Source organism: Nocardia sp. 2TAF39, from assembly GCF_052114905.1.
Classification (GTDB): Bacteria; Actinomycetota; Actinomycetes; order Mycobacteriales; family Mycobacteriaceae; genus Nocardia.
In genome coordinates this window covers 1-55,946 of record NZ_JBFRFQ010000045.1, presented here as the reverse complement: position 1 = coordinate 55,946, position 55,946 = coordinate 1, and the positions used below count along the sequence as shown (strand labels likewise).

At 66.9% G+C, this 55,946-nt stretch carries 51 protein-coding genes and 1 tRNA gene; 28 read left to right on the top strand and 24 right to left on the bottom strand.

Translation table 11 applies throughout. The features are described 5' to 3' along the window. Positions 1-255 precede the first annotated feature (255 nt). Entirely contained in the window at positions 256-1,263 is a 1,008-nt protein-coding gene (locus tag AB4Z47_RS24265) for an Acg family FMN-binding oxidoreductase (RefSeq protein ID WP_441953847.1), read from the top strand. Between the two features lie 66 nt (positions 1,264-1,329). Here AB4Z47_RS24265 and AB4Z47_RS24260 read toward each other — a convergent pair whose 3' ends face one another. Continuing rightward, positions 1,330-1,455, bottom strand: coding sequence for a hypothetical protein (locus AB4Z47_RS24260; protein ID WP_441953845.1), 126 nt, complete (start codon positions 1,453-1,455; stop codon positions 1,330-1,332). Between the two features lie 91 nt (positions 1,456-1,546). On the opposite strand from AB4Z47_RS24260, the gene AB4Z47_RS24255 reads away from it, so the two are divergent. The 4 genes from AB4Z47_RS24255 (at position 1,547) to AB4Z47_RS24240 (ending at position 5,405) form a co-directional block, all read left to right on the top strand. Beyond that, entirely contained in the window at positions 1,547-2,113 is a 567-nt protein-coding gene (locus tag AB4Z47_RS24255) for a flavodoxin domain-containing protein (protein WP_441953843.1), read from the top strand. Between the two features lie 3 nt (positions 2,114-2,116). Beyond that, the gene (locus AB4Z47_RS24250) at positions 2,117-2,578 is read left to right on the top strand and encodes a DUF2267 domain-containing protein (RefSeq protein ID WP_441953841.1); all 462 of its coding nucleotides are present in this window, start codon (positions 2,117-2,119) and stop codon (positions 2,576-2,578) included. Between the two features lie 368 nt (positions 2,579-2,946). Continuing rightward, entirely contained in the window at positions 2,947-3,591 is a 645-nt protein-coding gene (locus AB4Z47_RS24245; protein WP_441953839.1) for a response regulator, read from the top strand. Between the two features lie 68 nt (positions 3,592-3,659). Beyond that, positions 3,660-5,405, top strand: a complete 1,746-nt coding sequence (locus AB4Z47_RS24240) for a GAF domain-containing sensor histidine kinase (protein WP_441953838.1) — start codon at positions 3,660-3,662, stop codon at positions 5,403-5,405. Positions 5,406-5,465: 60 nt separating this feature from the next. Here the strand turns inward: AB4Z47_RS24240 and AB4Z47_RS24235 are convergent, their stop codons facing one another. Together AB4Z47_RS24235 and AB4Z47_RS24230 are read right to left on the bottom strand one after the other, a co-directional pair. After that, positions 5,466-5,954, bottom strand: a complete 489-nt coding sequence (locus AB4Z47_RS24235) for a universal stress protein (RefSeq protein ID WP_441953836.1) — start codon at positions 5,952-5,954, stop codon at positions 5,466-5,468. 323 nt (positions 5,955-6,277) lie between these two features. Then, a complete protein-coding gene (locus tag AB4Z47_RS24230; protein WP_441953834.1) occupies positions 6,278-7,273 on the bottom strand; it encodes an Acg family FMN-binding oxidoreductase in 996 nt (331 codons plus the stop codon). A 319-nt stretch (positions 7,274-7,592) separates the two neighbouring features. Here AB4Z47_RS24230 and AB4Z47_RS24225 point away from each other — a divergent pair, with 319 nt between their 5' ends. The 5 genes from AB4Z47_RS24225 (at position 7,593) to AB4Z47_RS24205 (ending at position 14,439) form a co-directional block, all read left to right on the top strand. Further along, complete coding sequence (locus tag AB4Z47_RS24225; RefSeq protein WP_441953832.1) at positions 7,593-9,341, top strand: sensor histidine kinase; 1,749 nt, start codon at positions 7,593-7,595, stop codon at positions 9,339-9,341. Positions 9,342-9,528: 187 nt separating this feature from the next. Further along, on the top strand, positions 9,529-10,116 hold the full coding sequence (yczE, locus tag AB4Z47_RS24220; RefSeq protein WP_441953849.1) for a membrane protein YczE: 588 nt from the start codon (positions 9,529-9,531) through the stop codon (positions 10,114-10,116). 241 nt (positions 10,117-10,357) lie between these two features. Next, positions 10,358-11,260, top strand: a complete 903-nt coding sequence (locus AB4Z47_RS24215; protein ID WP_441953830.1) for an SGNH/GDSL hydrolase family protein — start codon at positions 10,358-10,360, stop codon at positions 11,258-11,260. A 365-nt stretch (positions 11,261-11,625) separates the two neighbouring features. Further along, positions 11,626-13,440, top strand: coding sequence for a glycoside hydrolase family 15 protein (locus AB4Z47_RS24210; RefSeq protein ID WP_441953828.1), 1,815 nt, complete (start codon positions 11,626-11,628; stop codon positions 13,438-13,440). A gap of 30 nt (positions 13,441-13,470) precedes the next feature. Next, positions 13,471-14,439: an SDR family oxidoreductase gene (locus AB4Z47_RS24205; protein ID WP_441953826.1), complete on the top strand. Its 969-nt coding sequence runs from the start codon at positions 13,471-13,473 to the stop codon at positions 14,437-14,439. Here the strand turns inward: AB4Z47_RS24205 and AB4Z47_RS24200 are convergent. Next, positions 14,410-15,534, bottom strand: a complete 1,125-nt coding sequence (locus AB4Z47_RS24200) for an enolase C-terminal domain-like protein (RefSeq protein ID WP_441953824.1) — start codon at positions 15,532-15,534, stop codon at positions 14,410-14,412. The two genes, AB4Z47_RS24205 and AB4Z47_RS24200, sit on opposite strands and share 30 nt — an antisense overlap. Next, positions 15,531-18,446 (bottom strand): FAD-binding and (Fe-S)-binding domain-containing protein, encoded by a 2,916-nt coding sequence (locus AB4Z47_RS24195; protein ID WP_441953822.1) that lies wholly within the window; start codon positions 18,444-18,446, stop codon positions 15,531-15,533. Before AB4Z47_RS24195 ends, AB4Z47_RS24200 begins: the two co-directional genes overlap by 4 nt. 157 nt (positions 18,447-18,603) lie before the next feature. Here AB4Z47_RS24195 and AB4Z47_RS24190 point away from each other — a divergent pair, with 157 nt between their 5' ends. Continuing rightward, entirely contained in the window at positions 18,604-20,397 is a 1,794-nt protein-coding gene (locus AB4Z47_RS24190) for a thiamine pyrophosphate-requiring protein (protein ID WP_441953820.1), read from the top strand. A gap of 120 nt (positions 20,398-20,517) precedes the next feature. Here the strand turns inward: AB4Z47_RS24190 and AB4Z47_RS24185 are convergent, their stop codons facing one another. Further along, positions 20,518-20,886 (bottom strand): hypothetical protein, encoded by a 369-nt coding sequence (locus AB4Z47_RS24185; RefSeq protein WP_441953818.1) that lies wholly within the window; start codon positions 20,884-20,886, stop codon positions 20,518-20,520. Positions 20,887-21,004: 118 nt separating this feature from the next. On the opposite strand from AB4Z47_RS24185, the gene AB4Z47_RS24180 reads away from it, so the two are divergent. After that, complete coding sequence (locus AB4Z47_RS24180) at positions 21,005-22,501, top strand: molybdopterin-dependent oxidoreductase (RefSeq protein WP_441953816.1); 1,497 nt, start codon at positions 21,005-21,007, stop codon at positions 22,499-22,501. A 417-nt stretch (positions 22,502-22,918) separates the two neighbouring features. Here the strand turns inward: AB4Z47_RS24180 and AB4Z47_RS24175 are convergent, their stop codons facing one another. Beyond that, a complete protein-coding gene (locus AB4Z47_RS24175) occupies positions 22,919-23,809 on the bottom strand; it encodes an alpha/beta fold hydrolase (protein WP_441953814.1) in 891 nt (296 codons plus the stop codon). Between the two features lie 125 nt (positions 23,810-23,934). Here AB4Z47_RS24175 and AB4Z47_RS24170 point away from each other — a divergent pair, with 125 nt between their 5' ends. Beyond that, positions 23,935-25,791 carry a Na+/H+ antiporter gene (locus AB4Z47_RS24170; protein ID WP_441953812.1) on the top strand — a complete coding sequence of 619 codons (1,857 nt, stop codon included), beginning with the start codon at positions 23,935-23,937 and terminating at the stop codon, positions 25,789-25,791. A 10-nt stretch (positions 25,792-25,801) separates the two neighbouring features. On the opposite strand, the gene AB4Z47_RS24165 is transcribed toward AB4Z47_RS24170, so the two are convergent. After that, entirely contained in the window at positions 25,802-26,350 is a 549-nt protein-coding gene (locus AB4Z47_RS24165; protein ID WP_441953810.1) for a TetR/AcrR family transcriptional regulator, read from the bottom strand. Between the two features lie 363 nt (positions 26,351-26,713). Between AB4Z47_RS24165 and fadD11 the strand changes: the two genes are divergently transcribed. Then, positions 26,714-28,525: a fatty acid--CoA ligase FadD11 gene (gene fadD11 / locus AB4Z47_RS24160; RefSeq protein ID WP_441953808.1), complete on the top strand. Its 1,812-nt coding sequence runs from the start codon at positions 26,714-26,716 to the stop codon at positions 28,523-28,525. A gap of 48 nt (positions 28,526-28,573) precedes the next feature. Here the strand turns inward: fadD11 and AB4Z47_RS24155 are convergent, their stop codons facing one another. From AB4Z47_RS24155 to AB4Z47_RS24125, 7 genes are all read right to left on the bottom strand, one after another. Next, complete coding sequence (locus AB4Z47_RS24155; protein WP_441953806.1) at positions 28,574-29,644, bottom strand: MBL fold metallo-hydrolase; 1,071 nt, start codon at positions 29,642-29,644, stop codon at positions 28,574-28,576. 87 nt (positions 29,645-29,731) lie between these two features. Further along, positions 29,732-30,970, bottom strand: coding sequence for a cysteine--1-D-myo-inosityl 2-amino-2-deoxy-alpha-D-glucopyranoside ligase (gene mshC / locus AB4Z47_RS24150; protein WP_441953804.1), 1,239 nt, complete (start codon positions 30,968-30,970; stop codon positions 29,732-29,734). Between the two features lie 137 nt (positions 30,971-31,107). Then, positions 31,108-31,530 carry a hypothetical protein gene (locus AB4Z47_RS24145; protein ID WP_441953802.1) on the bottom strand — a complete coding sequence of 141 codons (423 nt, stop codon included), beginning with the start codon at positions 31,528-31,530 and terminating at the stop codon, positions 31,108-31,110. 98 nt (positions 31,531-31,628) lie between these two features. After that, positions 31,629-32,447, bottom strand: coding sequence for an SCO1664 family protein (locus tag AB4Z47_RS24140; RefSeq protein ID WP_441953800.1), 819 nt, complete (start codon positions 32,445-32,447; stop codon positions 31,629-31,631). A gap of 4 nt (positions 32,448-32,451) precedes the next feature. Beyond that, positions 32,452-33,036: a DUF3090 domain-containing protein gene (locus AB4Z47_RS24135; protein WP_327117022.1), complete on the bottom strand. Its 585-nt coding sequence runs from the start codon at positions 33,034-33,036 to the stop codon at positions 32,452-32,454. 85 nt (positions 33,037-33,121) lie between these two features. Continuing rightward, the gene (locus AB4Z47_RS24130) at positions 33,122-33,880 is read right to left on the bottom strand and encodes a histidine phosphatase family protein (protein ID WP_441953797.1); all 759 of its coding nucleotides are present in this window, start codon (positions 33,878-33,880) and stop codon (positions 33,122-33,124) included. Between the two features lie 16 nt (positions 33,881-33,896). Further along, positions 33,897-34,739 carry an undecaprenyl-diphosphate phosphatase gene (locus AB4Z47_RS24125; protein WP_441953795.1) on the bottom strand — a complete coding sequence of 281 codons (843 nt, stop codon included), beginning with the start codon at positions 34,737-34,739 and terminating at the stop codon, positions 33,897-33,899. 223 nt (positions 34,740-34,962) lie between these two features. Between AB4Z47_RS24125 and AB4Z47_RS24120 the strand changes: the two genes are divergently transcribed. From AB4Z47_RS24120 to AB4Z47_RS24105, 4 genes are all read left to right on the top strand, one after another. Further along, positions 34,963-35,937: an aldo/keto reductase gene (locus AB4Z47_RS24120; protein ID WP_441953793.1), complete on the top strand. Its 975-nt coding sequence runs from the start codon at positions 34,963-34,965 to the stop codon at positions 35,935-35,937. Between the two features lie 20 nt (positions 35,938-35,957). Beyond that, on the top strand, positions 35,958-37,016 hold the full coding sequence (locus AB4Z47_RS24115) for a heme/hemin ABC transporter substrate-binding protein (RefSeq protein WP_441953791.1): 1,059 nt from the start codon (positions 35,958-35,960) through the stop codon (positions 37,014-37,016). Beyond that, positions 37,013-38,101 carry a FecCD family ABC transporter permease gene (locus tag AB4Z47_RS24110; RefSeq protein ID WP_441953789.1) on the top strand — a complete coding sequence of 363 codons (1,089 nt, stop codon included), beginning with the start codon at positions 37,013-37,015 and terminating at the stop codon, positions 38,099-38,101. Before AB4Z47_RS24115 ends, AB4Z47_RS24110 begins: the two co-directional genes overlap by 4 nt. Positions 38,102-38,204: 103 nt before the next feature. Beyond that, positions 38,205-39,068, top strand: coding sequence for a heme ABC transporter ATP-binding protein (locus AB4Z47_RS24105; RefSeq protein ID WP_441953787.1), 864 nt, complete (start codon positions 38,205-38,207; stop codon positions 39,066-39,068). Between the two features lie 26 nt (positions 39,069-39,094). Here the strand turns inward: AB4Z47_RS24105 and AB4Z47_RS24100 are convergent, their stop codons facing one another. From AB4Z47_RS24100 to AB4Z47_RS24090, 3 genes are read right to left on the bottom strand one after another with little or no spacing between them, the layout of a single operon-like run. Further along, positions 39,095-41,188, bottom strand: coding sequence for an MMPL family transporter (locus tag AB4Z47_RS24100; protein ID WP_441953785.1), 2,094 nt, complete (start codon positions 41,186-41,188; stop codon positions 39,095-39,097). 18 nt (positions 41,189-41,206) lie between these two features. After that, positions 41,207-41,740 carry a hypothetical protein gene (locus tag AB4Z47_RS24095; protein ID WP_441953783.1) on the bottom strand — a complete coding sequence of 178 codons (534 nt, stop codon included), beginning with the start codon at positions 41,738-41,740 and terminating at the stop codon, positions 41,207-41,209. Between the two features lie 6 nt (positions 41,741-41,746). Continuing rightward, positions 41,747-42,103 carry a hypothetical protein gene (locus tag AB4Z47_RS24090; RefSeq protein WP_441953781.1) on the bottom strand — a complete coding sequence of 119 codons (357 nt, stop codon included), beginning with the start codon at positions 42,101-42,103 and terminating at the stop codon, positions 41,747-41,749. A 152-nt stretch (positions 42,104-42,255) separates the two neighbouring features. Here AB4Z47_RS24090 and AB4Z47_RS24085 point away from each other — a divergent pair, with 152 nt between their 5' ends. From AB4Z47_RS24085 to AB4Z47_RS24075, 3 genes are read left to right on the top strand one after another with little or no spacing between them, the layout of a single operon-like run. Next, on the top strand, positions 42,256-43,314 hold the full coding sequence (locus AB4Z47_RS24085; protein ID WP_441953779.1) for a YncE family protein: 1,059 nt from the start codon (positions 42,256-42,258) through the stop codon (positions 43,312-43,314). Continuing rightward, positions 43,314-43,610 (top strand): DUF5703 family protein, encoded by a 297-nt coding sequence (locus tag AB4Z47_RS24080; protein ID WP_441953777.1) that lies wholly within the window; start codon positions 43,314-43,316, stop codon positions 43,608-43,610. Before AB4Z47_RS24085 ends, AB4Z47_RS24080 begins: the two co-directional genes overlap by 1 nt. Positions 43,611-43,614: 4 nt before the next feature. Then, entirely contained in the window at positions 43,615-44,691 is a 1,077-nt protein-coding gene (locus tag AB4Z47_RS24075) for a quinone-dependent dihydroorotate dehydrogenase (protein WP_441953775.1), read from the top strand. A gap of 31 nt (positions 44,692-44,722) precedes the next feature. On the opposite strand, the gene AB4Z47_RS24070 is transcribed toward AB4Z47_RS24075, so the two are convergent. Beyond that, on the bottom strand, positions 44,723-45,112 hold the full coding sequence (locus AB4Z47_RS24070) for a hypothetical protein (protein WP_441953773.1): 390 nt from the start codon (positions 45,110-45,112) through the stop codon (positions 44,723-44,725). A gap of 830 nt (positions 45,113-45,942) precedes the next feature. Here AB4Z47_RS24070 and AB4Z47_RS24065 point away from each other — a divergent pair. Together AB4Z47_RS24065 and AB4Z47_RS24060 are read left to right on the top strand one after the other, a co-directional pair. Then, the gene (locus AB4Z47_RS24065) at positions 45,943-47,397 is read left to right on the top strand and encodes a PfkB family carbohydrate kinase (protein ID WP_441953771.1); all 1,455 of its coding nucleotides are present in this window, start codon (positions 45,943-45,945) and stop codon (positions 47,395-47,397) included. Next, positions 47,394-48,161, top strand: a complete 768-nt coding sequence (locus AB4Z47_RS24060; RefSeq protein WP_441953769.1) for a GTP cyclohydrolase — start codon at positions 47,394-47,396, stop codon at positions 48,159-48,161. Before AB4Z47_RS24065 ends, AB4Z47_RS24060 begins: the two co-directional genes overlap by 4 nt. Before the next feature lie 174 nt (positions 48,162-48,335). Here the strand turns inward: AB4Z47_RS24060 and AB4Z47_RS24055 are convergent, their stop codons facing one another. The 5 genes from AB4Z47_RS24055 to AB4Z47_RS24035 form a co-directional block, all read right to left on the bottom strand. Then, a complete protein-coding gene (locus AB4Z47_RS24055; protein WP_441953767.1) occupies positions 48,336-48,758 on the bottom strand; it encodes a hypothetical protein in 423 nt (140 codons plus the stop codon). Positions 48,759-48,919: 161 nt separating this feature from the next. Then, a complete protein-coding gene (locus tag AB4Z47_RS24050) occupies positions 48,920-49,489 on the bottom strand; it encodes a hypothetical protein (RefSeq protein ID WP_441953765.1) in 570 nt (189 codons plus the stop codon). Positions 49,490-49,721: 232 nt separating this feature from the next. Beyond that, positions 49,722-50,255, bottom strand: a complete 534-nt coding sequence (locus tag AB4Z47_RS24045; protein WP_441953763.1) for a YbhB/YbcL family Raf kinase inhibitor-like protein — start codon at positions 50,253-50,255, stop codon at positions 49,722-49,724. A gap of 20 nt (positions 50,256-50,275) precedes the next feature. Next, positions 50,276-51,637 carry a M20/M25/M40 family metallo-hydrolase gene (locus AB4Z47_RS24040; protein WP_441953761.1) on the bottom strand — a complete coding sequence of 454 codons (1,362 nt, stop codon included), beginning with the start codon at positions 51,635-51,637 and terminating at the stop codon, positions 50,276-50,278. Positions 51,638-52,208: 571 nt separating this feature from the next. Further along, positions 52,209-52,556, bottom strand: coding sequence for a winged helix-turn-helix transcriptional regulator (locus AB4Z47_RS24035; RefSeq protein WP_441953759.1), 348 nt, complete (start codon positions 52,554-52,556; stop codon positions 52,209-52,211). A gap of 146 nt (positions 52,557-52,702) precedes the next feature. Here AB4Z47_RS24035 and AB4Z47_RS24030 point away from each other — a divergent pair, with 146 nt between their 5' ends. From AB4Z47_RS24030 to AB4Z47_RS24010, 5 genes are all read left to right on the top strand, one after another. Continuing rightward, entirely contained in the window at positions 52,703-53,572 is an 870-nt protein-coding gene (locus AB4Z47_RS24030) for an NAD(P)-dependent oxidoreductase (RefSeq protein WP_441953757.1), read from the top strand. Positions 53,573-53,720: 148 nt separating this feature from the next. Further along, positions 53,721-53,805, top strand: a tRNA-Leu gene (locus AB4Z47_RS24025). A gap of 109 nt (positions 53,806-53,914) precedes the next feature. Continuing rightward, positions 53,915-54,379, top strand: coding sequence for a hypothetical protein (locus AB4Z47_RS24020; RefSeq protein WP_441953755.1), 465 nt, complete (start codon positions 53,915-53,917; stop codon positions 54,377-54,379). Positions 54,380-55,043: 664 nt separating this feature from the next. After that, positions 55,044-55,340: an effector-associated constant component EACC1 gene (locus AB4Z47_RS24015; RefSeq protein WP_327116956.1), complete on the top strand. Its 297-nt coding sequence runs from the start codon at positions 55,044-55,046 to the stop codon at positions 55,338-55,340. Between the two features lie 11 nt (positions 55,341-55,351). Then, a complete protein-coding gene (locus AB4Z47_RS24010) occupies positions 55,352-55,801 on the top strand; it encodes a caspase, EACC1-associated type (RefSeq protein ID WP_441953752.1) in 450 nt (149 codons plus the stop codon). Positions 55,802-55,946: the final 145 nt, after the last annotated feature.

Sequence of the window (55,946 nt, the reverse complement as noted above, 5' to 3'; positions counted from 1 at the left end):
ACATCATCCACCACATCAGCAGGGAAAACCCTGGTCAACAACCCCACCGACACCAAATCCGACAGCCGACGATCCGACTCCGGCTTCACCCATCCACCACGAGGCACACCGACACAATACCGCCCCAGCCATTAACTGAACGGTATTGGCCTTAGGCGTAAAGCGCGGAGGACCGGACGTCAGGATGACCAAGGGCCCCGCCCTGCAGGCGGAATGCCCGTATCCGCTGGTTCGCTCGTCGAGAAGACTGAAAGCATGACCGTCAACGACGATGACCCCGCCGTATCGGTACCTGATCGCCGGACGGTAGCGGCAGCGATCCGGCTGGCCGCCCGTGCACCGTCAGTGCACAACACCCAGCCGTGGCGGTGGGTGCTGGACGGCATCTGCCTGCACCTGCACACCGATGCCGACCGGCTGCTGCCTTCGGCCGACCCCCTCGGCCGCCAGCTGGTGATCAGCTGCGGCACGATATTGCACCACGTGCGTACCATTTTCGCAGACCGGGGCTGGCACACCGATACGGTGCGCCAGCCCGACCCGCAACGGCCCGATCATCTGGCGACAATCGAGTTCCGGCAATGGCCGGACCCGCCCGCCGGTGTCCACACTCGCGCGCTCGCGATTGATCAGCGGCGTACCGATCGGCTGCCGCTGGCCGAACCGGAGGGCTTCGCTGACATCCTGCCCAGAATGCGGATGCTCACCTCACCGCACGAGGTGGAACTCAGCGTTCTCGACGAGAGCGCCCGGCCACGGCTTGCCGCCGCATCACAGCAAGCCGGTGCTCTGCGCCGCGACGACATGTTTTATCAGACCGAATTGAATTGGTGGGCTGGGCATTCCGAGGTTTCGGAGGGGGTGCCGCCGTCTGCGCTGGTGTCGGATGCGGAGTTCGCGCGAGTCGGTGTCGGACGCGTCTTCCCCTCCGCCCCGCATTCGATGCGCCGCGCGCAGCTCGACGACCATGCGCGACTGGTGGTACTCAGCACCGACGCCGACTCGGTGACGTATTGGCTGCATACCGGCGAGGCCTTGTCGGCGGTGCTGCTGGAGTGCACCGCAGCCGGCCTGGCGACCTGTGCGCTGACCCATATCACCGAACTTTCGGCAGGTCGGGAACTGCTCACGAACCTGATCCCCCACCCAGGTACGCCGCAGGTGCTGATTCGCGTCGGGACGGCCCCCGATGACGGCGACCTGGTCCCGCCCACACCCCGCCGCCCGCTCACGGACATCTTCAGCGTCCTCGAGCCACACTGACGATGGTGTGGATTGCAGTCGCGGTGAGCCAGTGATCGGGCATGTGCAGGGGCGGGCGGGTTCTGCTCAGTATCGGGCGTCGCGACGGCGGAATCCGCCGAAGCCTGCCGCCGGCCCGGCGACGGCTATCGCGGTGATCACGAGGATCAGTGCGGTGGTGACGGTGTGCAGTGGCTCGTTTCTGTATGTCACTCTGCCGAATGGTCTGGTGAGGCCGTTGGTCCCCGTTCCACGGGCACGACGGCTCTGACCAGCATGGGCGGTCTTGCGCGAGGCTGAGGGTATGGAATCGAACGCACCTCGCATCCTTGTCATCTACGCCACCGCACAAGGGTCGACGCGCGATATCGCGGAGTTCGTCGCCGCCTGCCTCGCCGAACGGGGCGCGGCCATAGAACTGAGCGATGTCGAGCACGCGCCCGACCTGGCCCGCTTCGACGCGATCGTACTGGGCAGCGCCGTGCACGAGATAAACCTCCTGCCCCAGGCGGCGACATACATCCGGGTGCACCGTGACGAGCTGTACCGACGAGACCTCTGGATCTTCAGCGTCGGCCTCGGCCCGTCCCTGCGCGGGCCGATCGGCCAATGCATCGGACGGATCGCGTTGAAAGACATTGCCACCTTGTGCGAGTTGGTCTACCCGTGGGAGTACCGCGCATTCGCCGGGCATTGCGAGAGAGTTGGTGTCTCGTTGAAAGCGCGGATGCTGTATCGACTGATGGGCTGCGGGCGCCACGGTGATCTACGCGACTGGGCAGCGATCCGCGCATGGTCGGCGAGCATTGCCCAAGGGCTCGGTCTGCCGCGGGCCACAGTCGACTACGGTTCAGCCCTGGCGGGGGGCTGAACCGTGTCCCACCATGACGATCCACTCGCGCCTGCGGTTCACACCGCACGGGAGTGGCTGCGCACCATAGGTGACAAGCTGGGGACCGACGACCAAGCCTTCGTGCACCGGGCGGTCCGTGCGTGGCTGCACGCGGTCCGTGACCAGGTCGAGGTTGCCACCGCGGCCCACTTGGCCGCACAGCTTCCCGAATTGCTGCGCGGGGCATTCTACGAAGGCTGGGTGCCTGCCCACGTGCCCGCCCACCACGATCGTGCAGCCTTCGTAGGCCGATTCGCCGACGAGGCGGGCGTGTCGGAGGAAGAGGCGGTCGCACTCGCCGGTGCTGTGACCGAAGCGCTCGGTGGCCTGTTCTCCCCCGGGCAGCTGGACGGCGTCTTCGCTGTGTTGCCCGCTCGGCTGCGCTCTCTGCTGTCCGGCGTCGAACCGGACGGCGCGCTCCGTGGCGCCACGGCGGATCGATGAGCCCGAACCGGGCATGGGCGTCCGGCTACCTGATGCGAATAGGGGCCGCTGCCCGAGGGAGCTCCTGACGGCCCGGCTTCGGGGCATCGGCGAGTTCCATGCCTTGGATGTGACGGCCCGAGATCGCGAAGTCTATGCCGGCCGCGGTCGTGTCATGGACCGACGCGGTCGTGAGGTCTCCAACCGCTCGCTTGATCAGACGGTAGTTGAGGGAGGCGCGCGCCTGGCTATCGGCGCAGAATGGTCATGACAGCGATCGGCGGAGAGCTACCGGCCCTGTCGAGGGGCTTCGGTCGCGGTCGAAGTCCGGCGTGCCCCACCGCGGAGCTCGATAGTTCGGGATTGTTGGCTGAGGGAGAGGTGTACCCATGGTCACGGTGTTCTTGGTCGACGACCATGAGATCGTCCGGCGCGGGGTCGGTGATCTCATCGGTGTGGAGCCGGACCTCGAGGTGATAGGTGAGGCGAGCAATTACTCGCAGGCACTGGCCCGGATTCCCGCGTTGCAACCCGACGTTGTGGTCCTCGATGTGCGGCTACCCGACGGCAACGGTATCGAACTGTGCCGCGAGCTGCTCTCGGCGAACACCGATCTGCGCTGTCTCATTCTGACCTCGTTCACCGACGAGCAGGCGATGCTCAACGCCATCCTGGCCGGGGCCAGCGGATATGTCGTCAAGGACATCAAAAGCCTGGAACTCATCGACGCCATCCGTGAGGTCGGGGCGGGTAAATCGCTGCTCGACAATCGCGCCGCGGCCGCGCTCATGGTCAAGCTCCGCTCCGAGGCCGAGGAAAAGAGCGGGCCGCTGGCCAGCCTCACCGACCAGGAGCGAACGCTGCTCGCCTTGCTCGGTGAAGGGCTGACCAACCGGCAGATCGCCGGCCGGATGTATTTGGCAGAGAAGACGGTCAAGAACTATGTGTCGCGATTGCTGACCAAGCTCGGGGTAGAACGACGTACCCAGGCGGCGGTGCTGGCCTCGAAGCTCCAACCAAGCAGATCGGACTAGCATCGCCTGCCCGGGTTTCGAGTGCTCAGCGGTCCGATCCAGGCATTGATCGTGGAAGAATGCCGGATATGGAACGACAGCCGTCCGGGACACACCCGAATGGTGGGACTTCGGTGACCGAAACGCTGTCCCAGCTGCGGCTGCGGGAGCTGCTGACCGAAGTTCAGGAGCGGATCGCGCTGATCGTCGATGTGCGCGATCGGATGGACCGGCTCGTCGAGGCGATGCTGGTGATCACCGCTGGGCTGGACCTCGACAACACGCTGCGCACGATCGTGCACGCCGCCATCGAGCTTGTCGACGCCGGGTACGGTGCGCTCGGGGTCCGGGAGACCGACAAGACGAGCAGCCAACTCGCCGAGTTCGTGTACGAGGGTATCGATGACCGGACTCGCGTGTTGATCGGTGATCTGCCGCGCGGCCACGGAGTGCTCGGCCTGCTCATCCAACAGCCGAAAACTTTTCGGCTGGTGAATCTTTCGGACCATCCGTCCTCGATCGGGTTCCCGGAGCATCATCCACCGATGCACACGTTCCTCGGTGTGCCGGTGCAGGTGCGCGGCGAGGTCTTCGGCAATCTCTATCTCACCGAGAAGGCGGGCGGGCAGGAGTTCACCGAAGATGATGAGGTTGTGGTGCAGGCACTCGCGGCGGCCGCGGGTATCGCCATCGAGAATGCCCGTCTCTACGAGCAGTCCCGCTTGCGGCAGCAGTGGCTGGCGGCGACCTGGGATGTGGCGACCGAGCTGCTGGAGGGCGGCGAGCCGGGCGAGGTGCTTGATCTTGTCGCCGAGCGAGCGCTGGCGCTCACCGAGTCTGCATACACGTTCCTCGCTTTGCCCGAGGACACGGACATCCCTCACGATGAGGTGGCGGAGCTGGTCGTGGTCGCCGCTGCGGGAAGCGGCCGCGAGGAACTCATTGGGCGGCGGATACCTCTCGAACAATCTCGTGCCGGCGAAGCCTTCCGGGAGGGGCGCATGATCGCGGTCGACAAGCGGTCCTACTTCCGGCTCTTCGGCTCGACGACCCAGTTGGGTCCAGCGCTGATCCTTCCGTTGCGGGCCGGACGTTCCGTTCTCGGTGTGCTCGCTACGATTCGGCCCGCCGACGCTACGCTTCTCGACGCCCCCGCCGTGTCGATGATGGCCGCAATCGCCGACCAGGCCGCATTGGCGCTGCGACTGGTCGACACTCAGCGTCGGATGCGGGAACTCGATGTGCTGTCCGACCGTGACCGCATCGCCCGAGGCCTGCACGACGACGTCATCCAGCGACTGTTCGCGGTCGGGTTGTCTCTCCAGGGAACGGTGCAGCGGGCGCGGGCGCCGGAGATCAAGTCTCGGCTGATGGAAGCCGTCGACGACGTTCAGGCGATCGTGCAGGACATCCGCCATTCGATCTTCGATCTGCAGAGCAACACGACAGCGGATTCTTCGAAGTACCGCAAACATGTGCACGGCATCATCGTCGACATGACTGCCGAGAGTGGACTGCGCACCACGGTGCGATTGGCTGGGCCTGTCACCGTACTGGCGCCCCCACTGTCCGACGATGTGGAGGCCGTCCTCCGAGAGGCGGTCAGCAACGTGGTGCGGCACGCTTCGGCAACCACCGTTTCGGTTGAATTGCGGGTGGGCGATGACGTCACTGTCGAGGTGACCGACGATGGGATCGGTCTATGCGACGACATCACCCGCCGCAGCGGGTTGGCGAATCTGGCGACGCGAGCTGAGCAGGCGGGTGGTTGTTTCAGTATCGAGAGCCGTCCGTCCGGCGGCACCGTCCTGCGCTGGTCGGCGCCGCTCCCCTAGCCCGCCGGGGCTGGCGGTTCATGACTGAGGACCGGTGCCGGGCCATGGCGAATCCATGACCTACGGGCGGACTGGCGATGTCGTGGATGACCGCGAGTGGATGACCACGACCGGGCAGTGCGCGTGCCGGGTCACTGCGGCGCTGACCGATCCGAGCGGGCTGCGGTGGAAGGCGCTGAGGCCCCGGCTGCTGCCGACCACCAGCATCTTCACCTGTTCCGACCGGGCGATCAGTGTGGGAACGGGGAGGTCGAACGACACCTCGGTGGTGAGCTCGAGTTCTACACCCGGCACGGCGGCTCGCGCGATCCTGCTGGCTTCGGTGACGATCCGGTCGCCGTCGCGGCGCTTGCACTCGATGTCCGACTCGCTCAGTGCCATGGCGGGACCGAAACCACCGGGCAGCGCCATCGAGGTGAGAATGTGCAGTTTCCTGCGGTGCAGGGCGGCCTCGACCGCCGCCCAGGCCACCGCTTGATACGAGCTGGCGGAGCCGTCGACAGCCGCGATCATTTGCGGGACGGACTGCGAGGCGGCGGAGTCGGCCATGGGCTTACCTATCGTCGTCATCAGGTTCGCTATCGAGCATTCCCGCCGGGGCTCGTGCGTGGCAGGGACGAAAGTCCTTCGCTGGGCGGCCACCGGTCCTCGGTTGCCCACTGCACGCACCGCGACGTCGGCTCGGCGTCATCGACTGGCGAGGGTTCCCCGGCGGAGGACACTGTTACCGTCGCCGAGGCGGTAGGCCTGGTTCGGCTGTCGGGCGATAGCGAACATCCCGCGCTGTCGCTGATCGAGCGGGAAGCCAGGTCCAGCTTGGCATCGGTTATCGGAATATTCGAAAAGCGCTCATTCGCAACGGAAGGCGCTGCTCATTGGGCGGTGGTTTCCCCGGCGTCGAATGGGTCCAACAGTTCGTCGACTGTCCGTCGTGGCGCTGCCGGTAGTGGCGGGGTGTCGTCGGGCAGCCAGCCGATTCTGATGATGGCTTGTGGGAAGGTGGCGTCGTCGAGCACGCCGAGTCGGATCTTCTTGCGCAGTCCGGGGATCTCCAGCGGCTCGGTCAGCAGGCAGGTGGCCAATCCGACATTCGTGGCGGTCAAGAGGACCGCGCTCACCGCTTCGCCCGCGCGCAGTCGCGACAGCTGGTCGTCGGCTGCGGTACCGAGCACCAGCAGTTCGGCGTAGTCGGGTTCGGGGGTGGAATCGGTCAGCCGTGGCGTGGTGAAGATCCGGCTCGGAATCTCATGGCCGGTGCGGGGTGGTGGGGTGTTGCGTGCCGGTACACCGTCAGTGGTGTCGTGCCTGCCGCTCCATACCGCTAGCTCGAGTTGATAGTCCGGGTCTCCGGAGTGTTGTCGTGCTGCCGCGTTCATTGCCTCGACCAGCCGGTCGCGCGATTCGTATGCGGCCTGGCGGATGACGCCGCCGAACTCCGCGGCGCGTTCGGTGACCAGCCCGAGATAGCCCGGCGGTAGGGGCCGGGAGCTGTAGTTCCTGCGGTCGGTTCGTCTGTTGGTGATGGCGGCGCCCAGCGCGATGTCGGTCATGGTCGGCCGATTCCGGACGAGTTCGATCGAAGCCAGGTGATTCTGGTCGGCGGGGTTCGGCAGTCGGTGCACCACAGCAGACCATCCCATGGCTGCGAGCGCGATCCGTAAGTGGTGCAATGCTGCCCCGCAGCTCAGTACGAGGTCACGCTGATCGGGATCGGTCGAGGGCAGCGCTCGTGTAGGGTCGAGATAGATGTGCATCCCCCGCTCGCCGATGCGGAACCGCCACGGCTGAGTGTTGTGTGCCGACGGTGCCCGCACCGCGAGCGCGAGCGCCGCCTTCATGGTGTGATCATCGGGCAGTCGGTGATCCATGTCTGTCGTCCATCCCTCCTTCGTCGCCTCTGGTACTCACGCTGCCACCGGCGACGCGTCGTCGGTAAGAGCAGGATGTCCCCTCCTGATGGGACGGACTTCCACTGCGGTGGCCGTCTTCTGGGGGCTTCGGCAGGGCATGAAGAGTCTCGAGCTCATCGGTGCTGTCCGCGATGTCGGCGTAGGCAGATCGCTGCTCGACAATCGCGCGGGTGCCGCGCTGATGGCGAAGCTGCGGGCGGAAGCGGAGGAATCAGTCCAGCAAATCGCTAGCACAGACGGGCTGACGTGCCTCCGGGGGCATGAGAGAATTCCGAACATGGAACGCCAGCGGTCCGAGGCCGGTTCCAGTGACTGGACGCCGGTCACCGAGACCCTGTCTCAGCTGCGGCTCCGGGAGTTGCTCCTCGAGGTTCAGGACCGGATCGCGCAGATTGTCGGCGTCCGTGATCAGATGGACCGGCTCATCGAGGCCATGCTCCTCATCACCGCTGGACTGGATCTCGGCAACACGCTGCGCTCCATCGTGCACGCCGCCATCGAGTTGGTCGATGCACGCTACGGCGCCCTCGGTGTCCGTGCGACCGAAACGACCACCAACCAGCTCGCCGAGTTCGTTCACGAGGGCATCGATGACCACACCCGGATGCTGATCGGTGACTTGCCTCGTGGCCACGGAGTCCTCGGCCTGCTGTTCGATCAACCGAAACCCATTCGGCTGAAAAATCTTTCGGCTCATCCGTCCTCGGTCGGCTTTCCTGCGCATCATCCGCCGATGGGCACCTTTCTCGGCGTTCCGGTGAAGGTCCGCGATGATGTGTTCGGCAATCTCTACCTCACCGAGAAGGTGGGAGGCCAGGAGTTCACCGAGGACGATGAGGTCGTCGTCCAGGCTCTCGCGGCGGCGGCGGGGATCGCGATCGAGAACGCTCGGTTCTACGAGCAGTCCCGGATCCGCCAGCAGTGGTTGGAAGCGATTCGTGACGTGTCCACCGAGCTGCTCGCCGGTGGCGAACCCGGCGAAGTGCTCGACCTGATCGCCCAGCGCGCGTTGACGCTTACCGACTCTGCGTGCACGTTCCTCGCCCTGCCCGACGACCCTGATATCCCCCATGAAGAAGTGACCGAATTGGCGGTGGTCGCGGCTGCGGGTATTGAAGCCGATGTGCTGATCGGTCGGCGGATCCCGATCAGCGAATCTCATTCCGGCGTGGTGTTCCGGGAAGGGCATGCCATGGCCGTCGACCGGTTGCTGCACAATGTGCTGTTCGACTCTGCGGCGCCACTCGGCCCGGTGCTGGTCCTACCGTTACGAGCCGCGAATACCACGATCGGTGTACTCACCACTCTGCGGCCCGCCGGTGCGCCGGGCTTGGACGCTGCGGCGCAGTCGATGATGGTGGCGTTCTCCCATCAAGCCGCGCTCGCGTTGCACCTGGCGGACACGCAACGGCGGATGCGGGAGCTGGACGTGCTGTCCGATCGTGACCGGATCGCCCGCGATCTGCACGATCACGTCATGCAGCGACTGTTCGCGGTAGGCCTGTCGCTGCAGGGCACTTTGCAACGGGCCCGTGCGCCCGAAGTCAAGGCCCGGCTCACCGAAACCATCGACGACCTGCAGGCCATCTTGCAGCATATCCGCCACTCGATCTTCGACCTGCAGAGCAGCACCAGCGCCACCGAGACCCCCGCGTTCCGTAAACGACTGCATGACATTGTCGCCGAGACGACCGCCGACAGCGGCTTGCGTACCACGGTGCACCTGGCCGGTCCTGTTTCCGTGCTGGCGCCGCTGTTGTCCGAGGATGTCGCGGCGGTGGTGCGCGAGGGGGCGAGCAACGCGGTCCGGCATGCTGCCGCGACTTCGGTTTCGGTCAGCCTCACAGTGGGTGACGACATCACCGTCGAGGTGGCCGACGACGGAACCGGTGTTCCCGACGACCTCACGTGGCGCAGCGGGCTGGCCGACTTGGCCGCTCGCGCCGAGCGCGCGGGCGGCGGTTTCGGCATCGGGAGCAGTCCCACCGGGGGAACTGTGCTGCGCTGGGCTGCACCGTTGCCGTAGCGGTAGCGCACGTGGCTGGTCCTGAACCGTATGAGCGGTTGTGGGCAGGGCGGGTGGAGGTGGTGTTTTACAGTCCAGTAGTTGGTAGGTGGCTCTGTTTTGGCGGTCCAGTTATCGGCATGCTCGGTCGGTGCTGGTTCGTCGGTTGGTCGCGTTGTATGTCGGGTTGTGGTTGTACGGGTTCTCGATGGCCGTGATGGTGCGGGCGGGGCTCGGACTGGATCCGTGGGATGTGTTTCATCAAGGGGTGGGGCGGCATGTGCCGATCAGTTTCGGGGCGGTGACGGCGGTGACCGGTGTCGCGGTGTTGCTGGCGTGGATTCCGTTGCGGCAGTTGCCTGGATTGGGAACGGTGAGCAATGTCGTGGTGATCGCGCTGTCGGTCGACGTCGGCCTGGCGTGGTTGCCGCCGTGGGAGGCGCTGCCGGTGCGGGTGGGCGCGATGGGCGTTGCGGTGATGGTGAACGCGGTGGCCAGTGTGTTGTATATCGGCGCGGGCATGGGGCCGGGGCCGCGGGATGGATTGATGACTGGACTGGTTCGCCGGACCGGCAAATCGGTGTGGGTGGTGCGCACGGTGATCGAGGTGACGGTGTTGTCGACCGGGTGGGTTCTGGGCGGCAGTGTCGGTATCGGAACGCTCGTGTACGCGTTCGGGATCGGTCCGCTGATTCACGTGCTGATTCCTGTGGTGAATCGGTACCTGCCGGGATTTCGTGTTCCGTCGAAGGGGGAATCCGTCACCGGGGTGCCCGTCCGCGAGCCGACTGTGTAGCTGGGAGGTGACTCCCCTGCTTTGTCTGTGGGGACGGGTTGCGATTGAACGTCGGAGTGAGGAGTGTCGGCGCCTGCAAAGGTCGGTCAAGTTGGCGTTCCGGTCTATGATTCGTCCTGAAATATGCTGAGGCTGGCGGGATTTGGACGCTGTACGCGCTTGTCGGACACTGTGATGCTAGGTTCACTGATATTGGACGTAAGTCCAAATTTGCTGGAAGTCGGCTAGGTGCGGAGGCGAAATGGGTGGGAGGGTGCGCGTGATGGTGGCGTGCGCGGCTATCGGGGCTGCTGTCTCGGGCGTGCAGGTGTCGGCATCCTCGGCGGCTCCCCTGTTCGGTGAGTACGTCGCTCTGGGCGACTCGTGGGCGGCAGATGCCTCGTTGAGTCAGCCGACCGACGAGTTCGTGCCGATCGGGTGCGCACAGAGCCGGGCCGACTACGCCAAGCAGGTGGCCGCGGCACTGGCGATGCCGGTGTTTCGGGACGCGACCTGCGGTGGGGCGACGACCGCGCATATGACCACTGCGCAGAGCACCGCGCGCGGAGTGAGCGCGCCGCAGTTCGATCGCCTCACCCCGTCGACGGATCTGGTGACCCTCGAAATCGGCGGTAACGACGCGGGATTGGCCGCCACGGTCCAGCGCTGCCTGACCGCCGATCCTGCGGTGTCACCCTGCCTGAATACGCTGGTGGTCGACGGCGTCGATCGGATGTCGGCAAACATCGCCGCGGTCGCGCCGAAGGTGACGTCGGTGATCGAGGGCATCCGTGCGCGGTCGCCGCGTGCGCGGATTCTGCTGCTGGATTACTTCGCGGGCGTCGGCACCGGACCTGGTTGCTTTCCGGCCGTCCCGATCTCGGATGCGGACGCGAACTGGCTGGGCCACAAGCTGATCGAGCTGGATGCGATGCTGGCTCGGGTGGCGCGGGCGACCGGTGTGGAGTTCGTCGACTCGTATGCCACGAGCATCGGGCATGACGCGTGTCAGGCGCCAGGGACGCGGTGGGTGGAGGGCCTGATCCCGTTCACCAGTGATCCGGTGGGCCCGGCGGTGCCGTTCCACCCGAACCAGTTGGGCGCCGATCACCAGACCAGGAGCGTGCTCGCGGCCTTGGCCGGCGGAGTCGGGGGCGAAAAGTGAAGTGTGCGAGCACAATTCGGATGTGCCCACCCTGGTACCCGATGTGGTCACCGCCGATGTGGTCACCGCCGATGTGTTCGCTGCCGGGATGCAGCCCACGTTACGGGGTGATGTGGTGACATCGCGGCCTGGGCCGTGATCAGCCCGTGGGAGGTGACCCCGAGAAGGTGAAAATCCATGAGTGCTACCACTATTGCCTGACAGTGCACGTTGTGTGCGGCCCACTGCGAAATCCTGGTCAGTGAGTCTCGCCGCACACCGCGGTGTCGACTGCCGACTGTCCGTGTGAGGTGGCTCGTGAACAGCGCAGTTCGGAGGTTCGAGCGAGTTCGAATGTTCGATGACTGATTGCGGCGCATCGTGTGATGGTTATCCGATTGTCGTCGTGGTACTCGGCGACCATGACCGGGGATTGCGCGGGTGCACCGCATGTGTTGCGGGAGTACGCGCTGCTCGCAGATGGGCAGCGTGGTGCGCTGGTGGGTCCACGGGGCGATATTTCGTGGATGTGTGCGCCCGAGTGGGACAGTGACGCGATATTCGCGAGCCTGCTGGGTGGGCAAGGGCTCTATTCGGTCACACCCACCGGCCCGTTCGTGTGGGGCGGCTATTACGAGACAGGCACCTTGATCTGGCGCGCCCGATGGATTGTGGGGTCGGCGATCATCGAGTGCCGGGAGGCGCTGATGTTTCCTGGCCAGGCGCATCGGGCGGTGCTGCTGCGCCGCGTGCTGGCGCTGCACGGTGACGCCGAGGTGGATGTCGTTTTGCGGCCGGTCGCAGGGTTCGGTACCTCGCCGCCACGAGGGCTGCACCGCGACGCCGACGGTGTCTGGCACGCCCGTGTCGGACCGGTGCGGCTTCGGTGGACGGGAGCTGAGTCGGCCTCGGTCGTCGACGAGGAGGACCAGCCGTACTGGACTGATCGAATGCTGGTTCCCGCGGGTGGGCACCATGATCTGATCCTCGAGCTGTCCGATGTCACCCTGCCCGGTCACCCACCGGACGCGGGAAGGGTCTGGGCGGACACCGAATCCGCCTGGGAGCGTCAGGTACCGGATCTGGCACATGCGGTGGCGCCCCGCGACGCAGGCCACGCGTATGCGGTGTTGCGCGGAATGACCGCCGACACCGGCGGGATGGTCGCCGCCGCGACCACGAGTCTGCCCGAACGCGCCGACCAGGGCGAGAACTACGACTACCGGTATGTGTGGATTCGCGATCAATGCCTGGCCGGTCAAGCTGTAGCCGCGGCGGGACCACACCGGCTGCTCGACGACGCTGTCGACTTCGTTGCCGAAAGGCTGCACGCGGACGGGCCCGATCTGGCCCCCGCCTACACCGTGCACGGCGGGCCCGTTCCGCTACTGCGTGACCTGGATCTTCCCGGCTATCCCGGGGCGCGGCCGGTGACCGGCAACCGGGTAAGCGAGCAGTTTCAACTCGACACGTTCGGTGAGGCGTTGCTGCTGTTCGCCGCGGCGGGCCGACACGACCGGCTGGACGGGGGGCATCGCCGCGCTGTCGATGTGGCAGTGTCCGCGATCGCCGAGCGTCATGATCGGCCCGACGCCGGAATTTGGGAGCTGGACAACCAGCTGTGGACTCATTCCCGGCTGACCTGTGCGGCCGGACTACGCGCGGTGGCGTCCTGCGCGGCGACCGGAGTCGACACCGGGTGGTGTACCGCTCTCGCGGACTTCCTGATCGCGCAGGCGGCGCATAGTGGGCGACATCCCAGTGGTCGCTGGCAACGGAGTCCAGGGCATCCGGGTGTCGACGCGGCGCTGCTGTTGCCGATGCTTCGCGGCGCTGTCCCCGTCGGCGATCCACGTTATGCGGCCACGTTCGGCGCGGTCGAAGACGAGTTGTGCAGCGATTTCTACGTGTACCGGTTCCGGCGCGACGCGCGCCCGCTGGAGGTACGCGAGGGCGCTTTTCTGTTGTGCGGCTTCGCGATGGCGATGGCCGCGGAGCAGCTCGGGCGGCCGGTGACGGCGATGCGGTTCTTCGAACGCAATCGGGCGGCTTGCGGCACGCCGGGGTTGTTCGCCGAGGAATTCGATGTGCGTCAGCGGCAGTTGCGCGGCAATCTGCCGCAGGCGTTCGTGCACGCGATGCTGCTGGAATCCGCGATTCGGCTGGCGTCGCTGGAGGATCGGTGCGATCGCCCGAGGTAAGCGATCGCGCCGCTATGGAAGGGAGTGTTCGTGACCAGTTCGCAGACTGTGGTGATCACCGGCGCCAGCGGTGGAATCGGGCGCGCGGCAGCGCGCCGGTTCGCCGCCGATGGTGCATCGGTCGCGTTGCTCGCCCGCGGTCGCGCCGGGTTGGCGGCCGCCGCCGAGGAGGTGCGCGCGGCCGGTGGGCGGGCGTTGCCGATCAGTGCGGATGTCGCCGACTTCGCTGCCGTGGAGGCCGCGGCCGAGCGTGTCGAGGCCGAGTTCGGGCCGATCGATGTCTGGGTGAACTCGGCGTTCACCTCGGTGTTCGCGCCGTTCAGCAGAATCGCGCCGCACGAGTTCCGCCGCGTCACCGAGGTCACCTATCTGGGTTCGGTGCACGGCACGATGGCGGCGCTGGCCCGCATGCGCCATCGTGATCGGGGCGCGATCGTGCAGGTGGGTTCGGCGCTGGGGGAACGCGCGATTCCGCTGCAGTCGGCCTACTGCGGCGCCAAGCACGCCGTCAACGGATTCGTGGAGGCGGTGCGCGTCGAGCTGCTGCATGATCACAGCAACGTGCACATCACGATCGTGCAGGCACCGGCGGTGAACACTCCGCAGTTCTCCTGGGTGCGATCACGGTTGCCGAAGCGACCGCAGCCGGTTCCGCCGATCTATCAGCCTGAAATCGTCGCCGATGCGATCGCCTTCGCCGCGGCGCATCCGCGCCGCAAGCAGTACTGGATCGGTGCGAGCACGGTCGGGACGGTGCTCGCGCAGCGTTTGGCGCCGGCGGTGCTCGACCGATATCTCGCCCGCACCGGGTACTCCTCGCAGCAGACGGACACCGAAGACGTCGAGCGTGCGGACAACCTGTGGCGGCCGGTCGACCGCGCAGGGGGACCAGATTTCGGCGCACATGGCGGGTTCGATGAGCGCGCGCACTGGCGCAGTCCCCAGACTTGGCTGGCCGAACGGACCGAATCACTGGCCGCTCGGTTGCGGCGACAATGAGATCTGATAGGCACAAGCCGCTTCGGCAAGGGACATGCCGTGTCCAGTCCGACGGGTGTGCGGTGGCAGGAAGCCGTCGGCGACAACAGGGGCGCCCTCGACCAGGATCGGCTCGAGGCGGGCGTGGTCGACGAACCATTCGAGGTGCCGCAGATTGGGCACGGCCGCCGTGATCGGTGCGTGCAGCGCTGGTGCGCAGTGCGCGGAGACATCCAAGCCGTGGGCGGCGGCCAGGGCGGCGCATTCGAAGAATCCGCTGTAGCCGCCGCATCTGGTCGCGTCCAGTTGCAGGCAGTCCACGGAGCCGACGAGCTTCGCGGCGTCGTAGCGACTGTAGATGTACTCACCGGCGGCCACATCGCAGTGCACCGCGTCGCGAACTCGTCCCAGCGCGAATGCGTCGTCGCTGGTGACCGGTTCCTCGAGCCAGACAACACCGAGCCGGTCGAGCTCGGCGCCGACACGGCGCGCCTGCCCGACCGTGTATCCGCCGTTCGCGTCGACCATCAGGCGACCGGTCCCGCCGAGCAGGTCGGTGGCTTTCGCGACGCGGTCGAGGTCACGGTCGATCGTGGCGCCGCGGTCCTGGCCGATCTTTATCTTCACGAGAGAGCATCCCGCCGCCAGCCAATCCTCGATCTGCTCGGCGAGTTCGGCGTCGGTGAGATTGGTGAAGCCGCCCGAGCCGTATACCGGGGTGGCGGGCCGCGCGGAGCCGAAGAGTTCCGACAGCGGCACCCGCAGCAGCCTGGCATTCAGGTCCCACAGCGCGATGTCGACCGCGCTCAACGCGTGCGCGACCACCGCTGTGGTGCCGATATTGCGGCAGGCGCGGTGCAGGGCGGTGCGGCAGCCGGGAATGTCGAAGGGTGAGAATCCGCGCAGGACGGGAGCCAGATCATGCGTGATGATCGTGGCGGCGGCGGGGCTGCTGTAGGTCCAGCCGAGCCCGTGTTCGCCGCCGGCGGTCACCTCGACCGCGACTGCTGTGGTGGCGTCCCAGGTCAGAGTGCCGTCCGCCTCGGGCTCGGCGGTCGGGAACCGGTAGGCGGCGACCGTCACCGGGTCCTCGATCCGCACATCCGCGCTGATCATGCGCGGCGGCCGGTGATGGCGTCGGCGAGCAGTTCGGCGGCGTGTCGCGGTCGGGTGTCGGGGGCTAGGTGGCGGATCTGGGTGCGGCAGCTGAACCCGTCGGCCAAGACCTCGGTTCCGGCTGGTCGTTGCCGGATGGCGGGCAACAGCGTGTCCTCGGCGCACGCGACCGAGATTTCGTAGTGGCCGCGTTCGAAGCCGAAATTGCCTGCCAAGCCGCAACATCCGGCGTCGAGTACGTCGATGTCGGCACCGGTGGTTCGGAGCAGTTCGCGGTCGCGGTCGTAGCGCAGGATGGCGTGGTGGTGGCAATGCGGCTGCACCATGGCCGCGCCATCGACGGCGGGCGGGCGCCAGTCGGGTGCGCATTCGGCCAGCACTTCGGCGAGAGTGCGGGTCTGTCCCGCGAGCCGGTGTGCGTCCTCGTCGCCGTGCAGCAGTTCGGGCAGATCCGAGCGGAAGACGGCGGCGCAGCTGGGTTCCAGCACTACGACAGGTGTTCCGTGGCGCAGTTGCGGTTCCAGAGTGCGCAGGGTACGGCGTAGCACGTGTTTCGCGGTGGGTAGCTGTCCGGTGGAGATCCAGGTGAGCCCGCAGCACACAGCGCGGGCGGGTATTTCGACGTGGAGTCCCGCCGCTTCCAGCACAGTGACGGCGGCGTGGGCGATGTTTGGTTCGAAGTTGTTGGTGAACGTGTCCGGCCACAGCAGCACGGTGGCCCGCGGTTGCGGATCGGAAGTGTCTCGGGAAGTGAAAGTTTCGGTGAAACGTGCCGAAGCGAACCGTGGCAACTCCCGGCGCGGATCGACGCCGCCGGCGCGGGCGAGGAGCTGCCGCAGCCCGGGTGTGTGCGTGACCGCGTTGGCCAGCGGCGCGATGCTGGTCCCCCACCGAGCCCACAGCGGAATCCAGCCCATCGAATAGTGGGCCATCGGCCGCAGACGTCGCCGGTAATGGTGGGAGAGGAATTCGGCCTTGTAGGTGGCCATGTCGACATCCACCGGGCAGTCGCTGCGGCACCCCTTGCAGGCCAGGCACAAATCGAGGGCGTCGCGGACCTCGGTGGAGCGCCACCGGTCGGTGATCACCTCACCGTTGAGCATTTCGAACAGTATCCGTGCCCGGCCACGGGTGGAGTGTTCCTCCTCCCGCGTCGCCCGATAGCTGGGGCACATGACGCCGCTGCTGTCGCCGCGGCACTTACCGACCCCCACGCAGCGGGCCGCCGCCGCGCTGAAGCGGTGATCGTCGTCAGGAAAGGCGAAGTGGGTCGCGGGCTCCCACGGCCGGTAGGCGCTCCCCTGCCGTAGATCCTCGTCGAGTGGATGCGGGTCGATGACCTTGCCCGGGTTCATCCTGTTGTGCGGATCGAAGAGCGATTTCACCTCGCGGAACGCGTTCACCACGGTGTCGCCGAACATGATCGGCAGCAGCTCGCCGCGCGACTGGCCGTCGCCGTGCTCACCCGACAGCGATCCGCCGTAGCGCACCACGAGTCGGGCGCTTTCCTGAGCGAACGTGCGATAGTTCGCGATGCCATCGGCGGTCCGCAGGTCGAAAGGTATGCGCGTGTGTACGCAGCCGTGCCCGAAATGCCCGTAAAGTGAACTGGATTGGTATCCGAAGCGCGTCAGCAGTCGCTCGAAGTCGCGCAGATAGTCGCCGAGCCGCTCGGGCGGGACGGCTGCGTCCTCCCAGCCTTCGTGTGTCTCCGGGCCGCCAGGCGGGTACGCGGTGGCACCGAGGCCTGCCTCCCGGGCCGCCCACAGTTCGGCTTCTCGCTTGGGGTCATCCAGTATCGTCGAGCTCGCTCCGGTGCGCCGGCACACATCATCGACCATGACGCGCGCCTTGCGGTCGGCGTCCTGCTGGTCGGCGGAGTCGAATTGGATCATGAGCCACCCTCTGCCGTCGGGCAGCTGCCCGATCGCGCGCTCGGCGAGATGTCTGCTGTGCTCGAGTTCGACCAGCCGGTGATCCAGGCCCTCGAGCGCCGCCGGCTTATGCGGCAGGATCAGCGGCACGGCGTCGGCGGCGGCGTAGATGTCCTCGAATCCGAGTACCGCCAGTGCCATCGCGTGAGGTCGGGGCACCAACTCGAGCTCTGCCCGCAAAACGGTCGCCAGCGTGCTTTCGCTGCCGACCAGGAGCTTGGCGATATCGAAGTCGTTTTCCGGCAAGAGTGAATCCAGGTTGTAGCCCGATACCCGTCTCGGGATGTGCGGAAATGTCGCTCGGATGTCCTGGGCGTAGCGGTCCCGGATTGTGCGCAGCCGCGTGCGGAGGTCACGCCCGCGCTCGTCGTCGGTCGCTATGACCGCACCGGGCCCGACCCAGGCGCGCAGTCCGTCGTAGGTGACGATCTCCAGCCGTCGCACGGCGTCGACCATTTTGCCGTAGGCCTGCGCGGTGGAACCGCACGAGTTGTTGCCGATCATGCCGCCGATGGTGCAGCTGACGTGGGTCGACGGTTTGGGGCCGACCATCAGCCCGGTCGAGGCCAGCTCGGTGTTGAGCCGGTCGAGCGCGATGCCCGGTTCGACCACGACGGTGCCTGCGGCGCGGTCCACCGACACCACCTGAGTGCAGTACTTGCTCCAATCGATGACGACGGCGGTGTTGCAGCACTGCCCGGCCAGGCTGGTGCCGCCCCCACGGGAGACCACCGGCACGTCGTGGTCATGGCAGATGCCGATAGCCGTGGCCGCGTCCTCCGGCGTGCGCGGCACGACCACCGCGAGGGGGATCGCCCGATAATTCGACGCATCCGTCGAATACGTCGCACGGCTGCCGGAATCGAATCGCACCTCGCCGTCGATCCGCTCGGTCAACTCCGTGTGCAACGACTCCAGCGGCCACTGTGAGCGAGTCGAGGTGCGGCGGTGGCCAGGGGTGTCAGCCGAACGTGCCATCAGGGGCACCTCCCTCTCGACGGCGGCGGATGGTATCGGCACAAACGTGCCATCGCGCGGGTACCCACCTCTTCGGCGGGCATTCGTGGGGATTGGGACACGGCTGCGGGGGTACCCGCGCCGGAGACGACACCTCGAAGGCGGACAGGAGAACGATATGGCTGACCAGGTCGCCGACTACGTCCTGCAACGACTACGTGCGTGGGGCGTGAAACAGGTGTTCGGCTATCCGGGCGACGGCATCAACGGTCTGATCGCGGCCTTCGATCGCGCCGACAACAAGCCTCCGTTCATTCAGGCGCGACATGAGGAGATGGCCGCGTTCGAAGCGGTGGGCTATGCGAAGTTCAGCGGGGAGGTCGGTGTCTGTACCGCGACGTCGGGGCCCGGCGCGATCCATCTGTTGAACGGCCTCTATGACGCGAAACTCGATCATGTCCCGGTTGTGGCGATCGTCGGTCAGACCGCGCGCAGCGCGATGGGCGGCAGCTACCAGCAGGAAGTCGACCTGCAGACCCTGTTCAAGGACGTCGCTTCGGACTACCTGGTCGAGGTGAACGTCGCCGAGCAGCTGCCCAACGCGCTGGACCGCGCCTTCCGGGTCGCGAGCACTCGTCGGGCTCCCGCCGCGTTGATAATCCCTTCCGACCTGCAGGAGGAGCGCTACCAGCCGCCCGAGCATGCATTCAAACAGATTCCCTCCAGCCCACCGGCCGCCCTGCGATCCACGATCACCGCTGAATCTGCCGATATCGAACGGGCCGCAGATATCCTCGACGCCGGCTCGCGGGTGGCGATCCTGGTTGGTCAGGGCGCGCGCAATGCCGCCGACCAGGTCATCGAGCTTGCCGACATCACCGGTGCCGGGGTAGCCAAGGCACTGTTGGGCAAGGATGTGCTGCCGGACACTTTGCCGTACGTGACCGGATCGATCGGCCTGCTGGGTACACGACCCAGCTATGAATTGATGCGCGACTGCGACACCTTGGTGATCATCGGGTCGAACTTCCCCTATTCGCAGTTCCTTCCCGAGTTCGGTCAGGCGCGGGCGGTGCAGATCGACATCGACGGCGCCATGATCGGGATGCGTTACCCCACCGAGGTCAACCTGGTCGGCGACGCGAAGACAACACTCACCGCATTGCTTCCGCTGCTGAAACGCAAAGCCGACCGCGGCTGGCGCGACAGGATCGAAGCCAACGTCACCCGCTGGTGGAGCACTATTGAACGGCAGTCGATGCTGGATGCGAAACCGGTCAATCCGATGCGGGTGGTGTGGGAGTTGTCGCAGCGCATTCCCGAGGACGCGATCGTGACCGCCGATTCGGGGTCGTCCACCAACTGGTATGCCCGCTGCCTGCGATTCCGCAAAGGGATGCGGGGCTCGCTGTCGGGCACGCTGGCCACTATGGGGCCGGGCGTGCCGTACGCGATCGGCGCTAAGTTCGCGCACCCGGACCGGCCGGTGGTCGCACTCGTCGGTGACGGCGCGATGCAGATGAACGGTGCGGCCGAGTTGCTGACCATCAGCCGCTACTACGAGCAGTGGTCGGATCCGCGGCTGGTGGTATGTGTGTTTCACAACAACGACCTCAATCAGGTCACGTGGGAGCTGCGATCGATGGGCGGAGCGCCGAAATTCGAGCAATCACAGTCTTTGCCGGACGTCTGCTACGCCGAACTCGCCCGCACGTCCGGGCTCGGTGCGCTCGCGGTCGATGATCCGAACGATATCGCGGCCGCTTGGGAGCAGGCGCTGTCGGCCGACCGGCCGACGGTGCTCGACATCCGCTGCGATCCGGAGGTGCCGCCGATCCCACCGCACGCCACGTGGGAACAGATGAAATCGACCGCCGAAGCGGTCTTGCGCGGCGACCCCGACGGCTGGCATCTCATGGCGCAAGGCGCGAAAACCAAAGCCCAGGAGTTTGTTTCGGGCCACCGCAGCTGAATCTCGGAAATTCGCGAGGAGCGCCGTCGAACGCCACACCCCCGGATGCGCACGGAATGGCGCGCCGCCTGGGGCTCGCCCACACGACAGGTTGACGTCTCGTCGTCGGCCTCGATCGAATTAGTTGTTCCCGGGCCCCGGGGTAGGTGGCGAGGCTGGGTCGTGGTTTACCGGATGCCAGGGCCATGCTGCCGCATGCCGCTTGTCGGCGGGGACGGGATCCCACAGTGCCCGCAAACGTTCGATCTTGCTCGGGACGGTGGAGAAGTCGGGTGCTGCGTCGACTTCCCGTAGCAGGAGGGCCGCAATGTGAACCAGTTCCCGCTCCAGCGGTGCGGGCAGTCCACCGAGGTTCGGGCGTTCTCGTTGCGAACGAAGAATCTCGGCCGGTCCCGCGTTGGGCCCTCGCCCGCCGAGAACGTCGCGACGTGCCGCCGCGACCGCTGATTGGACAGTGTCGGCATCGGTGGCGCGGTCCCGCTCGCTCATTACTCCATGACAGCATGAAAGCCGCTGTCTGACCATGACGAAGCGATATCGAGTACCCGGCCTCGCTCAGCACTCGGTAGAGTGAGAGCGGAGGTCCTCCGACAGCCGGGAGGTGCTCATGAATGCGGTGCCTGAATATCCATGGTTCGTGATCGTCACCCACGCTCTCAATATTCTGTTCTGGTCGCTGCTGGCGCGATCGGGTATCGAAGTTCTGTCTTCATTTCCGAAGCTGTACTGGAATGACAGCTGCCCGCCGGGACGGGAATGGGCGAGGTTTACCCGCAAGGCATTCGGCGCCGATTCCCGGCGCCCGTGGGTTTCGCTGGACGAGGAAGAATCCTGGAATCCGGTGGTGGCCATGCCGGGTCGGAACAACCTCGGCCTCGGCCGCTACTGGCATTTTTCTACCGCGCATTTCTGGGTGTTGACCGGCGCCGTGTACATTGCCATGGTCATGGTGACCGGATATTGGCGATATCTCGTTCCGACGGACTGGTCGATATTCCCGCAGGCGATTCGTGACGTGGGCACCTATCTGCACTTCGAGTTGGCTCCCCAGTTACCTGGCGAGCCGTTCGACGCGGTGCAGAAGTTGACCTACTTCGCGGTTGTCTTCATGCTCGCCCCGTTGCAGATGGCGTCCGGTGCAGCGATGTCCCCCGCGGTGCTGGCGAAGTTCCCGTGGTACGGCAAGGTTTTCGGAGGCAAACAAGGCGCACGCAGTGTGCATTTTCTCGGCTTGTGCGCGTTCGTCGCGTTCGTCGCGGTGCACGTATTCATGGTCGTGGTCCACGGGGTTCCGGAAGAATTCGCCAAGATCGTCCTCGGATCCGCGGATGCCGATCGCGCCCTCGCCACGGTGATCGGGTCGCTGGGTTTGGCGCTGATCGTCATGATTCATATCGGTGCGACGGTATTCTCGCGGCTCAGTCCGCGCAGCACGCAGCGGATTATCGGAAAGCTTGTCGGCCCATTCGAATATTGGCTGTCGCGATCGGTCACCTCGCGGCAGCGGTATCGCCGCAGCCAGATTTCCGAATACCATCGCGTTAACGGCTACCCGCCAGTGGGTGCGGAATACGAGCGCATGGCGACGGAAGGATTCGAAAATTATCGGCTCATGGTGGGCGGTAAGGTCGAGCGCCCGGCGTCGTTTTCCCTCGCGGAACTGCGCGAACTCGGCATGGAGCAGCAGATCACGAACCATAACTGTATCCAGGGCTGGAACGCGATCGCGGAATGGGGTGGAGTGCCGATGACACGGCTGTTGGAAGTGGTACGTCCGCACCCGGAAGCAACACATGCGGTGTTCTACGCGATGGACGACAAGGGCTTGACCGAGGGCAGGGGCCGGTACGGGTTCTACTACGAGGCCGTGCCATTGACGATCGCCCGGCAGGCTCAAGCAATGCTGGCGTTGGAGATGAACGGTATCCCCTTGCCCGTGGAGCATGGCGCGCCGGTGCGGGCCCGATTCGAAACCCAGCTCGGTTACAAGATGGTGAAATGGATCAAGGCGATCGAGTTCATCGACGACCCAGCAGCCATCGGAATGGGGCAGGGCGGCTACCGCGAAGATCAACTCTTCTACTCCAACGCCGCGGGCATTTGACGACGAGTCCTGCTCCCCGCGCCTGGATTCCGCAGCGGGTGTGGTGATCGCCAGCAAAACGCCTTCGATGATGCCGGCCTGTGCTGCGTCATACCGGTACATTCGGGGCCGCGCGCCCTGAAGTTGACGGGTGCGCCTGCCTCGGCACTCACTGCGTGGCGTGCACTCGCCACGGGAACATCGAAGCCGCCGGCCGTTGGTTGGAAAACGTTCGGAAACCACAGACAGTGGGTGCCCGGCTGCTCGACGACTTCCACGCCCGTCACGACATGCTGGCGTCTCGCTGATGAGCTGGCTTCCTCCTGTGGGTTCGAAATTCTGTTCAAATCGGTGGAGTGGGAATTGTTCTGCTGTCCGGGCACCGGTTAGGGGCGGTGGACAGGCTTGGTGTCGCGCGGGCATGCGGTGGCGGGAGGTTCAGCCGACCCGATCGCCGTGGAATTCCAGGAACGCCGTCAGCGTCTGTTCCGGGGCCTCGAGCTGGGGGTAGTGTCCGATACTCGGCAGCTCCACCACGTCCGGGCCGGCGATCAGCTCGCGGTAGCGGCGCGCCATGTGCGCGCCGGAGACCGGGTCGAGTAGGCCGTCGATGAGCCGAATCGGAACCTGCGCCTGCTGCAGCGCGCCGACCCAGCGTTCCCGATGCTTGCGGCGCTCGGCCATGTAGCGGATCAGTTTGTGCCCGTTGCGTTTACCGTGCTTGCTGTACCACAGCAGCCAGAACTGGTGTAGTTCGTTGTCGCTGGGTTTTGTGTCGGGGCCGAACACCCCGGCCAGGCTGTGGCAGAAGGTGCGCTTGCTGCCGAGTGCCTCGACTGCCGCTCCCAGCGGGCTCGCCAGCAGCCGCTGTATCGGGCGCGGTCGGTGGGTTTCCGGGAACAGGCCGCCGTTGAGCAGGCACACCGATTCGATCACCAGTGATCCGTCGCCTGCCGCACGGCGTTCGGCCTCGCGGGCCAGCAGTTCCTGCGTGACCGTGTCGCCGTAGTCGTGGGCGAGGATGTGGTAGCGGCCGACGCCTTGTTCGCGCAGCAGGTTTTCGTGGATGTCGGCCTGGTCGCCGATCGTGTAGTCGTAGTGGCGCGGTTTCGCCGACCAGCCGAAACCGATCATGTCCGGGGCGATGACCCGTGCGAAGCGTTCGCACAGGCCGGGCCAGACGGCGTGCCAGTCCCATGACGCGGTCGGAAATCCGTGGATACAGACGAGCGTGCCTTCGGCGCCCCCGCCGCCGTCCCGCCAGAAGATCTGGTGGCCGCGGTGGGTGTGTCGTCGTCCGTTCGCCCGCCAGGACGCAAACTCCTCCATGCCTACCTCCCTTTCGCCGACAAGCATGGCGCGTGCACGCGCCGGGCACAGCCGTTCCGCCGATCGCGCACGTGTCATCTACCGCGCGGTCGGTTGCCGATCGTGCGCTCTGCGAGAATGCCACAGTGGATGTCGCGATCGGCCTGGTTGTTCTTGTCGCGTCGGCGGCCGCGTTGGCGGCGCTGGCGCGTCGGTTCGGGGTGTCCGAACCGCTGGTGCTGACAGTGGCCGGGGTGGCGGCGTCGTTTCTGCCGTTCGTGCCGGAGATCCACCCGGATCCGGAGATCATTCTGCTCGGTCTGCTGCCTCCCTTGCTGTATACCGCCGCGATTCGCACGTCGCTGGTGGATTTCCGCGCCAATGTGCGCAGTATCGTGCTGCTGTCGGTGGGGTTGGTGCTGTTCAGCACGTTCGCTGTCGCGGCGGTGGTGTGGTGGCTGCTGCCGGTGCCGTTCGCGGTCGCGGTCGCCTTGGGTGCGGTGGTGGCGCCGCCGGACGCGGTGGCCGCGACGGCGGTGGCGCGCCGGATCGGGATGCCGCGGCGGATCGTGACGATCCTCGAGTCGGAGTCGCTGTTCAACGACGCGACCGCGTTGGTGGCGTTGCGCACGGCGATAGCGGCGTCGGCGGGCACCGTGTCGGTGTGGCAGGCCGGCGGTGACTTCCTGCTCGCGGCGGGCGGTGGCGCGGCCGTCGGCATCGTCGTCGCCTACCTGCTGGCGATGCTGCGCCGTCGCATCACCGATCCGGTGCTCGACACGACGCTGTCGTTCTTGGCTCCGTTCGCGGCGTATCTGCCCGCCGAGGGCATCCACGCCTCGGGGGTGATCGCCGTCGTCTGCTGCGGGATGATCCTCGGACACGGCGCACCGGTGTGGCAGAGCGCGGCGTCGCGGATCTCCGAGCGCATCAACTGGCGGACGATCCAATTCATCCTGGAGAGTTCGGTGTTCGTCATCATCGGGTTGCAGGTGCGCGCGATTGTCGAAGGTGCGTGGAGCAGCGGGCTCGACCACCGCACTCTGGTGTCGGCGGCGATCACGGTGCTGGCGGTGACGATGCTGGCGCGGCCGCTGTGGGTGTTTCCGTCGACGCTGTTGTCACGCCGGTTCGGGAGGGCCGACGATGTGCCGTTGACGCACCCGGTTGTGGTGTCGTGGGCAGGGATGCGCGGCGTGGTGACGTTGGCGGCGGTGCTGCTGCTGCCCGAGGAAACCCCGCAATTGCCGGTGCTGAAACTCCTCGCGCTGGTGGTGGTGGCGGGAACACTGCTGTTGCAGGGGACGTCGCTGCCGTGGCTGATGCGGTGGCTGCGGCTGCGGGGGCCCAGCCGCGCCGAGGACGCGCTGCAGAAGGCCAACCTGCTGCAGCAATCGACCGCGGTGGGCCTGGCCGCGCTCGATGCGGCGATCACGCCGGATACCCCGCCGGCCGTGGTCGAGATGCTGCGCGACCGCGTGACCTGGAAGACCAACGCCGCGTGGGAGCGGCTCGGGCGCGCCGAGTCGGAACTGGCCACCCCCACCGCGGAGTACCGTCGGCTGCGGCTGGAGATGCTGCGCGCCGAACGCGAAACTGTGCTGCGGGTGCGGGATTCCGGCGCGGTGGACTACGAGATCCTCCAGCACGTGATGGCGCGGCTGGATCTCGAGGAGTCGATGATCGACCGCTTCGACGAGGCCGAGGAAGAGCGCGTCGAACCGCTGGCGGCCCCGGTGGCCGAGGACAATTGCGCGCATCTGCGTGTCGCGCCGCTGGTTCGTGAACCTACGGGGACCGACGAGTGTGCCGAGTGTGTGGCGGAGGGGCTGGCGTGGGTGCATCTGCGGATGTGCCTGTCGTGTGGGCACATTGCGTGCTGTGACTCGTCGCCGGGCAATCATGCGACAAAGCACTACGCGGGCACCGGGCATCCGGTGATGCGCAGCGTGGAGCCGGGTGAGGCGTGGCGGTGGTGCTACGTGGACGAGCTGCTCGGCTAGTGTCGGGGAGTCAGCGCCGGGCGTGCGAGTAGATCAGGCGCGCGTATTCCGTAAGCAGCCCGTCGAGCGACAGCTCCTCGCCGCCCGCGGCGATCTGCTGGTACCCGACCAGCATCGCCATGCCCAGCGACGTCACCACGGTGGTGGTGTCGTTGTCGCCGATGACGCCTTTGATCGCCTTGTGCACAGTGCGCCTGCGGGATTCGTCGACGCGTTTGAGGGCGAGGTTGACCGATTCGTCATTGGCGGCCCACGCGCGGATCGCGGCCTCGGCGGCATGGTGCAATCCGGCGGCGAGAACGGACATGGCGCGGATGTCGTCGTCGGGGTTGCCCTGGTTGAACTTCAGCGTCCGCAGGATACGGACCTGGCGGTTTTCCCAGTGGTCGAGCAGGGCGTCGACGAATCCTTGCCAGCTACCGAAATGATGGTAGAAAGAGCCGCTGGTGACGCCGAGCCGCCGGCATAGCACGCCGATGTTGAGGCCCTTGAACCCGAATTCGGCGAGCACCTCCAGTGCGGTGTCGAAGTACTGCTCTTTGGTGACCACACGTGACATTCGCGGCGCCGTTCTGTTCGTTCGAGCCGGACTTGACGCACCGTACAGTACCCCATCGTCGCGCCGCTCGGGCCGAGCTCAGCGAAGTTCGCGACGCCTATTGTTCGGGCGACCCTGGGGTAGCAGATCGAATCCTCGCCGCGCGGGTCGAGTGCGCATCGCTGTCGATCATGTTGCGTGCGGCCGCATCACGCAGCGGTGCTCGCGGCCGACGAGCTGATCCGATCCGTAGGTCCTGCGGCCGCCGACCTCGATACCGAACGCCGGACGAGGAAAAACGCCCAAAACGGTCGAAAAGGCCCCCACGCGTCGGCCGGGCACCTACGGTCTGGGAAAGCCAGGTGTACTGAACGAGGTTGTGGGATGAGCGAACCGAACACGTCCTGTGCCGCATTCCAGCGCAGCGCGGTAATTGATCCGGCCGCGGTGGCCGTCCGATCCATCGGCGGTGATCACACGCTCACCTGGCGGCAGTACGCCGACCAGGTCCGCGAGGTCGCCGCCGGGTTGCACGCCCTCGGGATCGGCCGCGGTGACACCGTCGCGCTGATGATGGCCAATCGGGTCGAGTTCTATCCTGTCGAGGTCGGCGTCCAGCACACCGGCGCGACCTCGTTTTCGGTGTACAACACGCTCGCACCCGAGCAGCTGAGCTACGTCTTCGCGAACGCGGGCAACCGGGTGGTGATTTGTGAGCAGCAGTACGTCGAGCGCATCCGCAGCTGCGGCGCGCCGATCGAGACCATCGTCTGCCTCGATGGCGCATCGGAGGGCACGCTCGGCCTCGATGAGCTGAAAGCCATGGGCAGCGGCGATTTCGATTTCGAGGCGACCTGGCGGGCCGTGCGGCCCGAGGACATCCTCACCCTCGTTTACACCTCCGGCACCACCGGAAACCCGAAAGGTGTCGAGATCACACACGCCAACCTGCTGGCCGAAGCGCGCGCGTTCCACGCCGTGCTTCCGGTGGCGTTCGGCGACCGCCAGACCTCCTATCTGCCGTCGGCGCACATGGCCGACCGGTTCTGCTGTCTGTACTTGCAGCAGGTCTACGGAATCCAGATCACGGTGGTGCCCGACCGCTCGCTGCTGCCTGCCGCGTTGGTCGATGTGCATCCGACGATCTGGGGCGCGGTGCCGCGAGTGTGGGAGAAGTTGAAGGCGGCCATCGAGTTCGCGGTCGCGAACGAACCCGACGAGACCGCCCGGGGCGGGTTGCAGTGGGCGCTGGGGGTGGCGGCGCGCAAAGCCGACGCGCAGCTGAGTGGTATGACGATCGGCGCCGAGCTGGCCGCGGAATGGGCGGAGGCCGACGAGCGGGTGCTGTCGGGGTTGCGCGCGAAAGTCGGATTGGACCAGCTGAAATGGGCCATGTCCGGTGCCGCGCCGATCCCGCCTCAGACGCTCGGGTTCTTCTTCGGACTCGGCGTCCCGATCTCGGAGATCTGGGGCATGTCCGAACTCACCTGCGTGGCCAGCGCCTGCCCGCCCGCCCAGGCGCGCCTGGGTTCGGTGGGCCGGATGCTGCCCGGGATGCAGTGGCGGATCGCCGAGGACGGCGAATTCCTGGTGCGCGGGCCGCTGGTGATGAAGGGCTACCGCAAGGAACCGCACAAGACCGCTGAGGCACTCGACGCCGACGGTTGGTTGCACACCGGCGACATTCTCGCCGTGGACGACAGCGGCTACCTGCGTGTGGTCGACCGTAAGAAGGAGCTGATCATCAACTCCGCGGGAAAGAACATGTCCCCCGCCAACATCGAGAACGCCGTCAAAGCCGCGACCACGCTGGTCGGTGCCATCGCCACGATCGGCGACGCCCGCCCTTACAACACGGCGCTGATCGTCATCGACGCCGAAACCGCCGCGTTGTATGCCGCCCGGCACGGTTTGGCGGACGCGTCGGCGCCCGCGCTGGCCGCCGATCCCGGCGTGCTGGCCGAGATCGCGCGTGGCGTCGCGGCGGGCAACACGACCCTGTCACGTGTGGAGCAGATCAAACGCTTCACGGTGCTGCCCACCTTCTGGGAGCCCGGCGGTGACGAGGTGACGCTGACGATGAAACTGCGGCGCAAGCCGATCGCGGCCAAATACGCCCAGGAGATCGAGCGGCTCTACGCCGAAAAGCCCGCCGACACGGTGCACCAACCAGCCGAACAGCAGGTGGCGCGGTAGGAGAGGTGCGTCGACCGTCAGGACGCAGGTACCGCTCGACTGTTGCGCTCAGAGCGTGAAGGTGAGCCTGCCGGGTCGTACATAGTCCGCCGGATCGTGCAGCGTGCGCAGCTCCGGTCGCCGGGCGGACGCGATCCGGGCGAGTTCGGCGCGCAGCGGCGGGTCGTAGTTCGCGGCACTCGCGGTGAGGCCGGGTAGCCAGTTGTCGTGGTGGGAGGGTACGAACACGGCGGGGGTGAGCGCCTCGAGGTAGGTGCGTGGATCACGCAGTCCGTTGCTGATCTGGTTGTAGCCCTGCACCGCGCCGATTTGCACGTCGATGGCAGGCAGTGCGGCGAGGGTGTCGAACACGTGGGGGGCGTGTTCGGTGAGCGGTCCCGTCGAATCATGCCAGACGAGCGACAAGCCCGGCACCCGGAACTGATACAGCAGTACGCCGCCCTCGGCGTCCAGAAGTCGCGGCGCCCCCTGTAGCACGCCGCTCAGCGACGGCGGGTGCGTGAGCACGACGCCCAGCTCCGGACGGGGGAGGAATCGCGGCGATCGGCCTGCCGGGTCCGGTGGGGTGCGTGCGGAGTGCAAGTGCCGGATCGCGGTCACTTCGACCGCGCCGACGGTGAAGTCGTAGCGGGCGCCGATCGGCGCTTCACTGTCGCCGTGGGCGACGGTCGGGAACGTCGGGTCGGATACCTGCGCGCTGATATTGGCGCAGTGCTCGGCGGTGCCGTGCACCGCGGCGCCGCTGGCCTGCGCGACGCGGCCCGCGTCACCGGCGTGGTCGAAGTGCCCGTGCCCGACGAAGATCGCTGCGGGCGACAGGTCGACCAGATCCTGCGGTGTCGCCGGGACGTAACCGGCGCTGGTCAACCGCGGCACCCACGCGTCGAGCAGGAACACCGAACCGCCGATGGCCAGTGCATAGGTTGTGCACCCGACCCAGGACAGCACCACCCGATCGGCTCGTATGGCGCCGGAGTCGGCGTCGACGGTGTCGGCGCCGAAGAACCGTGTGCGTGCGGCAACTGTCCGCGGATCAGTGGGCTGCCCCGCCGGCTTCAACCGTCCGGCCGCGATGGTCGCCAGCGCGCCGCCGCGTCCGAACAGAGGAATCTTGCGCACGCGAGCACCACATCACGGAAAGTGTGGCGCACGCAAGCGATGCGCTCGAGTGCCGCCCCCGGCCTGGATCGAGGACGGGTCCGGCGGTTACAGGCGGATGCCGAGCAGGGCGTCGACCGCAGTGGTGATCAGTGCGGGCGCCTCGGTGTCGATGCCGCCGTAGTCGAGGGCCTGACGGGCCCAGTTGTCCACGGCGTCCAGCGTTTTGGGTGAATCCAGGTCGTCGGTCAGGTGCTGGCGCAGGCGCGCGACCGTGTCGCTGGCCGACGGGCCCGACGCCGCCGCGGCGGCCGAGCGCCACAGCTCGAGGCGTCGCTGAGCCTGCTCGAGCACCGCCTCGGTCCACATGCGGTCCTGCCGGTAGTGGCCGGCCAGCAGCCCCAAGCGGATGGCGGCCGGGTCGACGCCGCTGCGGCGCAGCGCCGACACCAGCACCAGATTGCCTTTGGACTTCGACATCTTCTCCCCGTCCAGCCCGATCAGGCCGGCGTGCACGTAGTGACGGGCGAAACGACGGCCCGCGATCAGCGCCTCGCCGTGCGCGGCGGAGTATTCGTGGTGCGGGTAGATCAGGTCGCTACCGCCGCCCTGGATGTCGAATTCCGGGCCGATCCGGTTCAACGCGATCGCCGAACACTCGATGTGCCAGCCCGGCCGGCCCGCGCCGAACGGGGCAGGCCACGACGGCTCACCAGGTCTGGCCGAGCGCCACAGCAGCGCGTCGATGGTGTCGCGTTTGCCGGGGCGGTCCGGGTCGCCGCCACGCTCGGCGAACAGCCGCTCCATCGTGGCGCGGTCGTAACCGGACTCGTAGCCGAACTGCTCGGTGGCGTCGGCGCGGAAGTAGATGTCGGGGTACTCGGCGTCGTCGACGACATACGCCGCACCGGACGCCAGCAGCTTCTGCACGAACTCGACGACTTCGTCGACGGATTCGATGGCGCCGATATACTCGCGCGGCGGCACGATGCGCAGCGCCGACATGTCCTCGCGGAACAGCTCGATCTCGGCCGAGCCCAGGTCCCGCCAGTCCACGCCGTCGCGGGCGGCCCGCTCGAACAGCGGATCGTCGACATCGGTGACGTTCTGCACGTAGTGCACGTCGTGGCCGGCGTCTCGCCACACCCGGTTGACCAGGTCGAAGGTCAGGTAGGTCGCTGCGTGCCCGAGGTGGGTCGCGTCGTAGGGGGTGATCCCGCAGACGTACATGGTGGCGGTCGCACCGGGGGTAACCGGTCGTACCTGACGGTCCGCGGTGTCGTACAACCGCAACGGCGGCCCTGCTCCGGGGATGGTCGGAAGGGCGGTATCGGACCAGGACTGCATGATTACGAGGGTAAGGGTGTGGTCGGGATCATCCGCCCCCGGCCCGGTCTCGCGGCGCGCGGGAGTCGTCGGGCGGCTGGTGCCGACCTGCGTCTTCCAACAATTCGTGGGATGTCAAGGTTTTGGGTTTCGCTGAATCAGCTGTCGGCGCGGCGGGTGGGATCGGCGATCGTGTTCCGGGTGATCGCGAACGTCCCGTCCAGGTCCGGAATGTCCGGGTCAGTGTCGGCGAGGGCGATCTGGGTGAACTCGCCGCGAGCCACGTCGAACTCGAGTTCGTGGTAGGCGACCGTGTCGCCCCAGTCCGGTGAGGGCAACGAGATGAACCGGATGGTGAACCGGCCGGAGTCCACCGACCCCTCGGTGAGGACGTAGACGCCGAAGTGGTTCTCCCCCTCCGAACTGAGCCAGTAGATGCCGTTGTCGTAGAGATGCAGGTCGGTGTCGGGGTAGGGCTTCTTGTTGTAGAGATGCACATAGTGCAATGCGAATTTGTAGGTCGGCGCGCCGATCCCGATCTGCACGGTCGGTGCCGCACGGTCTCCGGTGGAGTGGGTCATCGGGTCCTCCTCGTCATCGCGCCGAGCATTCGAAGCTCAACTGTGCCAGGAATTCCACCGCGACGGCATCGTGGTCGCCGCGGAATCAGCCGGCGCGCTCAGAAGGCGGGCCACGGGATCGGTCGTGCCGTACGCGGCACGGGCATCACCGGGTTGTCGAGCACCCGCTGGGTACGTTCGATGAGCGCATCGATCTCGGTGTCGGTGATGTGCTCGCTGAGCGTGTCGGCGAACGCGCCAGGCAACTCCTTCGCGAATGCGGTGAGGTCGGCGAGCATGCCGTCGGAGATCGGCTGACCGGCCCACCCCCACAGCACGGTGCGCAGCTTGTGCTCGGCGTGCAGACAGATGCCGTGGTCGACACCGTACACCTGCCCGTCCACGCCTTCCAGTGCGTGCCCGCCCTTGCGGTCGGCGTTGTTGAGCAGCACGTCCAGCACCGCCATCCGCTGCAGTCGCGGATCATCGGCGTGGATCAGCGACACCTCGTTGCCCTCTTGGTCCAGCGCGCGCAGCACCTCGCAGAAACCGTCCGGTATCGCACCCGCCGGGCAGAGGTCGATCAGATCGAGCCGGTTGCCCTGCTCGGTGTGGTTGTCCACGCCCTCGACCCAGCGTTGCACCATGCCCAGCCCGAAGGGGCCATCCCGCAGGATCGTCTCCGGGATCACGGCCCAGCCGATCGCCTCGGAAATCAGATACGAAGCCACCTCACGTCCGGCCAGGGTGCCGTCCGGGAAATCCCACAGCGGCTGCTCGCCACGGATCGGCTTGTACACCACCCGCAGTGGAAAGGCATCCGTGTCATCGGCGGCGGTGTCGATCACCTCGCAGACCAGGGTCACGTTGCTGGCGGTAGTCACCCGCCCGATCACCGTCAGCTCGCCGCTGCGGAATCGGTCCCCGGCCTCGGCCACCTACTCACTCCTCTGCTTCGGCCGCGCCGAAGATGTCGCCGCGCTTGTATCCGTTGGTGCGCACACACATGTGCCCACGCGCCGACAGCGGTTCACCGCACAGGGGGCACGGCGGACGCCCGGCCGCGATCACCCGGGTCGAGCGCAGCGCGAACTCGCGGGCCTGGATCGGGGTGAGGAATACGCGCACCGCGTCGGGACCCTCCTCGGTGTCGTCGAGTACCACCGACTCGTCGACCTCGGTCTCGGTGATCGCCAGCAGTTCCACCACTACCGCGCCCGCATCGGCGTCCCAGCCGAGACCCATGGTGCCGACGCGGAATTCGGCGTCGATCGGGGTCACCAGCGGCGCGTTGTCGCTGACATCCTCGGCCTGCGGCGGCACCTCGGCGCCGAAACGGCGGGCCACCTCGTCCAACAGCAGACCCATCCGGTCGGCGAGTACCTTCACCTGCTGCTTCTCCAGCAGCACGCTGACGACGCGCGGTTCCTGAACGGCCTGCAGATAGAACGCGCGATCGCCCGGCTCACCGACGGTCCCGGCGACGAAACGATCGGGGGTGCGAAATACATGGATTGCGCGTGACACATGCACCTCCTGATACGTGACCCTGATCGACTACCCGCGGCGCGCGGCTTCCATACAACGGTTGCTACATCGTTTACAAGGAATCTCAGCGCTCCGCATTCCCATTATCCGCACTTCCGGTACCACCAAGCTCCCCGCCGGGAACCGGCCCGGAAGCGTCGGCGGTCGCGTCGCCGGCATCGGCGGCCGATGCGGGCGACGAGCGTTGCGGTCCGGTCGCTGCGAGGGCGGACAGATCGGTGCCGGTGTCGTTGAGCCGCCACACGTAGGGTGCGGTCGGGGTGTAGCGAACCACGCTGATCGAAGCGGGCTCCACCATGATCCGCTGGAAGCCGTCGAGGTGGATGCCGAGGGCGTCGGCGAGCACCGATTTGATCACGTCGCCGTGCGTGCATGCCACCCACAGTGCGTCGCGGCCGTGTTGCTCGACCAGTGCCCGGTCGTGGTCGCGGATCGCGGCCACCGCACGGGTTTGCACCTGCGCCAAGCCCTCACCTCCGGGGAACACCGCGCCGGAGGCGTGTCGCTGCACGACCTTCCACAGCGGTTCCTCGACCAGTTCGGCGATCGGACGCCCGGTCCATTCGCCGTAGTCCACTTCGATGAGCCGTTCGTCGAACACCGGCTCGAGCCCGAACTTCTCCGCCAGCGGCGCCACCGTGCGCTGGCAGCGCAGCAGTGGGGAGTGCACGATGCGTTCGATCGGCAACCCGGCCAGTCGTTCGGCCACGGCCCGCGCCTGCTCGTCGCCGCGCTCGGTGAGCTCGACGCCGGTGCTGCGACCGGCCAGGGTGCGGGCGACGTTCGAGGTCGACGCCCCGTGCCGCAACAGGATCACCGTCATGCGGCCAGCCTAGCGATCATGTCGCCGAAACCACCCCGCCCGCCAGCAGACCCATGATGGTCAGGCCCAGCACGATGCGGTAACCGACGAACCAGTCCAGGGAATGCCGGGCCACGAACCGCAGCAGCCACGCCACCGACGCGTAGCCGACCACGAACGCCAGCAGCGTCGCCACCAGCAGTTGCGGTCCGCTGGCATGCAGTCCCTCGCCGGCGGGTTCGAACGCGTCCGGCAGGCTGAACAGGCCCGAGGCGGTCACGGCTGGAATGGCGAGCAGGAACGAAAACCGCACGGCCGCTTCGCGCTCGAGCCCGAGGAACAGACCCGCCGTCGATGTCGCGCCCGAACGTGACACACCGGGAACCAGCGCGAGGCACTGCGCGAAACCCATCACCAGACCGTCGCGGGTGGTCAACTGCACGATCGGACGCTCTTTGCGTCCGTAGTATTCACCGGCCGCGATCACCAGCGCGAACGCGATCAGCATGAACGACACCAGCCACAGATTCCGCGCCCCCGTGCGGATCTGGTCTTTGAACAGGAAACCGAGCACGCCGATCGGGATGGTGGCGATGATCACATACCAGCCAACCCGGTAGTCCAGTCCGCGTTGCGTCTTGTCGGCCAGGCCGCGGAACCAGGCGAGCACGATTCGCCCGATGTCCTTGGCGAAATACACCAGCACGGCGGCCTCGGTGCCCAGCTGGGTGACCGCGGTGAACGAGGCGCCAGCGTCGTCGCCGAAGAATACCGCCGACACGATGCGCAGATGCGCCGACGACGAAATCGGCAGGAACTCTGTCAATCCCTGCACCAGACCGAGCACCAGTGCCTGTACCCAGGTCATCGACTCAACCACGAACTACCTCTCCCTGCTGCCCGAAACCTTCGATCCGACTGGGCAATTGGTGTGCCAGCGGGTTGCACCGACGTGATTGTCGTCGCAATCTCGCAGCGACAGTACAGTGTCGGGCCGGTGCGGACATGTCGGGCCGTTGCGTCGCGACCCACGGCGCGCGTGGACGCCGACTCGGGGCGCCACACTCTAGGCTTGGCGCCGTGACGAATGCGCGGACACGGTGATGGAACAGCGGACGGTCGGACGCAGCGGCCTACGGGTGTCCCGGATCGGCCTGGCGACCCACAGTTGGGGATCGCACACCGACGCCGAGGACGCCGCGGTGCAGCTGGTCGCGTTCGTGGACGCGGGTGGCACGCTGGTGGACACCTCCCCCGCTTACGCGGGAGGTGGCGCGCAGCGGATCCTGGCCGAGCTGCTGGGGGATCTGGTGTCGCGTGACGATCTGGTGCTCAGCGGATGCGCGGGGATTGCGCTGCGGCGCGCTCCGGCACCGACCGGGCCCGCGGTGCCTGGTCCGGAGGTGGCGCGGACCACGGTGGACACCTCGCGGCGGGCGCTGCTGGGGCAGTTGGATCGGACGCTGCTCGAGTTCGGCACCGACTATCTCGACATCTGGAATGTCGCGGTGTGGGATCCGCGGACGCCGCTCGAGGAGGTCGCCGCGACCCTGGAGCAGGCGGTGCGTTCCGGACGGGTCCGCTACGCGGGGGTGCGTGGGTTCGGGGCCTGGCAGCTGGCCAGCTTGGCCGCGATCATGCCGGTGACCGCGGCGCAGACACCGTATTCGCTGCTGGCGCGCGGCGCGGAGGCCGACTTCGTGCCCGCCGCCCAGCATCATGGTGTCGGTGTGATCGCCTCGGCGCCGCTGGCGGGTGGGATCCTCACCGGCAAGTACCGCGACGGTGTTCCGGCCGACTCGCGTGGCGCCGACGAGGCGACCGCCGCGGAGATCCGCAGCGGGCTCGACGACCGCGCGATCCGGGTGGTGGACGCGCTGGTGACCGCCGCGGACGGGCTGGGGACCTCGCCGCTGGCGGTCGCGCTGGCCTGGATCCGGGATCGGCCTGCCATCGCAAGCATGATCGTCGGCGCCCGCGACATCGGGCAGCTCACCGGGGTGCTGGCCGCCGAAACCCTCGAACTGCCGCGCGCGATCGCGGCCGCACTGGACGACGTCAGTGCACGCACCGAATGAGGCAGATTAGCCTTGCCTGCATGAGCACTGCAGCAACGGTGGGTGGGCGTCTCGGCCGAGTCCGAACCGGAGGGTTGCGTGCCGTCTCCGCCGTGTTCGCGGTGGGTCTGCTCCTCGGTGCGGTCGCGTGCGGCGCCGAGGGCGGGACGTCGCACAGGGGACACGGGCCGTCGACGGCGACGCTGAGCGATCTGGACCCGGTGCCGATCGGATCGGAACCGACGCCCGCGCTGCCGGTGACGGTGCGCTCGTTCGACGGCACCCAGGTCACCGTCAGCGACGCGGGCCGCATCATCGCTGTGGACCGCTATGGCACCCTCGCCCAGATCGTCTACGCGCTCGGTTTGGGACCGAAGCTGGTCGGGCGCAGCACCTCCGCCGCCTTCCCCGCGGTGCGGGATGTTCCCAACGTGGCAGGCGGCAACGGGTCGCTGAATGTGGAATCGGTTCTTGCGCTGCGGCCTTCGGTGTTCCTGACCGACACCACCAGTGCCGCGCCCGCGGTGCGTGAGCAGCTGCGCGCGGCCGGTGTCACGGTCGTCTACTTCGATCCGCAGCGCACGATGGAGGGGGTGGTGCCGCAGATCGAGGCCGTCGCGGGCGCGCTCGGCGTGCCCGACCGCGGGCAGGCGCTGGCGCAGCGCACCCGCGACGAGATCGCCTCCGCGAGCGCCGCTGTGCCCGCCAAGGATCCGCAGCTGACCATCGCGTTCCTGTATCTGCGCTCCACCGCCATCATGATGCTCGCCGGACCTGGGTCGGGCGCGGATGCGCTGATCGCCGCGCTCGGCGCGCGCGACGCCGGAACCGTCGCCGGGTTGACCGAGCCGTTCACCGCGATCACCAGCGAGGCCATGATCGGGGCGGCGCCGGATGTGCTGCTGGTGATGTCGGACGGTTTGAAATCCGTCGGCGGAGTCGACGGGCTGCAAAAGGTGCCCGGCATCGCCCAGACCCCGGCCGGCCGGGACAAGCGCGTGGTGGACATGTCCGATGCGGTGCTGCTGAGCTTCGGACCCAACACCGGCCGGGTGATCGCGGCGCTGAGCGAGGCCGTGTACGGCACCGAGCCCGCATGAGTTCCTCGGCCACGAAGCCGGCGGGGCCCACGGTCACGCCGAAGTCGCGCGGCCGCTCGCGGGTGGGGATCGTGTTCGCAGTGGCGATCGCCGGGCTGGTCGTGCTCGCGCTCGCGTCGGCGGCGATCGGTCAGGTGCCGACGACACCGGCCGAGGTGGCTGGCAGCGTCCTGCACCGGATCGGGCTGGAGTGGGGGCCGATGCCGGCGCATCCCGCCGGGGAGGTGACGCTGTGGCAGGTGCGGTTCCCGCGGGTGGTGCTGGCGATGCTGGTCGGCGCCGCGCTCGCGACAGCGGGTGCGCTGTTACAGGGGGTGTTCGCGAATCCGCTCGCCGAACCCGGGGTGATCGGGGTGTCGGCGGGCGCGGCGGTCGGTGCGGGAACGGTGATCGTGGTCGGCGGCGCGTTCGTCGCCGCATGGTCGGTGGCCGCGGCCGCGTTCGTCTCAGGGTTGGCGACCACGTTGCTGGTGTATGTGCTGGCGCGTTCCAACGGTCGCACCGAGGTTGTCACGCTCGTGCTCACCGGTGTGGCGATCAACGCGTTCGCGGGCGGGTTGATCGCGTTGTTGTTGTTCGTCGCTTCCCCGGCGGCTCGCGACCAGATCGTGTTCTGGCAGTTGGGGTCGCTCAATGGTGCCACCTGGGAATCCGTCGGGGTGGTCGCGTGCCTCACTTTCGTCGGTGTGGCCGCGTCGGTGCTCATCGCGCCCCGGCTGGACCTGCTCGCGCTCGGTGAGTCCGCGGCGCGCCATCTCGGTGTCGACGTGGAGCGCTTGCGCCGCAACGTGATCGTCGTCGTCGCCGTTCTCGCCACCGCTGGTGTCGCGTTCACGGGGATCATCTTGTTCGTCGGCCTCATCGTCCCGCACCTGGTGCGGATGCTCGTCGGCCCCGGCCACCGCGTCCTGATCCCGCTCAGCGCCATCGTCGGCTCCGTCGTCCTGCTCGCCGCCGACGTCGCCGCGCGTTCCTTGATCGACAACGCCGATCTCCCCCTGGGCATGCTCACCTCGCTGATCGGCGGCCCCTTCTTCTTCTGGCTGTTGCGCCGCACCCGAGCACGCTCCGGTGGCTGGGCATGACCCCCCGCGTCCTCCGTCGAGTGGCACAGGGCTGTGGCAAACGCCGAGAATCCCTTTCCTCGGTGTGTGCCTCGATCGGTGGAATTTGTGCGGGAGGTGGTCGGTGAGCGGGGTGCGGTACGGGTTGGGTGGGGTGTTCGCTCGGGTGAATGAAGTGCCGGTGGCGCCGGAGCGTGGCGTGGTTACGGTGCGCGCGGTCGGGGTCAGTGTGGATCGGCGCGGGGGCGGTGGGCCACACAGTCGGCGTGTGCTCGAGGGGATCGATTTCGAGGTGGTCGCGGGGCAGGTCGTGGCGCTGGTGGGCCCGAACGGTGCGGGCAAGTCGACGCTGTTGGCTGCGCTGGCCGGGGAGCTGACGCCCAGCGAAGGAGTGGTCGAGCTCGATGGGCGGGCGTTGGCGCACTGGTCGCCGTTGGACATGGCGCGGCGGCGGGCCGTGCTGCCGCAGAGCCACACCGTCGGATTTCCGTTTACCGCACGAGAAGTGGTGGCCATGGGCCGCGCGCCTTGGGTGCGCACCGAGCGCCGCGAATGCGACGAGGAGCAGATCGCCGCCGCGATGGCCGCCACCGACGTGGAACACCTTGCCGCCCGGTCGTTTCCGACGCTGTCCGGCGGTGAACGTGCCCGCGTGGCGCTGGCCCGTGTGCTCGCCCAGGACACCGGCACCCTCCTGCTGGACGAGCCGACCGCCGCACTGGACCTCGGCCACCAGGAAGCTGTGCTGCGCCTGGCCACCGCTCGCGCCGCCGCGGGCGCCGCCGTGGTGGTGGTCCTGCACGATCTCGGTATCGCTGCCGCCTATGGCGACCGGGTCGCCGTTCTCGAATCCGGTCGCATCGCCGCCGACGGCCCACCCCGCGACGTCCTCACGACCGCCCTGCTCACTCGCGTCTACCAACATCCGGTGGAGGTACTCGACCACCCGATCACCGGCGCCCAGTTGGTCCTGCCCGTTCGCCGCTGATCAGGTTCGCCCCACGCGACGTCGAGCTACCGCCAGATCATTTTCAGAACGGCAGGCGTCAAAAGCATGCGGATCACGCTGGCGTCCAGGATCAGTGCCGCGATCATGCCGTAGGCGATGTATTTCATCAGCACCAGGTCGGAGAACCCGAACGCGCCGGTGACCACGATGAGAATGGCGGCCGCGGAGGTGATCACGCCGCCGGTGTGGGCGATGCCGGAGCGGATCGCTTCCGGCGCGGAGGCGCCCTCGGCGCGCGCCTCCGACACCCGCGACAGCAGGAATACCTCGTAGTCGGTGGACAGCCCGAACACGACCGTCACGATCAGCGCGAGCACCGCGAACATCAACGGTCCCGGCGTGAAATGGAAAATCCCCGCGCCGTGCCCCTCGACGAACATCCAGGTCAGCACACCGAGGGTCGAGATGAGGCTGAGCGCGCTCATCGCGACGGCCTTCAGCGCGAGCGCGACCGACCGGAATGCCGCGTAGATCAGCGCCAGCGCCGTGGACACCAGGATCGCCAGCAGCATCGGCAGCCCCTTCAGCAGGCCGTTGATGCTGTCGCGTTCCAGCGCGGGCACTCCGGCGACCATCACGTCGACCCCGGGCGGTTCGGGGAGAGCCCGCAGCGCCGCGATCACCCGGTCCGCGTCGCGTTTGTCTGCGAGCCCGGCGGCGAGCACGTTGATTCCGTCCGTGGTCGGCGCGGAGGGCTCGAACCGTCCGGTCAGCCCGGCGACCTGGTTGGCGGCGAATCGGATGTCGCTCAACTGTTGCGGGTCGGCGCCCACCACCACGAGTTTCAACGGCTCGGTACGGAAGCTCGGGAACAGCTCGTCGAATCGTTCCTGCGCGAGCCGCGCCGGACTGTCGCCGGCGAGATAGCGCTCGCTGAGTCCGCCGAACTCGATGTGCCGCAAGGGGATACTCAGCGCGAGCAGCCCGAGCACGATCGAAACCGCCACCGCGAGCGGGCGCCGCATCGCCCACAGCGCGAGCCGGGAGAAGAACCCGGCCTGGATCCGCGCTTCGGTCCTGGTGCGGGAGAACTGTTTCCACCCCAGGAAGTCGATGCGGCGTCCGACGATGCTCAAGGCCGCCGGCAGCGCGGTCACCGACAGCAACGCCGCCAGCAGTACCGAACTGATGCCGCCGTAGGGCACCGAGCGCAGCACCCCGATCGGGAAGGTGAACAGCGTGCCGAGGCTGATCGCGATGATCGCGGCTGAGAACAGCACTGTGCGCCCCGCGGTCGCGACGGTACGCGCGGTGGCCTCTTCCACCGTGTGTCCGGCGGCGAGCTCCTCCCGGAAACGGGTGACGGTGAACAGTCCGTAGTCGATCGCCAGTCCAAGACTCACCAAGGTCATGACGGCGTTGGCGAAGACGTTGACGGCGATGTAGTCGGTGAGCAGGCGCAGTCCGCCCTGCGTGCCCAGGATTGTCATGCCACCGATCAGCACCGGTAGCAGCGCCCCGATCACGCCGCCGAACACGAAATACAGCAGGATCGCCACGATCGGCAAGGCGATGACTTCCGCGCGTTTGATGTCGTGCTGCATGCCGCTGTTGATGCCTTCGACGACCGGCTGCAACCCGGCCTGCTGCACCGTTGTGCCGCCGGGGCCGCCGCCGTCGGGTCCGGCGCCGAGGTGGTCTTTGATGGCTGCGTAGTTCTCCACGGTCGCGGTGCCCGCGCCGCGCAACCCGACGCTGGCGAATGCGTGGGTGTGCGAGGCGTCGGTGGCCTGCGCGGAAAACGGGCTGTCCCAATAGCTGTCGATCTTCCGGATGCGGTCGGGATAGGTCGCCAGCAGGTGTGCGAGTTGTTCGGTCACCGGTCCGCGGACAGTGGGGTCGTCGACTGTCTTCCCCTGCGGGGCGGTGTAGAGCAGGATCAGATCGCTGTCGGTGTCGCGCCCGAAGGTGCTGTCGGCCAGTTCGGCGGCCGCGACCGATTCACTGCTTTCATCGAACCAGCCCTCCTGGGTCAGGCGCCCGGACAGATCGCGGCCGTACCACCCCGACACCAGCACGAACAGAACGAACGCGGCAAGCACCAGGAAACGGTTGCGGTGGACGAACCGTCCCCACCGCAGCGATCCGGACCTCAGCATCGAGTCGCGGAGCGCGGGCTAGCCGCAGGCCGGTGTGCGGTAGTCGGCCGAGCGCAGGATGCCGCACAAGTCGCTGCGCGAGATCTTCCACTTGCCGTCGACGAGCACGAAGTGCACGACGGTGGTGCGCACGACGGCGCCGGTGCCGTCCTTGTCCAGCCGCATGGTCGCGGTGAGCGTGCCGTCGTGGTTGTCGAAGACGGGGTCGGTGACGCCGTAGACGGCGCGGGGGTTGTCCTGCAGCGCCTTGTACATGTCGGGGATGGCTTGGCGGAAGGCCTCGCCGTCCTCGATCAGGTCGGTGCGCTCGCTGTCGGGCAGTGCCGGGTCCAGTGCCCTTTTGATGTGGGCGTCCAGCTCGGCGGCGGTGGGCAGCGGCCGGTGCGCGGCGCTGGCGGAGGCGGTGATCGAAGCCGACAGCGATGCGTTCGCCGAGGAGCGCGCGGCGTCGACAGCGGCCTCGTCCGGGCCGGTGCTGCAGGCCGCGGCGACGGCTACCAGCAGCAGGCCTGCCGCGATCCGGGCGTTCCGGGGAAGCGGTGTGTCAGTCATCACTCTCTACATACCATCGATTACTGCGCTGATTCGTCCCAGCAGGGCTCGCACGGTCGTGACGTCCCGGTCCGCGGCGGCCGCGGCCGGTGTGGCGTCGGGGATCATATCCCGCACCAGCGCGATGATACTGCGTTCGTCGTCGAGGTCGATGTCGGTGACCCTCGCCTCGGCGACCGCCACCACGTCTTCCGGGGCCGGAACGGCGCTGTCGAGGTCGCGGCGGTAGATCTCCAGCATCAGCGTCGAACGGACCGTGCGGAACGCGTAGGGGCGGCCGTCGGCTGTACTGCCGAACCCGTGTGCGTAGGCGCCGACGGTGATGTCATCGATGGTAAATCCCGACGGATTGTCGGCTTTCAACCGGAACTCCCTGATTCGGACACTGTGTGGATCCACCGTAACCCCGATTACCGACATTCTGCTCGAGCAGAGACCCGGTCGGTCGGTCGGTTACGTCATCATGGTCAGATGGTTCGGTTGCGGAAGATTCGTCGGTAGAAGGAGTTCGGTGGATGCGCCCTCGTGGCTCGGTCTGCTCGGCATTCGCAGGTGTGGCGTTGCTGGTGCTGCTGGCCGGATGCTCCTCCGGCACCGGCGGTGACGATCAGCCGACCAGGGAACCGGCCACTGCCGCGGTCGCGCCCGCCGCGAGCGCGCGGCCTGCGGGCGAGGTTTTCGCGTTCGCGAATCCGGTCGGCGGACTGCTCGCCGAGGCGGGCACCGGGCAGCTGGTCGCGCTCGACGCGAGCGGCGACACCACCGCCATGTTGTTCGTCGTCGATCCCGCAACGCTCACCCGGGTCGGTCCCGGAGGTATTCCGGATCCCGCCATCCGCACCCTGCCGCTGCCCGCACACGGGGCGGGTCTGGCTCGAGGCAAGCCGGGCGAAGTCCTGGTTCCCGCGGCGAACCGCGTCTTCCGCGTGGACCTCCTGACCGGCGTGGTGACGGAGATACCGGTCGACGGCGATGCCAAGTCGGTGCATCAGCGCGAGGACGGCTCGCTGATCGTCGGCACCGCGGACGGCAAGGTCCGCATCGTCTCCCCCGACGGCAAGGTCGCCGAGACCGTGTCGGGTCTCGCCTCCGCCGACGCGGTCGCGCTCACCGGTGAACACGTCTCCGTGCTCGACCGCCGCCAAACCTCTTTGACCCAGCTCGACCTCGGTGCAGACCGTCTCGGACTGGCGCTTCGCGCGGGCGACGGCGCCACCAACCTGGTCACCGATCCATTCGGCCGCATCGTCGTCGCCGACACCGCGGGTAACGAACTGCTGGTCTATAGTGCTGGACCGCTCGTGCTGCGTCAGCGTTTCCCGGTAGGATCGTCGCCTTACGCGCTTGCCTACGACCAGCGGTCCGACACCGTATGGGTGACGTGTACACAGAGCAACGAAGTCGTCGGATTCGACCTGTCGACGGGTATACCGGAGGAAGTGGGCCGCTACTCGACCGTCCGGCAGCCGAACTCGGTGGCCATCGAGCAGCGCACCGGTGACTTGTTCGTGGGGTCCGCGACCGGCGACGGTCTGCAACGGATCGGTGCGGACGATCGGAAGAGAGGGCACTGATGGCTCGGACACCGCGCGCGGGCGACGATTCCGCGGCATCTCCCGATCCGACGGCGCATCGGGCGCGCAGGGGTGCCCTGCCCGCGGGTTGGGAGACCACCAGCGACGACTACGAGTACGTGCCGCTGCGCCTGCCACCCGACGTGACGCGGGTGACCGCGTCCATGCGGCTGACGATCCAGGCCGAGTTCGGCGGCTGGGAGCTGTCGCGGGTGCGGGCCTACACCGACGGCAGCAGGCGGGTGCTGCTGCGCCGACGAAAATCCGCAATACCTCAGCCCGAACCCGGAATGTGAGCCGATGTACGCTCTGCTACTACGACTGATGTTCCTGGTCCCGCCGGAACGCATCCACCACCTGGTCTTTGCCGCCATGCGGTTCGCCGCCTGGTTCCCGCCGCTGCGCTGGGCGATGACCAAGCTGCTCACCACCGATGACCCTGTCCTGCGCGGCACCGCGTTCGGGGTCGAGTTTCCCGCGCCGCTCGGTCTGGCCGCCGGTTTCGACAAGAATGCCGACGGCGTCGACGCGTGGGCCCCGCTCGGGTTCGGTTTCGCCGAGATCGGCACTGTCACCGCCCAGGCCCAGCCGGGCAATCCCGCGCCGCGGCTGTTCCGGTTGCCCGCCGACCATGCCTTGATCAACCGGATGGGTTTCAACAACTACGGCGCCGCCGCTGCCGCCGAACGGCTGCGCGACCGTCGCGGCGGCGTGCCGATCGGCGCCAATATCGGCAAGACGAAGATCGTCGAGCCCGACGACGCGGCCGCCGATTACGCGACCAGCGCCGCCCTGCTCGGTCCGCACGCCGACTACGTCGTCGTCAATGTCAGCTCGCCCAATACCCCCGGCCTGCGTGACCTGCAGGCCGTCGAATCGCTGCGGCCGATTCTGCGGGCGGTGCTGGACCGTGTGCGGGTGCCGGTCCTGGTGAAGATCGCCCCGGATCTGTCCGACGAGGACATCGACGCGGTCGCCGATCTCGCCGTCGAGCTCGGTCTGGCGGGCATCGTGGCCACCAACACCACCATCCGCCGCGATGGGCTGCGCACAGGTCCTGTCAAGGTTGCCGCCATGGGCCCGGGCGGCTTGTCCGGCGCACCGGTCGCCGACCGTGCCCTCGAGGTTCTGCGTCGCCTGTACGGTCGTGTCGGCGATCGTCTCGTGCTCATCTCCGTGGGCGGTATCGAAACCGTCGACCAGGCATGGGAACGCATCCTTGCCGGCGCTACCTTGTTGCAGGGCTACACCGGCTTCATCTACGGCGGCCCGTTCTGGATGCGCAAGATCCATCGTGGTCTCGCGGATCGGGTGCGCGCCGATGGATATCGCAGTATCGGCGAGGCCGTCGGCGCGGGGCACATCGCCCACGCTTGAGGTCGGGCTGTTCGCGGCGCGGCCGATCGGGTCAGCCGTGTACCAATGGTGGTTCGGTGCTGTGGGTGCGCAATCGTCGGGTGCGCGGGCCGGGCCCCGGCGGCGCCGTGTCCCCTTCCGGTCGCAGGTCGTGGTTCAATCTCGCCGCCATCCGCTTGGCGAGCAGGATCACGGCGTGTTCGCGCAGGATGCCCAGTTGGTCGGCATAGATGTCGGCGCGGGCCTGGATCATCCGGTCGTGTACCCCGTACGGGTCGCTGAGCAGTTCGTCGAGTTCCATACCCGCTTGCGCCTGGGCACGGGTCAGTGGCCGGTTCGGCAGCCAGCTCAGCCGCCATACGTCGGTGCCCTCGCTGTCGCGGTAGGCCGACTCCGGGGTGAGGTCACTGGTCATCGTCCATTCGGTGGTGTGAACGGTCATCGTTGTCTCCGGTGCAACAGATGGAGTGAGGCCGGCTCCAGGGTTTTGGGATCGATGGTCACGAATGCCTCCTGTCGTGCATCCGCTGAGGCAGCGCGATCGATGCGTGCTGCAGGGTGATTCCCTCTGGGTCGGCGCACGTGTGGGCCGACGGGTCCGTTGCCGAGCCGGGGCGTTGAGCAGTTCGCTCAGGTCTGTTCCGGCTCGCGCCTGTTCGCGGTTGAGGCGGTGGGTTCACCAGTTCAGCCGCCATGCCTGTTCCTCGCTGCCTGCCCGCCACGCCATTCAGGATGGCGCTGCTGGTCGTCGATCGGCTGTTCGCGTAGGTCGCCACGGTCGGCTCCGCGGCGGACGACTTGTCGCCGAGGCGCACCGATCGCAGGAGGGTGTGCCCGGCCGGGCCGACGCACGGGCGGCCTGTAGGCGCTTCGCCGCTGCGGTGGAGCGGGCGACGACCGAGCGGATTGCTGCAGGTGAGTTGGGCGGCGGCTGGTTTAGTCCACCACCGACTTCGCCACCAGCTCGGTCTCCGGTCCGGCGGGGCGGTGTTGCCGTCGCCGTCGAATCTGCCATATCAGGAGAATCACTTTCATCACCAGCCCTCCCGAATTGCCTGGTGCTGCGATGGGGATCGCCACATCCAGTGTGGCATTTGCCGTTCCCCGAGCGCAATTGCCGTTGTAATTTGGAAATTGACAGTTCGCCGGCTGGCTAAACCCGAGTGGCCGACGTGAGCGCGGCGCACCGACGACGCGCCGATCGAGGAGGGGGCATTCGCCATGGTCCCGCAGGACTCGGGGATGGTTGCCGTTCGCAATATCCTTACGCGGTTGTGCAAACGGTCCGGACTGAGCTCGGAACGGTTGCGCAGCACCGAGATCGATGTGCTTCCGCTGCTGGATCTGCTCGCCGTGCGCCAGTACGCGTGGCGCGCCGGCATGGCACGGGAGGAGGCGGTGCTGCCGCTGGTACAGGAGCTGGTCCGGCGGTTGGAGCCCACCAACCGGCTGATCGTGGACGCGGAACTGTCGTTGGGACTGCTGCGTGAGCATCCGCCCAACGGCGTGAACCTCGACCGCTTGTACGCTTCGGATCTGGGCGAACGACGCGAATATCTCACCCAACGCTGGGAGGTGCTGCACGAAGCCATAGGGGCGCAACGGATTCCCGCCGCGCCGACGGTGCGGTCGCTGCGTGCGGCACCTGAGCACCGTGCGTTCACCGAACTGGCCTCCCTGCTGGCAACGGCGTCGGTGTTCGACGGCGCGCCCGTCCTCGACACCATCATCGCTGCATCGGAAACAACGGCGAGACAGTTGGTTTCGGCGAAGTCCCGCGGCGCGGTGACCGTGATCGGTGACGCGGTCATCGACCACATGTACCTGGTCGACCGGATTCCCGGCCCGGGCGGCACCGCCTGGGGAAGTTACGAGGAGCATCCCGGCGGCAAGGGCCTGACCCGCGCGGTCGCGGCCGCCCGGCTCGGCCTGGACGTGCGCCTGATCTCGGCGGTCGGCGACGACGACGCCGGAAGTCGCATTCTCGAATACCTGCGCAGCGAACGGGTCGACACCGAATTGGTCAAGGTGGTGCCGTTCGCGCCGACGCCGGTCACGTCGGTGACGATCGCCGGCACCGGCGCGGCCAGCACGATCGGATGCAAGGACGAGCGAATCCGGTTGAGCGCACAGGATCTACGCAGTGCGGGCGTCCGCAATGCGCTGGTCGGGTCCGACGCAGTACTGCTCACCTTCGAACAACCGACCGGGGTGATCGAGCAGATCATGGCGGAACTACGGTGCTTGGGAACCCGGCCGCTGGTGGTCGTCCACCCGGCGCCGCCGCTGGATCGCCCACAGTACCTCTACCAGTATCTCGGCGCAGTGGACTATCTGGTCGGCGCGGACAAGGAACTGGGGGCGCTGGCGATGGTGCCGGAGAGCACGGTCGGCTCCGGTGCGCAGACCGCGACGCTGCTGCGTGCGCTTGGGGTGCGGTCGGTGTGCGCGATTCAAGACTTCCGGTGCGCGGTGTGGTCCGACCAGGTCAGCGGTGAATTCCAGCCGTTTCCGACCGCATTGGAGGACTCGGTCGGCGCTCACGCCGCCTTCTCCGCCGCGCTGGTATATCGTCTCGTTTCGACGCGCCGCCCCGCCGAACGCAACGACTACGTCTGGGCGACCGCCGCGATGGTGGCGACGCAATCGGTCGGGGATGTCCCCGGCGCAATGCCACTGGTGAGTGAGGTCGAACGGATATTCCGACTCGCTACGGAGGAGCATTGACCAGAATTGTGTCCGGCCTTGCCGATACCGATCACCGGTTCGGTCGCAAGGGGCATGATTTGCGAGTTCGTGTGGTGGAACTGGACGAGGACAACGAGCGGGGCCACCTGTTGATGTTCGGTGCGGTCACCGATGGATGCCTGGTCAGGGTGCACTCGCGCTGCCTATACGGTGAGGCGCTGCGGTCCGACGACTGTGACTGTGGGCCCGAGCTGGACAAGGCGCTCGATCTGATCCAAGCTGCGGGGTGTGGGGTACTGGTCTATCTGGAGCAGGAGGGCCGCGGCGCGGGACTGATCGCGAAGGCGCTCGGCTACCGCGAGAGCGAGTTGTCGGGCACCGATACATTCGCCAGCTACGAGAAGCTGGGCTACCCCGCCGACGCCCGCACCTACGCTGCGACCGCGCGCGCTCTGGCGGATCTGGGCCTGCGTTCGGTGCAGTTGCTCACCAACAATCCAGGCAAGGTCGAAGCTCTGCGGCGGGCCGGTTTGCACGTCACCGTGGTGCCGCTGCGGACCGAGGTGCTCAGTGAGCGGGCCCGCGACTATGTGGAGGCCAAACGCAGGCGTCGCAAGCACTGGATTCCTACGGATTCCGCGCCGTGGGCGGTCGAGCCGGATATCTCGCAGCTCCCCCGGCCCGTCGACGAGCCGGCGGTGGTCGCGAGCGACGGTGACGTGCCGTTGGCTGTCGATCCGCCGGGCGAGACCGTCTACGCACAGCCGGGCTCCGCATCGGCCCCGGATCTCATCGGCGCGTAGAGGTTTCTCCAAGCCGACCGGCCAACGCGAGTCAGCCATGGACGCTGGCGTCTTCTCGCTGGGCAACTAGTTCACGAATGCCTGGTTCAGGGACTGGCTTTCAGTCCGTGAACTGCTTTTGTCGACACCGGCGCTCAGCAGACGGCATCTGAGAGGATGTCTGACAGGTCGGCACTACAGCTGCGCCATGGCGAAGCCGACGAGTAGGACGCAGAAGGCTCCGATTTCGCCGACGATCAGAGCGGCTAGCACGAAACGCGCCGAGGGTGGCGGGTTGCGCATTTGATTGTCGGTCTCACGCCGCAGCCCGAGCCGGATATAGTTCGCGATCGTTACCACGAACAGCAGGATCATCGCCGCGGCCGCACCGAAGTTCACCGCAGACGGCCAGCCGGACAGTTCGACGAACATCGCGATCAGCCCGGTCGCGAACGCGTACAGCAAGGCGGCTCGGTGGGCGATGTCGACGTAGGGGTGTGCCAAGCCGTCCGGCGAGTTGGTCATCGCCTGCCATTTCCACACACCGAGAACCAGTGCCCATAAGAAGATGAGTCCAGAGAAGAACAGCACCAAGGCTGTTTCCGTGCGGATATTCATGTTCGGTCCCTCATCAGTCAAGCAGGCGGCCCGCGTGGGCCGCCGTTCAGCGGTAGCGTACCTCCTCCGGGCGGTCTGGGCACCAGCAACCAACTGCCGCTACGCGATCCACCTGATCGGACGTGACTGTCCGGTCCGTCGATACCGGGCGGCAAAGCCGCTCACGTGAATGTGAGTCCGAAATGCGCGCCCAGCTGATTGAGCAAGCCGGGGTCGCCGAAGACCGCTTCCCCGTTCACGTCCTCGTCCCCGGGATCCACGGCACAAAAACGCTCGGAGGAGTTTGCAGGGATTCCGGCGAGGTAGGTGGCGAAGACGAGTCCGGCTTCGAAAGCCTCGTCCTCATCTCCGGGATATACCGGCCATGACTCGGTCTCGCCGTTACAGTCGAACTGGAGCTGCCGGTCCGCGTCGTTCTCAACCAGTCGCACGTTGGTGATGGTCACCAAGCCTCGGCTGCAGGAGGCGATCGACTGCAACTCGGCCTGATACCATTCCAGCCGTTCGTCGTCGGCCTCGTCGATGCCGCGAAACGTCTTGTAATCGAACGAGTATCGGATCTCCAGTTCGCTGAGCAGACTGAGCACGGCATCCTGGGCCGTGTGGCCGTAGTAGCTCAGCGGCTCGTCGAGTACGTCCGGCTCGAAGGTCTCCCGAGGTGTGGACCGGTCGACAAGACCGAGCTCGACGATCATGTCCACCACCTCGCGGACGGTGCGTTCGGAACCCATCAGTCCTCCTCTGTGCCTTCGTCTCGGAGCGGCCGGGCAGAGGATATCCAGGTCCCGCGAAACGCCTCCCGTCCTGAATTGTCCCCATTTCTGGGAGGTCTTTCCCGTCTGAAATCCATGCCCTCGAAAGGCGACCAACTCGGGTGACGGCGGCCTGCAGATGGAGCCGCTGCATGCAGAAAGCGCTGCGGGCCTGAGCGTTTCGCCCAGGACCACAGCTCGTGTCCGAGTTCTACTTCTGCTCGTAGGTGCCGATCAGGGTGGCGCGGGCAAGCGTGTGCGAGAACAGGTTGAAGCCGAGGTAGGCGGGCGTGGCGTTCTCATCGATGCCGAGACTGTCGACGTCTACCGCGTGCACGACGATGAAGTAGCGGTGCGGGCCGTGCCCAGACGGCGGCGCGGCGCCGACGAAGCCGTGGAATCCGCCGTCGTTGCGCAGCGTGATCGCCCCGGTCGGAAGGGCTCCGCCCTCCTCACCGCTGCCCGCGCCGCTGGGCAGCGAGGTGACGCTCGCCGGGATGTCGGCGACCGCCCAGTGCCAGAACCCGGACGCGGTGGGCGCGTCCGGGTCGTACACCGTGACCGCGAAGCTCTTGGTCTCCGCGGGGAACCCCGACCAGGACAACTGCGGCGAGATGTCCTTGCCTCCAGCGCCGAACACGCCGCTGACCTGGTCGTTGCCCAACGGGTGCCCGTCGGTGGCGTCGTCGGAGGTGAGGGTGAAGGACGGTAGTTGAGGAAGCGCGTCGTACGGGTTGTAGGTCATGGAACCTCTTTCGGATCGGTTCAGCTGTGCAGTAGGAAGTGTTCCAGCACCCGGGTGCCGAATTCGAGAGCCTCCACCGGAACCCGCTCGTCGACGCCATGGAACAGGGCGGTGAAGTCCAACTCCGGCGGCAGCTGCAGCGGCGCGAAACCGAAGCAGCGAATCCCCAAGCGGGCGAACGCTTTTGCGTCCGTGCCACCAGACAGCATGTAGGGCACGGTGCGGCCGCGTGGATCGTGGGCCAACACCGCGTTGTTCATTGCGTCGACCAGGTGGCCATCGAAGGTCGTCTCGTAGGAATCGAGTTTGGTGATCCACTCGCGTTCGACGTCCGGGCCGATCAGTTCGTCCACCTCACGCTCGAACGCCGCCTGCCGTCCCGGGACCACGCGGCAGTCGACCACGGCTTCGGCGGTCTGCGGGATCACGTTGGCCTTGTAGCCCGCCTGCAGCATGGTCGGATTCGCGGTGTCGCGCAGTGTCGCGCCGATGATGCGGGAGATGGTGCCCAGCTTGGTCAGCTGGCCCTCGATGTCGGGACCGGACGGGTCGAACGCCAACCCGGTCTCCTCGGCGACGGCGGCCAGGAACTCGGCTACCGAATCCGAAAGCACGAGCGGGAAGGTGTGTTTGCCCAGTCTCGCCACTGCGGCCGACAGGATCGTCACCGCGTTGTCCTCATGCAGGAACGACCCGTGACCGGCGCGGGCCTTGGCGCGCAACCGCATCCAGCCCAGACCCTTCTCGGCCGTCTCCACCAGATACAGCCTGCGTTCGGTGCCGTCGGGGCGCGGGACGGTCAGCGAGAACCCACCGACCTCCCCCACTGCCTCGGTGATGCCCTCGAACAGGTCGGGCCGGTTGTCCACCAACCACTGCGAACCCCACTTGCCGCCGTTCTCCTCGTCGGCCAGGAACGCGAAGACCAGATCGCGCGGAGGCACGGTGCCCTCGAGCTTGAACTGGCGGGCCAGCGCCAGCATCATCCCGACCATGTCCTTCATGTCGATCGCGCCGCGACCCCACACGTAGCCGTCGCGCACCGCGCCCGAGAACGGGTGCACGCTCCAGTCGGAGGCCTCGGCGGGCACTACATCCAAGTGCCCGTGGATCAGCAGCGCACCCCGGGTGGGATCTGCGCCTTCGAGCCGTGCGAAGACGTTGCCGCGCCCCGGCGCCCCGGATTCCACGTACTCGGTGGTATACCCCGCCTGATTCAGCTGATCGGCCACCCACTGCGCGCACTCGCACTCGCCCTTGGTAGTGGCCAGGTCGCCGGTGTTGGAGGTGTCGAAGCGGATCAGCGTGCTGACCAGCTCCACCACTTCCGACACCGCGCGTGAGCTTCTGTTCGGATCGATTCCTTCGCCAGTTGCGGACACGTCCCCTTTCCTACCACCTGGCGGACGAGCCGCGGTGTGTCCTCCCGCCCGTGCCGGGTCCGCGCGCACTCGGCTGTAGTGGGTAATCAGCCTGCTCGAGGCTCCGGCCGGATCCGCATCATCCTGATCGTAATCGGTGCCCTCCCGGGCCCTGCTGGTCGAATCCCGGGTCGGGCCGTCGAATCCGGTGATCCGGCTGCGATAATCTCGTCGCAATCGCTCCGGAGTACGGAGCATCGTGCACCGCCTCCACCTGGTCGATCCACGCGAACGGGATGCGGCCACGCGGGGTCGAATGTGACAGCAACACCGCGACGGCCCATCAAGGCCGTAGCCGAACCTCCCATCCCCAAGCTGGGGATCGGGTGCGGTTCGTCGGCGATATCGCCGAGCTGCTCGGGCACTTCATCACCATGCTGCCGCTCACATTGTCCAGGGCGCTCGATGGCCCCTGCGGCATCTCCAACTGGCCCCATGGTGGCCCGTCGGTTCGTCGATTCATTACAGCCGAACGCGACCACAGCCGCATCGACAACTGTTCGGGCGCACAACGATAGGCAAGTCAGTCCGACTAGTGCACGCGCGCCGCGCCGATTCGATCTATGCGGTCACGACCCCAAGCGCCCAAAGGTTCCAGAGCGCCGTTGAGCGCGACCCCGAGAATCGTCAGGCGGTATTCGACCCGGGGTGGCACCTCGCGATAGACGACCCGGCTCACGATTCCGTCCTCCTCCAGTTCGCGCAGCTGCTGAATCAGCATCTTCTCCGAGACTCCTGGCAGGCCCCTGCGCAATTCGCCGAAGCGCCGTACGCTGTGGGTCGCCAGATCCCACAGAATCAGCGCCTTCCACTTGCCGCCGACTACGTCCATCGCGGCGTCGATGCCACAGAAATATGGCCCGGATCGCTTCGCGCTCATCGTCCGACCTCTCTACCTGCTTACACACCGTTTGGTAAGTACCAGACAAAATAGTAGGTACTTGCCGGTCCGTCGGGCAAAGGGCAATCTTGGGTTTCAGCGCGCTGACCACGACGTTTTCGACTTTCCAAGGAGTTGAACCCGCAATGGCGGAGACTACGAACACCCCGGTGGTGATTCTGGGGCTGGGCGCGATGGGTAAAGCGCTGGCCGCAACGTTCCTGAAGGCGGGCCTGCCGACGACGGTATGGAACCGCACGCCTGGCAAAGACGCCGACCTCGTCGCGGCCGGAGCTGCCGCTGCGGCCACCGTCGACGAAGCGATCCGCGCGGGAGGTCCGATTTTCACGGTCCTGCTCGACCACGCGTCAGTGCACGCCACCCTGGACCCGGTGGCCGACCGGCTGGCTGGACGGCGGCTGATCAACTTGACCAGCACCGCTCCTGGCGAGGCTCGTGAACTCGCGGCCTGGGCGGCCGAGCGCGGCAGCGCCTACCTCGACGGCGGAATCATGGCAGTACCGTCCATGGTCGGCCAGCCTGGCGCCTCGATCCTCTACAGCGGTTCACGGGAAGTCTTCGACGCCCACCGTGAGACCCTCGAATTGCTCGCCTCCGCAGAGTACTTCGGCGACGACGCGGGATTCGCGTCAACCTACGACTTCGCCCTCCTCGCGGCCATGTATGCGATGTTCGGCGGCTTTTTGCACGGCGCGGCCATGATGCGTTCGGTCGGCGTATCGGCAGCCGAGTTCGGTGAACGGGCCGCCGCATGGGTCGCCGCAATGACCCAATCGCTTCCGTACCAGGGCCGCGTCATCGACGCCGACAACTACGCCGACCCTGTCCAATCCATCACCTTCCACAAATCCGCACTCGATGCGATCAACCGCGCCAGCCGCGACGCGGGCGTCACTGTCGACTTCGTAGCTCCCCTGAAGTCCCTCCTCGACCGCCAGGTAGCCGACGGCCACGGCGCCCTCGCCTTCGAACGCACCTTCGAAGAAATCCACTGACACACCCCCGCGAGTCGTGCGCCCGAAACCAACCCTTCGGCCGCACGGCTCGCGCGGCGCCGCCGCGCCGAAGCCGGCCGAGTATCTCCAGGTCCAGGCGCGATTTGGTCCACGCGGAGTGATCCGATAATCTTGCTGAGCACCATCGGTCCGGGTGGCGGAATGGCAGACGCGCTAGCTTGAGGTGCTAGTGCCCTTTATCGGGCGTGGGGGTTCAAGTCCCCCTCCGGACACAAAAACAGGGCGAATTTACCCAATCCGGGTGTCAGGGCAATGCCCTGACACCCACCTCTTTCCCATCCTCACTGACCTGCGGTTTTCCGCTTTCAGGGGTGGGTTTGTGTGACTGAGAACACACTCGCGGCGGTCATACCGCTTCTCGTGCCCGGCACCACCGGTCGGTTCCCTGCGGGGCAGTCGGGTTCCGGTCTGCCGCTGCCGCGGATTCGTGAGCACCACGAACAGACCGGCTTCTACTCGATACGCCCGATCGATACGAATGGGCGGGTGATGGACCGGGCACTACTCGATGTGCTCGCCTGGAAGCCAGGTGATCGGCTGCGCTGGCGCGTGCACGAGGACCTGATCATCATCTCCCGCCCCGGCTACGGAACGGTCGGTGTCACCAAACACGGCCACCTGCGGCTGCCCGCGGAATCCCGCCACGCGGTCGGTCTGGTCATCGGCGCCCGGGTGCTGCTGGCCGCCGACCCGACCCACGGCATCCTCGTCGTCTACCCACCCGAGGTCCTCGCCGAGATGGCCGCCTGCCGCTTCGCCGGCGCCGACGACGGAGACCTGTCGTGAACGCCGGCGCGGCCCGCGCGGCCGACATCGCGGCGGCGCTGCGGGTCTTGGACGGGCTCGGCCTCAACCCCGCCGACCTGCACACCACACCGCCACCACGCCCGCCCGCACCCACCTTCGCCGAATTCATCCCAGCCGTCCACGACGCAATGCCCGCCGGACGGACCCACCTGCTCGGCTTGGGCGAGGGCCATGGGGCTGGATCGGGTGGCGATCCGGATGACGCGCTGCGGCATACGCCTGACCCTACAGCCGCCACGCCCAGGCACCGACAACCAACCCGGAATCCCAATTCAGCAGGCCCACATGCAGACCCGGCTGGACACCAATCTCGGTCAGGAACCGCTGCACACGCTCCGGTGGCCACGTCGACTCGTCTACATAGCAGATCGAAACGCTGTTTGACCAGCGTCGGCGCACCGTACTCGGCCGCGTCGGAAAACTCGACCGCGACAGGTTAATTTAAGGCCGTCTAACAACGCGATTCGTTGGCAGAGCCTGGCGATGAGTAGCATCGCCATCCGCGTCGTCCACCTTCAGGTTCGATGTCTTCTAGATGAGGAGCAAACTGAGGCGGCACGATGTTGCGATCGACGACGGAGGGGACACAGTGATTGACGCAGAGCTTCGTGCGCTGGGAAGCCGTGATCCATACAATGAGATCTTGTCTCTGCGAGACTGGTTGGCCCAAGAGCCCGAGTTCCGTGGCTGCGTCCAAGCCCGGGACGCGGTGGTGCAGCCCGAGCATATGGGGGCACTGGAGGATGTGCTGATCGTGGCGCTGGGAGGTGGCGGCGCGGCGACACTTCTCGCCAAGTCGATCTCGATTTGGCTGCAGCAACGTCGCTCCGGGATCAGCGTTCGTATCACCGCACCCGATGGCACCAACATCGAGGTCACCGGTGAAGGGCCAGCGGCTGACGAGATCGCCAAGGTTTTCGGCCCAAGCGCGCCAGAGTGAGGAGATAGTCCATGCGGTTGCCGGACGGGCCCCGCTCCCAATTGGTCCTGATCGGCACCAGCCAATACGAGGACAACCATCTGCCCAATTTGCCAGCCGTGCGTCACAACATCGAGGACCTGAAAACTGTCCTGACGGGCAGTGCAGGTGCAGCATTCCCCGAAAAGAACTGCGCGTCCGCCGTTGACGTCGCCGATCCGGGATCGATCTGGCCGCTCCTGCAAGGGGCTGCCGATGTCGCCGAGGACCTACTGCTCGTCTACTACGCCGGGCACGGGGTGCTGGATCAGCGAGGCCGCCTCTACCTGGGCCTTCCGCGGACAGCAAAGAAGGCCTACCACTGGACGTCCTTGGACATGAGTCACATTCGTGAAGTGATGGCCGAGTCCGGCGCCCATAACAGGGTGCTGATCCTCGACTGTTGTTTCTCCGGCCGGGCATATGAGGCAATGGGGGGCTGAGGTTCACCCCGGGTAGTGGACACCGAGTTAGCAGGATCGATGGTTCTGCTGGTAGGGATGTCCGTTATGCCTCCTCGTAAGCGTCGGTCGTTCTCGGCCGAGTACAAGGTCGAGGCTGCTCATCGGGTGATCGATTCCGGTCGCT

Coding starts and splice junctions, on each gene's coding strand:
- AB4Z47_RS24265 (WP_441953847.1), top strand. CDS start 256: ATGACCGTCAACGACGATGACCCCGCCGTATCGGTACCTGATCGCCGG.
- AB4Z47_RS24255 (WP_441953843.1), top strand. CDS start 1,547: ATGGAATCGAACGCACCTCGCATCCTTGTCATCTACGCCACCGCACAA.
- AB4Z47_RS24245 (WP_441953839.1), top strand. CDS start 2,947: ATGGTCACGGTGTTCTTGGTCGACGACCATGAGATCGTCCGGCGCGGG.
- AB4Z47_RS24240 (WP_441953838.1), top strand. CDS start 3,660: ATGGAACGACAGCCGTCCGGGACACACCCGAATGGTGGGACTTCGGTG.
- AB4Z47_RS24235 (WP_441953836.1), bottom strand. CDS start 5,954: ATGGCCGACTCCGCCGCCTCGCAGTCCGTCCCGCAAATGATCGCGGCT.
- AB4Z47_RS24230 (WP_441953834.1), bottom strand. CDS start 7,273: ATGGATCACCGACTGCCCGATGATCACACCATGAAGGCGGCGCTCGCG.
- AB4Z47_RS24225 (WP_441953832.1), top strand. CDS start 7,593: ATGGAACGCCAGCGGTCCGAGGCCGGTTCCAGTGACTGGACGCCGGTC.
- yczE (WP_441953849.1), top strand. CDS start 9,529: ATGGCCGTGATGGTGCGGGCGGGGCTCGGACTGGATCCGTGGGATGTG.
- AB4Z47_RS24215 (WP_441953830.1), top strand. CDS start 10,358: ATGGGTGGGAGGGTGCGCGTGATGGTGGCGTGCGCGGCTATCGGGGCT.
- AB4Z47_RS24210 (WP_441953828.1), top strand. CDS start 11,626: ATGGTTATCCGATTGTCGTCGTGGTACTCGGCGACCATGACCGGGGAT.
- AB4Z47_RS24200 (WP_441953824.1), bottom strand. CDS start 15,534: ATGATCAGCGCGGATGTGCGGATCGAGGACCCGGTGACGGTCGCCGCC.
- AB4Z47_RS24195 (WP_441953822.1), bottom strand. CDS start 18,446: ATGGCACGTTCGGCTGACACCCCTGGCCACCGCCGCACCTCGACTCGC.
- AB4Z47_RS24190 (WP_441953820.1), top strand. CDS start 18,604: ATGGCTGACCAGGTCGCCGACTACGTCCTGCAACGACTACGTGCGTGG.
- AB4Z47_RS24185 (WP_441953818.1), bottom strand. CDS start 20,886: ATGAGCGAGCGGGACCGCGCCACCGATGCCGACACTGTCCAATCAGCG.
- AB4Z47_RS24180 (WP_441953816.1), top strand. CDS start 21,005: ATGAATGCGGTGCCTGAATATCCATGGTTCGTGATCGTCACCCACGCT.
- AB4Z47_RS24175 (WP_441953814.1), bottom strand. CDS start 23,809: ATGGAGGAGTTTGCGTCCTGGCGGGCGAACGGACGACGACACACCCAC.
- AB4Z47_RS24165 (WP_441953810.1), bottom strand. CDS start 26,350: ATGTCACGTGTGGTCACCAAAGAGCAGTACTTCGACACCGCACTGGAG.
- fadD11 (WP_441953808.1), top strand. CDS start 26,714: ATGAGCGAACCGAACACGTCCTGTGCCGCATTCCAGCGCAGCGCGGTA.
- mshC (WP_441953804.1), bottom strand. CDS start 30,970: ATGCAGTCCTGGTCCGATACCGCCCTTCCGACCATCCCCGGAGCAGGG.
- AB4Z47_RS24145 (WP_441953802.1), bottom strand. CDS start 31,530: ATGACCCACTCCACCGGAGACCGTGCGGCACCGACCGTGCAGATCGGG.
- AB4Z47_RS24130 (WP_441953797.1), bottom strand. CDS start 33,880: ATGACGGTGATCCTGTTGCGGCACGGGGCGTCGACCTCGAACGTCGCC.
- AB4Z47_RS24120 (WP_441953793.1), top strand. CDS start 34,963: ATGGAACAGCGGACGGTCGGACGCAGCGGCCTACGGGTGTCCCGGATC.
- AB4Z47_RS24115 (WP_441953791.1), top strand. CDS start 35,958: ATGAGCACTGCAGCAACGGTGGGTGGGCGTCTCGGCCGAGTCCGAACC.
- AB4Z47_RS24110 (WP_441953789.1), top strand. CDS start 37,013: ATGAGTTCCTCGGCCACGAAGCCGGCGGGGCCCACGGTCACGCCGAAG.
- AB4Z47_RS24100 (WP_441953785.1), bottom strand. CDS start 41,188: ATGCTGAGGTCCGGATCGCTGCGGTGGGGACGGTTCGTCCACCGCAAC.
- AB4Z47_RS24095 (WP_441953783.1), bottom strand. CDS start 41,740: ATGACTGACACACCGCTTCCCCGGAACGCCCGGATCGCGGCAGGCCTG.
- AB4Z47_RS24085 (WP_441953779.1), top strand. CDS start 42,256: ATGCGCCCTCGTGGCTCGGTCTGCTCGGCATTCGCAGGTGTGGCGTTG.
- AB4Z47_RS24080 (WP_441953777.1), top strand. CDS start 43,314: ATGGCTCGGACACCGCGCGCGGGCGACGATTCCGCGGCATCTCCCGAT.
- AB4Z47_RS24075 (WP_441953775.1), top strand. CDS start 43,615: ATGTACGCTCTGCTACTACGACTGATGTTCCTGGTCCCGCCGGAACGC.
- AB4Z47_RS24070 (WP_441953773.1), bottom strand. CDS start 45,112: ATGACCGTTCACACCACCGAATGGACGATGACCAGTGACCTCACCCCG.
- AB4Z47_RS24055 (WP_441953767.1), bottom strand. CDS start 48,758: ATGAATATCCGCACGGAAACAGCCTTGGTGCTGTTCTTCTCTGGACTC.
- AB4Z47_RS24050 (WP_441953765.1), bottom strand. CDS start 49,489: ATGGGTTCCGAACGCACCGTCCGCGAGGTGGTGGACATGATCGTCGAG.
- AB4Z47_RS24045 (WP_441953763.1), bottom strand. CDS start 50,255: ATGACCTACAACCCGTACGACGCGCTTCCTCAACTACCGTCCTTCACC.
- AB4Z47_RS24035 (WP_441953759.1), bottom strand. CDS start 52,556: ATGAGCGCGAAGCGATCCGGGCCATATTTCTGTGGCATCGACGCCGCG.
- AB4Z47_RS24030 (WP_441953757.1), top strand. CDS start 52,703: ATGGCGGAGACTACGAACACCCCGGTGGTGATTCTGGGGCTGGGCGCG.
- AB4Z47_RS24010 (WP_441953752.1), top strand. CDS start 55,352: ATGCGGTTGCCGGACGGGCCCCGCTCCCAATTGGTCCTGATCGGCACC.